The sequence below is a fragment of the Botrimarina hoheduenensis genome (assembly GCF_007859815.1).
Lineage (GTDB): Bacteria > Planctomycetota > Planctomycetia > Pirellulales > Lacipirellulaceae > Botrimarina > Botrimarina hoheduenensis.
The window spans coordinates 1-56,360 of sequence record NZ_SJPH01000008.1; the positions used below are offsets into that span (position 1 = coordinate 1).

Here is a 56,360-nt window from a genome sequence, read left to right on the forward strand (position 1 = left end):
TTGGCCACCAGCCGCTTCAGCTGCGCGTTCTCTTTCTCCAGCGCCCGCAGCTGCTTCGCCAGGTCGGGGGCCATGCCCCCGTACTTCTGACGCCAACGGTAGTACGTCTGCTCGGTGATATCGAGCGTCTTGCAAACCTCAGGAACCTTCTGCCCCTTACCAAGTGCCACGTCCGCCTGACGCAGCTTCTCGATGATCTGCTCCGTCGAATGCTTCGTTCGCTTCATCAAAGAACCTCCATGCCGGGGGACCGCCCAGCTCGGGATTCTCTCATTCAGCATGGCTCAGTTTCAGGGGGGAAGACCAATCTTCGGCGAGCCCGACATCGAGTTCTACGTCCGCAGCACGCCGAAGCTCAGCGAGGAACTGGTCCGCCGCAGCGAACAGGCTTCGGAGCTAGAGGCGAAGAAGAAACACACCGCCGACGAACGGGCCCAGCTCGACCGGTTCCGCACCTTCGAGGAGCGTGCCTCAGCAACCGAAGCGGGCCAGCTCTTCGTCGAGGTACGCGGCGTCGATGTCTTCGACCCCTCGACCGGCGAGGTCCGCAGCGACAGTGCCGACGGCATCGCCTGCTGGATGATCGACGACGACTACAACGAGGAGAGCTTCTTCGTAAGGCACGCTTACTTTCTGGGCCAGAACGACCCCTACAAGGCCATGAAGACAACGCTCAAGGCCGAGATCGACGAGGAAGCCTGGAGCACCCTCAACAGCGACACCAGCCGCCCCTTCGATCGCCCGAAGAGCGGCCGCATTGCCGTCAAGGTGATCAATCACCTCGGGTACGAGGTGATGAAGGTGTTTCGGGTGGAGTGAGAGCGAGAGCTACGAAGACAGGTAGACACTGGCCGATGGCCGCGAGACGGGATGACGTCAAGAGATCGGCCTAAAACCACCAATCGGTCGCGTGTTTCCGCCAATCGATCGCTGGAAGGCATCCCTCGATCACGTCGGTGATCGGTTCGTAGATGCTACCGGCCGACAGAACGGCGACAACGGAGGAGCCTTCGACCGGATAGTCGCCGCCGCCCGCGACGAGCTGATCTGATTCCAACAGGCAGAAGAACAAGGCGACGGGCAACTCCACGGGACCGTCGCTGAGGCCAGCGAATAGCGGCTCGGGTAATCCGAGCGGTTCAACATAGAGCCCGCGGTGATCACCGAAGAGTTTCGCAGCCCGCTTGGGAAGCTCTAGAAGGACGGCATCCGCGATACTGGCCACATTACCTTCCAGATGGCCGCCACCGAAGTGTTCAAGATAAGCGGATGCCAGTCGCACGCGACGGCCGTCGCTCGTCGTCATTGGGAACTTCATCCGGGCCTCTCTTTCGTTGACAGAGTTTCGGGCGAAATCGTGTGCTGAGGCGTCCCCCATCAACGAGATTACTCTCAGGGGTGGAGTGAGGGACCGGTATCGGTACGCCTGGCCCTAAGGCTGCTTGGCGTATCAGGGAAGGCCTCGACCAGCTTGAAGTGTAGCTCCGCAATCAATGGCGTATGGTCCATAAACTCGGCCGACAGACCCTACTGCTTACATTGTGGTGCAAAACGGCGTCAGTCGGAGATGTTCTCAGGCCCCGCGAGCCGGTAGCTGGTGCTCCTGCCGCCGCCAGGGTTCTTCATCAAGACACCCCGAGCTACTTGCTCTCGAATATCTCGCAGCGCCGTGTCAGCTGAGCACTTAGCGAGCTTGGCGTACTTCGACGTGCTGAGGAAACCTTCGAACCCGTTGAGCATCCGGTTGATGACCAAGCGCTGACGCTCGTTGACGGTCTTGTTGTTGAGACGTTCCCAAACGCGAGCCTTGTTGAGCACTCCGGCTAGGCGTTCGTTGCTGCTCTCGATAGCGCGGTCGAGACAGTCAACGAACCATAACAGCCAGCCTGTCACATCGAGTTCGCCTCGTTGGGCACGCTCAAGTTGGTTGTAGTACTCGTTGCGTTCCGCCTCGATCTGCGACGACATGCTGTAGAAGCGATCCTTGGTGCCATCGGCGCGCGCTAACGCCATATCAGCGATCGCACGGGCGATCCGCCCGTTGCCATCCTCGAACGGGTAAATGGTGACGAACCAAAAGTGAGCAAGGCCCGCCAGCAACACGGGATCGACTTCGCTTGGCTTTCTTAGCCAGGCAAGAAAGCGTTCCATCTCCTCTTCCAGTCGCGTAGCGCCCGGAGCCTGGAAATGGACCTTCTCCTTGCCGATGGGACCCGAGACGACCTGCATCGGACCGTCCTCGTCGTTTCTCCACTGCCCGACGGCGATGCGGTTGATCCCGCTGTGCCCGGTTGGGAAGAGCGAGGCGTGCCAGCCGAACAGTCGTTCCCTTGTCAGCACCTGATCGAACTTCTGGGTGGCGTCGAGCATCATCTCGACGACGCCATCGACGCTACGACTAGGCTGAGGAAGCCCCGCCACGTCGAGGCCCAGCCTTCTCGCGATCGAAGATCGGACCTCGTTCGGATCGTGCGCTTCGCCTTCAATCTTGGACGACTTCACCACGTCCGCGGTCAGCACGACGAGGCTCGCTTCGCTCCGAAGATCGAACCCGAGGGTCTCCATCTTGCCAAGCAAGCGGCCCTGCTGATGGCGCACCTTTGCCAGTGGAGCAGCGAGCGAGTCGCTGTCCCAAGTCAGCTCGGGCCAACCGGTCAGTTCGTGGATATACGCCATCTATTCACCGCACCCCATGCGGTGATTATAGCCCGTATTCGCCGCACGGCGCAAGGGGCTACCGCCAAAGCCCTGGAAAACCAGGATAATCGGCCTAAGTAGTAGACACCCGGTCACCAGAGGGGTCTTGGTCTACTGACGGGTTGGTCCCGCCACCGGGCGGTAACTGGCGGCGGGCTTCACGTCCTGCTTTGGGGCCGCGTCCGAGGGCCTGGACTTTGTGAATCGGACGAGATCGATCGCGTCGGCTTCTGAGAGCAGCTGGCGAGATCGCACGTCACCTAGCAGGTAGATCTTGCCCACAGTCTTCTCGTGATAGTAGAAGCCGATCTCGACGGGGATCGTCGAGTTGCGATCGGGGTCGAAGACGCTCACCGTGGCGATCGCGTCGGGGTCGTCTTGGTAGACGGCCGCTTCGTAGCGTGGCTTGGGCGTCCTGCGACTCATCGCTTGCCCTTCCGCTTACCACGAGGTGACGGGCCGCGTGGTTCTAGCTTTGGCTGAGGCTTGGGCGAACTTCGCTTCGGCTTGGGCGCGAGCCAGTGGAACTTGGGCGAGTATCGCTGCTTGTTGGCAAGCCGCGCTTCGCTGTATCTGGCAAAGCGGATTCTAAGGGGTACAAGGTTCTTCTTCAGTTGCATCGAGCGCTCTCTTCTCTTGTACGAGCACGTTGCCACAAGCCAAGCGGGCTTGTCAATCATTTCAGGAACCGCCAACGGCTCAAACTCGACGAGAGGCGCCGGAGCTATCTGGCGACGTCAAAAGCATCGCCGGCAATCGCCAAGATTGCTTGCCGCACCGGCGGCGAAACTAATTCCCACTGCCGCACGAGTTTTTGGAAGTTGTTGTCGCGCAATGTCTCGCAGCGACAATTTGGGCCACAATCCAGCAGCGCATTTGCAGCGCAGCACCGGTTGCATTCAGCGCAATCGCATAGGCTTACGTGACTTAGCTCGATATCCGAGCCCGGTTCGATTCCCGCCGCCTCCACTTTTCGCCGGTTGTGCCAAACAAGGCCAGCCGGCGTTTTTTTGTGCCAAAACCCCTTTTCTACAAGGGTTTACGGCGTCTTCCGGCGTATCTTGCCCAGCCTGCGTTGTGTCACCAGATGCCTTCTTGTGACCATCAGCGTGCCCCGAAATGCAGCCAATATGCAGCCAACTTTTCCCGGCAGGGAGCTTCGCGATGGCCTTCGCCTGATCGGCTAAACCGATGTGCGTGTACTTCATCGTCATCCGAACGTCGCTGTGCCTCGCCAGCTCCTTGGCCTCCGGCACCGACGCCCCGTTCCGCAGCAGCTCGGTGATATGGGTGTGCCGCCCGGCCGCGTGAAAGTCGGCCACGCGCCCCTTCTTATCGCGGTACGGGAGACCGGCCCGCTCCAGGTCTTTCTTGACCATCAACCAAGTCCGGCGGCGATCCAGCTTGGGGAACAGCTTCTCGTCGGGCGCTAGGCCTGCGCACCACTCCGGTAGCCGCAGGGCGAGGTCGGCGTGCAGCGGCAGCACGTCCTTGCGGCGGTGCTTGGAGCAGGCGGCGTCGATCGTCAGCGTGGGGGGCGTTCCCTCCAGGTCAAAGCTCTCGGGCGTCAGGCTCGCGAGCTCTCGCCGCCGCAGCCCGGTCATGTACGACATGATGTAGATGCGGGCCCGCTGCTCGCCATCGAAACACTGGATCGAAACGCCGCTCGTCCGTGCCGATTGCACCAAGGTCGCGAACTCATCGGGGAGCAGCGCCCGCCGTTGGTGGCGGATATCTTCTTGGGCGTTGAGCCTCTTCAGCCCCTGGAGCGGGTTGTGCGGCATCCGCTTGGGGACCATCCAGTTGCAGAAGCTGTCGATCGCCTGGGCGTAGTGGTTGTAGGTGCGAAAGCCGAGCTCGCCGGTGGCGAGCCGTTCGCGGAGCACCTCTTCGACCGATTCAATGTCGATGTCGACGATCGACTCCATGCTGGCGTCTTGGACGATCCGCCGCACCCGCGACATGACGAGCTTGACGTGCTTGGGGGACGTTTTTTGCAAGCTCTTCTCGAAGGCCGCCAGCTGCGGATGCTGTGCGTGCTGGACGAGTTCACTCGGGAGAGTTTAGCGATCGAGGTGCAGCGGTCGTTCACGGCGCGGCAGGTTCAGGACGTGCTGGGTTACCTGTTCGCGGTGCGTGGAGCGCCCGAGCACATCCGCTCGGATAATGGCTCCGAGTTCGTTGCCAAGAGTATCCGTCGTTGGCTCGATCGGGCGTGCGTGAAGACACTCTTCGTCGCCAAGGCGAGCCCGTGGGAGAACGGCTACATCGAGAGCTTCAACAGCCGCTTCCGCCAAGAGCTGCTGGACCGCGAGCTGTTCTTGGGCTTGGAGGATGCTCGTTGGTGCGTCGATAGGTGGCGTCTGGACTACAACCACCACCGGCCACACAGCTCGCTGGGTCACATCCCTCCGGCCGAGTTCGCCGCCCGTTGGGCCGCTTCCGCTCCGGGCCCTGCTCAGCCTACGGCTTCGCAGGCCCCTCCGCTCCAGCTGCCCAACGGACTACCATCTAATCATCCCGATTCTCTCATAGCGACTGGCACATAGATCGGGGGAAGGCCAGCTGGCCCTAGAATGGCGCATCTACTATGCAACGGAAGGGAAGCGGCACCAACCTTTAGTCGCCGATAAAATCACGACGGTGATTAACAGCCTCAAGCGCACCATCACGCAAGGAGGCCAAACGCTAAGCAACGCGAAAGCTGCTTTGCCAGGCATAAACTCGGAGATAGCATCTCTCAGAAGCCAGGGAAGCGGGGATCCTAGGCAAGCTGGCGCAATCGCCGCCAAGCTACGCCAGGCCCAATCGCAACAGCGACGCGCTCAAAGTGCGATACGTCGGTTCGAGCGATCCATCCCGTGGCCTGCTATCGAAAACCTGATCCAGTCTTTATGAAGGTCTCACCCGCCCGAAGGGCCAGGAGACCGAAGGATGAGCCAGAAGCGTAGGAAGCGGCACACGCCCGAGCAGATCGTGAAGAAGTTGCGCGACGCGGACGCGATGCTGTCAGCGGGCAAGGATCAGGCCGTGGTGCTGCAGACGCTGGAGGTGAGCGAATCGACGCTCGACCGTTGGCGGAAGCAGTACGGCGGCATGAAGTCGGAGGAAGCGGTCCGGCTGAAGAAGCTCGAAGACGAGAACCGTCGTTTGAAGCAGTTGGTTGCGAATCAGGCGCTAGACATCCAAGCCCTGAGGATCGTGGCCGAGGGAAACTTCTGAGCCCTTCCCGGAAGCGTGCGGCGGTGACCCGGGTGCGAGAGCAGTTGGGTCTCTCCGAGCGGAGGGCGTGCAAGGCGATCCGCCAGCCGCGATCAAGTCAGCGATACCAGTCGAAGCCGCGGAGCGACGAGCCACGGTTGGTGAAGCGGATGCTGCAGCTGGTGCGTCGGCGGCCGCGGTTCGGCTACCGGCGTGTTGCGGCGCTCTTGCGGTCCGAGGGCTTCGGTGCGAGCGAGTCGCGAATCTTGCGTCTTTGGAGGAAGGAGGGCCTGAAAGTGCCTGGGAAGAAGCGGAAACGGCGTCGATTGGGGTTGGCGGAGAACGGCTGCGACCGGCGGCGGGCGGCGCACCGCAACCACGTGTGGACTTGGGACTTCGTGTTCGACAAGACGACGGGGGGGAGCCAGCTGAAGTGGCTGTCGATAATCGACGAGCACACGCGCGAGTGCCTGGCTCTGAAGTGCGACCGGAGCATCACGAGCGAGGACGTGATCGACACGCTGGCGGAGCTCTTCGCGATGCACGGCGTGCCGGAGCACATCCGCAGCGACAACGGGAGCGAGTTCACTGCGAAGGCGATCCGTCGTTGGCTAGGGCAGCTGGGCGTGGGGACGCTCTACATCGAGCCGGCCAGCCCGTGGCAGAACGGTTACGCCGAGAGCTTCCACAGCCGGCTGAGGGACGAGTTCTTGGCGGTCGAGGAGTTCGAGTCGCTCGCCGCGGCGAGGAAGCTCACGGCCGCGTGGCGAGAGGATTACAACCACCACCGGCCGCATGGCTCCCTGGGGTACCTGACCCCGGCACAGTTCGCGGCCCGCTGCCCCGCTTCCGCTCCGAAGGCTGCTTCGGCTACGCCTCAGCAGCCTTCTCCGCTCCAGCAGGGCAGCGGCTTTACCCAACCCGTACCTTCATAGCAGGTGGTACAGGAATTCGACGCTGGTCACCCGAAAGCGCAAGCAGAACTTAAGAAAATGGACGAAGTGGTGGTCGTTGGAAAAGAGATCCATCAAAAAGTTAGGCTTAATGGTCAACTACTCGTCGAAAAGGATGGGGAGCAATTGCTACTTGCTCAGTTTTAGCATTCCATGGCGGCAAATCCTGACTAGGAAACATGCCGCAAGGAAGTCAAGCTGTGAGTTTATCGCAAGTTCATGCTTCCGCCGCGAGGCTATTGGAAACAGAGCCGTGTCGTGGTTCGACGATTTTTGTCGCACTCAAGGCAGCGGTTTTGTTCTTCGGTGGCCTACTTCAAGCCCGGCCGCAAACGGATGAGGCAAGCCTGCCAATGCCTCTCCGCGCTCGGGACCGGTCCGCTCGGAACACTACGTCCAACCTCCGTTGAAAGGTGTCTACGCCCCAGCACAACGGGGTATCCTCTTAGGTTATTGTGTCCTTAAGCCGAGCCGGAAAACACGACCTTCCGCCGCTTGAAACGCTACTTCATCCGCGAGAGCATGAAGCACGCCCGGTCGTGGTCTTGTAAGTTGGCCGAGTGGAAGACGACCATCAGCACCAACCCGAGCGCAACAGAGTAATCTGATCGACGTGCTTGTCTCTGAAGGTTCTCCCAGGCTCCTAGCCTGCCGGACTCCCCGTACGAGCAGCTGCCAAATAAGATAATCATTACCGCCCTCATGCAGTGCTCGCTACTGCCTACTAAACCGCTCGCTTATTACAATCGATGAGATGCACCAAGCTGCTTCGAATACGGTAGCCGATTCTCTTAACGCGCTCGCGAGTGCTCTTGCTTCGTTGTACGAAGACTCGAGGCACCTAAGTGCGGACTTTGACTTTGGCGGTTTCGTGTTTCCAAGCGATGACGAGGGCGACGTTTGGACTTACGGAATCATTACACCACAGGGCGATGCGAACTGGCGGGGTGGCTGGCCTAACTGGGTGCCAAAGATACTCCATCGCAAAGATTGGCGTTATCGGCTGGATGAAGCCATGTTTTCCGTCCAGGAGTACGCAGAAGAAAGGAATCTAAACAAGCCCGATTTTCCACAGCCAATTAAGCAAACCTTCCAAGCTTTGTTCAATGGTAAAGCGCCGGAATGGATGGGTTATAGGAAGTGCGAATCTTCAGAACCTTGCCTCTGCTTTCGTGAAAAGTACTCTGAATTAGAAACAGCGATCACTTCAGTTGAATATAGTCTACGAGCCGCGTCTCCCGAATGGATTCGAGCGGTGGATAGTCTTGGAGCAAGAAACTGGCGTGAACGCCTCTTACGGAAAGTGATTGACCCACTCAAGTACTCTCCCTCTTATTTTGAAGACGATCGCAAGCCGTTCAACTATCCCAGCACAAGCCGGCAGTACTTGGAATTGTCACGTGGTCTCGCTCCTGTAAAAAGCTGGGCCAAGGGTTTAGGCGAGCTACGAAGCTATATCAAGGACGCTGAAGCTTGCCGATACGTCGGTCTAGTTCAGCCGGTCGGAGGTAGCAGCCAGACCGTGACATCCGCTCGGGATGAGTCAGAAGATGCAGTGAGTTTGCAGCCCGCTCAGCAGAAGGCCTGGGCTAGCTACTTACTAGCGGAAGCGAAGATAGGGCTCGGTAGGACGGACAGGGAGACCTACGATTGGTTGGCCGAATGCGACGCGGAGCTGTTCGTCGGCCCCCTTGCAGATTACGAATTGCCATCCTGCGACACTTGGCAACGGCAATTGCGGGCGGCTCGCAAACACTTCGGCGGGCAGAAGAATCAGCCTCGGGCGAGTCGCCCGTCCGGAGGATCGATTGTGTTAGCGTCCGAGATTTAGGTCGCCGACCTCGCAAACCGGACTAGACCGGATTTTATTCAGAAATCCGGTCTGAATCCTCGTACTGCAAATTGCGAGCAATTAGCAGTATCCCCCGAATAGTCCTGGGCGGATCGTCCACGATCCGCCTCGATCCGGTTTCCGTTCTATAGCGGCTTGCTGATGACTAGCCCTGTGAGGGGCGGGCAAGTAGCAGAAACCGGAGGCCGAATATGGCTACCACTACTATGGCTTACGCGGTCGACTCCGCGCCTATGTATCTGAACGCTGAGACCTGCGCGTCTCGCTACGGCGTGTCCCCTTCCCATTGGAGAAGGCTGGTTGACGCCGGCCGCGCTCCCCAGCCAGTACGGCTCGGGCGTCTTGTAAGGTGGGCGGTTACCACTCTCGACCGTTGGGATTCTGACGGTTGCCCGACTTGCCGCCCGTCGCGGGCAAGGGGCGCCAAATGACCAGGACGAAGAGAGATTCCGATGACCTTCGCAGCCCTCGGGACCACTGGCCCGTCGATCGCGCCCCCCGAAGTGGCGATAGCGATCTGAGTATCGACGCCACACGGCAAATTGATCCGATGTCCCTTCGTGTGGTGAATGGACAGATGGCGTTGATGTGCGCACTGCTTCAGTCTGCAGACAGGAAGGCAACAATCGACGATGCAACGAGCCCCGTCGAACGAGAGTTCAGCTTTACAAGCGGCGGCCGCTGGCGTGGGCAAGTCGTCCGAGGACTCAAAGCCCAAAGCCTCATCGAACGAGTCGGCTACACGGTGAGCGAGCGACCGTCTCGCCATTTTGGCACGGTCGCGGTCTGGAGGCGGGCTAATCGCGACAGAGGTATCTCTTCCCGAGCGCGGCTCTTAGCGGTGCGCGACAACCTCATAAACAAAACAACGCCCACGTTACCAGACGGCGATTTGGACGATTCAAACCTCAACTCGGAGGATTCAAACCGTGGGTAAGCTAACTGACATTTTAGCCGCCGGCGGCTTTGGCGGCGACGACTTTACGAAGAATTGGCAATCGACCGTCGCGGCTGACGAGTTCGAGCCGCTACCAACCGGTGAGTACGTCGCGACGATTCAGCACGGTGAATTGACGACGGTCGGCTCAAAGGATACGCCCAGCTACAAGCTGACGTTCCGAGTTGCCGAAGGTGACCACGCTGATCGACTTTTCTGGCATGATGTATGGCTAACAAGAGCAGCCCTCCCACAAGCGAAGCGGGATCTGGCAAAGCTTGGCGTCACCGATCCGACGCAGCTGGAGAGGGCGATCCCGATAGGAATCGTCTGCAAAGTCCGGCTTGCTCTGCGGCGTGACGACGACGGCACGGAACGTAATCGGGTCCAGCGATTTGAAGTGCTGCGGATTGAGACGCCCGAGGCGGATCCATACGCTCCGCTGTATGGAGAGGAGGACGCAACCGATGCCGCATAACAACGCGACGCCCTACGGGTTTCGTGTTGTCGGCGGGCGCCACGGCCTGCGGCGGCTTGTCACTTGGCAAGCCGCCCTGGCCGGGCACGCCGCCTGCGAAGCCCGGGCCGAGAATGACCGCGAAAGCTACTTGTCGGCGTTCACGTTCGGCGATGAACTACGCGACCACCTGGCCGACACCGGCAGCGTGAAGGGTTACAGTGGGCCCTGTGGCGCGCTGTGGCTGTGGTTCGACCTCGACGACGCCGACGACCCGAGCCGCACCCTCGACGCCGCTAGGCGGCTCTGTGCGGGGCTGATCGATCGCTATGGAATCGATGGCGACGACCTGCTGATTTTCTACTCGGGCGCGAAGGGCTACCACGTTGGTCTGCCGACGGCGCTGTGCGGATCACCCGCGCCCTCGGCGGGGTTCCACCGCGTTGCGCGCCGGTTCGCCGAAGCGACCGCCGAGCGGCTGCGATTGCAAATCGACTCGGGCGTTTACGATCGTGTGCGGCTCTTCCGCTCGCCAAACAGCCGCCACCAGAGGACGGGCCGCTACAAGCGCCGCCTCACGTTCGACGAACTGCTCGGCTTGCGTCACGACGCCATCGAGCGAATGGCTGCGGCCCCCGAGCCGTTTGACCTGCCGACGGCGCCCGCGCTCGACTTCCAAGCGCTCGCCGATTGGAACCAAGCCGCCGATGCGGTGAAGGCGGACGACGACGCCCGCGCCGAGCGGCGGGCCGCGGCGACCGGCGTGACGCTCAACCGCCGGACGCTCGACTTCATCCGCAACGGCGCCAGCGAAGGGGACCGCCACCGGCTGCTCTACTCGGCAGCGGCGAACCTAGCGGAATTCGGGGCGAGCTACGAGCTGGCCGCCGCGCTGCTGACGGAGTCCGCCCTCGATTCGGGCCTGCCGCCGTCGGAAGTGGCGCGGCAAATCAAGTGCGGAGTGGAGGGCGTCAAGCAATGAGCAACCGCTACGAAACCGCCGGCAACCTGCTCGGCACCTGGCGCGACGACCTGATGACCGGTGAGCGGCCGCCGCGTTGGCCGGTCGGACCGGCCGTGTTCGACCCGATCGAGCTGGGGCCAGGGCTGGTGGTGCTGCTCGGCGGCGCGCCGGGGGCCGGCAAAACCGCCCTGGCCATGCAATGGACGCTCGACGCCCTGCGGCTGTCGCCCGACCTGCGGGGTCTGGTGGTGAACGTCGAGACAACGCCCGCCGTCCTGCTCGATCGCCAGTTGGCGAGGCTGTCGGGCATCCCGCTCGCCACGGTTCGCGACCGGGGGTTCGACGAGCTGCACGGCGAGCGGCTGGCGTTCGGCATCGACGCCGTCGAGGCGGTCGCCGACCGGCTGGCGTTCCTGACGCCGCCGTTTGATCTGCCGTCGATCGCCACGGCCGCCGACGACTTCGGCGCCAACCTGCTGGTGCTCGACTACGCGCAGCGCATCGACGCTGGTCCTCACGCCGACAAACGCAATGCCGTCAACTTGCTGATGGACTACCTGCGGCGGTTCGCCGGCGCAGGGGTCGGCGTGCTCGCCCTAGCAGCCGTTGGGCGGACGAAAGACGCCAAAGGCCGCAGCAGCTACGCCGCCGAGGGGCTCGGGCTGGCCAGCTTCCGCGAATCGAGTGAGCTTGAGTTCGGCTGCGACAGCGCCTACATGCTCAGCCGCGGCAGCGGGCCCCACGTGGCCGATCTGCGTTGCCTCAAGAACCGCCACGGGGAGCTGATCGACCTGCGGCTGCAGTTCGACGGCTCGTTGCAACGGTTCGAGACGCAAGGCGACTTCGCCGGCGGTGGGGCGGTTGAATCGCTCGGTGAGCTGTGGAACGCGACGGAGGGCGCCGCATGAATGATCGCCAACCGCCACGAGGCTGCGACGTGCTGCCGCCAATGACGCCGCCGACGCCGCGCCCGCAATCACAGTGTTCAGATCTGCCCCGCAATGCGGCGCAATCCGTCGCCAAAAAGAAGGCCGCAGGGCGCTTCGCCACGCTCAACCGGTTCGTCGATACGGGCGCCCGGTTGGTGGACACTACGGCGCAGGCGTGCTGGTGGGTTCTCTATCGCGAAACGAAGCCCGACGGGCTAGCGACCGTCTCGCACCAACGGGTCGCCGAGTGCGTCGGCGTCAATCGCAAGACGGTGACGCGAGCGCTGCGGCGGTTGGAGTCGGCGCGGCTGCTAACCGTAGTGCGACAGGGTGGCTGGCGGCGCGGCCCCTCGACGTACCGCCTTCACGCCACGCCCAAGCGGCCGAAGCCCACCAGCGGCCCAAGTACCACAAGTGAGCCTTAGCCAAGTACCACCTGCGCCCTATTGCTAGTACCACCCGCGCCCCATGAACCAGAAAACCAGAAGGCGTGAGCGCTTCTGAAGTTGCTGCGCAACGAAGCGTCACGCACCAAAAAGAGCCGCCCCCACGCCCGCGATCCTAACCGGCCTGCGGCGCCTAGGGAACAAACCACTAACCCTCAGCAACGGCGTTCGGGCATCGACCCGCCGCCGCGCTGCCCCCCTGACCACCGCGACCCGGCCGTCTGGAAATTGGCCACCGACCCAAAACGCCCGGGCTACCGCTGAGCCGCCTGCGGCTTCCGCGGCTGGTTCTATGGGTATGTGCCGCCCAAACGCAAGAAACCAACCCGCCGGCGTTGACTTGAGCCGCGCCGGTTGTCCTAATTGTGACATGCCTGGGCGACATTTCCTGACGATGACCGAAGCGTTGCGCGACGCTCTCCTGAACGACCCGCGTAGCTACAACCAAGTGGCGAAGCTCACGGGTCTAACCCGCACGAGTCTGATGGCGTTCGCCGAGGGCAAGCGATCGCTGCGGCTCGACCTGGCGGACCGCCTGGCGGCGTTCTATCAACTGGCTCTTCTCCGTATTGAGGATGCGAAGTGGGTGAACTAGTCGACGAGATTCGGAAGGTCAAGCAGCGTATCGAAAAGTACGGTGTCAAAGGAATCAATGAGCAAGACACCAAGGCGACGCTGATTCAGCCGATCTTGCGAACTCTTGGCTGGGACGTTGAAGACCTCGAAGACGTTCAGCGCGAATACAAGCCGCGGAAGCAGGATAAGCCGGTGGATTACGCGCTGATGCTACTGCGTACACCATGCTTGTTTGTTGAGGCTAAGGCGTTGGGCCAGAACCTCGATGACCGTAAGTGGGCTAGTCAATTTATGGGATATGCCGGTGTTGCTGGCGTACGTTGGGTAGCGCTGACCGATGGCAACGAGTATCGGCTGTACAACACTCACGCCGCAGTACCTGTTGAAGAGAAGTTATTCAGGAGCGTCAAGATAACTGACTCGATCGAGGACGCCGCAGCGACGCTCTGTCTCTTGTCCCGCGACCGAATGCAAGGAAACGAGATTGACAGTTTGTGGAACGCCTTTTTTATCGATAAGCAAGTGCGATCCGCTATTGATGAGCTTCTGCTCGATGGCGGTGACGCCGCACTGATGAGAATATTGAGCAAGCGGCTACCCAATCTTGCCAACAAGGATATTAGGGCGAGCCTGCGGCGCGCTGAAGTGACCGTCAGTTTTCCCGTTGCCCCTACCGACTCGCCAGACTCACCGCTAAAGCGTAAGCCGCCCGCGAAGGCGAGACGTAAGCCGTCGCGGCAAACGCCGAAGCGGCCGCGCTCGGCTAGTGGTCAACTGATAGACATGGGAGTGCAGAAGCGTCAACAGTTGAGCGTGTTGATGGAGCACGGCTATGTCGCTGCGGGGCAAGAACTCTTGGCTCGATACCGTGGCGCAGATATTTCCGCAACGATAACGAAAGCTGGAAAGGTCAAGTTCGATGGTGCAGAGTACGAATCGCTATCTGCTGCAGGAGCGGCGGCGAAGAGCGTCTACGGGGGCGGTGGCCATCTTGCGACCGACGGCTGGACGTTCTGGCAGACTGCGGTCGATGGCGGCTCTGTCGTACCGATGAAGGCGATTCGCAGCAATTACCTATCAAAGAAGTAGTGAGCTATGGCAACCGTCTACCGCAAAACTGTCACCCGCCCGCTCCCCGAGGGCGCCGAGCTACTCACCCGTAAGGGCCGACAGCTCGCCCGCTGGCGAGATCGGAAGGGCGAGCGCCGCACGGGCACCGTCATCGAAGGGCGCGACGGGACGCTGCGGGTTAGCGTCGAGTCGGCAACGTACATCGCCAAATACCGCGACGGCTCGGGCGTCGTCCGCGAAGTCTCTACCGGCTGCCGTAGCAAAGACGCCGCGCTCGCTGTGCTCCGCGACCTTGTGGAACGGGCCGAGAAGGTCCGCGCCGGCGTCGTCACGGCCGCCGACGACGTCGTGCGTGACTGGCTGCCGACTCCGATCACCAAGTCGATATCCGACTACACTAGCGAATTGAGGGACCGCGGACGCAGCGTGAAACATATCGCCGACTGTCAACGACTAACGAGCAGAGTCTTTGACGATTGCAGCATGATACTCCTGCGTGACGTTACCGCTGGACCAGTCGAGCGGTGGCTCCGCGATCGATCGGTTGAAGGATTAGCGCCGCGAACACGCAACAGCTACCTGCAAGCAGTGCGCGGATTCTGCCGCTGGTGCGTCGAGAAAGGGCGACTGTTGGCTGATCCGACTCGGAGCATCGCCAAGGTCAACGAATCATGTGACCGACGAAGACGTCGGCGATCAATGCTACCGGTAGAACTGCAGCGGTTGATCTACGTCACCACTTGGAGACCACTCGCCGAACGGGGCCGCCTTACCGTAGCTAAGCCCCGGACAGAGCGCCGCGGTAAACGCGACACCTGGACTCTTGCTCCGCTCACACTGGCCGACCTGCCCGCCGCAGTTGAACGGGCAAGGGAACGACTGGCCGACCGTCCGCAGACGATCGCCAAGCTAGAACGCCGTGGCCGCGGCCGTGCATTGACCTATAAGGCGCTTGTCCTCACCGGCCTGCGACGCAGCGAGCTTGCTAGCCTGACCGTGGCCGATGCGATCCTCGACGCCGAGCCACCACGACTGGTGCTTGACGCAGCCAATGCCAAGAACGGCGAAGCTGCTGAGCTGCCGTTGCGTACCGACCTCGCTGACGACCTACGGACATGGCTCGGCGGCTTGCTAGCGACGAAGTCGGCCAAGACCGGATCTGACAAAATGGTGCGTTTACCCGCTATAGGTATGCCAGCAGTCTTGACGCCACAGACTCCCCTCTTTGTTGTACCCCCGCAGCTAATCAAGATTTTCGACGCCGACCTCGCCGTCGCTGGAATAGCAAAACAAGACGACCGCGGACGCACTCTCGACGTTCACGCCCTGCGCCATTCGTTTGGTTCGCTGTTATCGGCGGGCGGGGTCTCGCCCCGTACGGCTCAGGCAGCGATGCGGCACTCGTCGATCGATTTGACGATGAACGTCTACACCGATCCGAGGGTGCTCGACGTTGCTGGCGCACTCAATGTGCTGCCAGCATTGCCGCTAGAAGGCTCACCTTATAAGCCGCACCCCTGCGAAGCGACCGGCTCTTACGATCGAGGGCAAACCGCAAGCACAGCAAACCCAAACGTTGTTCATTCGGTTGCACCAACGGTTGCACCAAATTCTGGAAACTGGGGCAAACCGGAGGCTCTTGCTGACAATTCGCCCCCTCGCTCCCCGCAGCCAAGAAACGAAAAAACCCCGCGAAACGCTGGGGTTTCGCGGGGTTCGAGCGAGAGGCGCCGGGCGGAATCGAACCGCCGATGTCGGATTTGCAATCCGATGCCTTAGCCATTTGGCTACGGCGCCAGTTTTTGTCGCGAGAAATCTGGTCGTAAACGTCCGAGCATGTCGCCCCACGCTTGCCGATGACAGACTATCTGCGACGGTTGTGCAGGATGTATCGACCGGTGACACCACCGCACTAAAGCCGAAAGTACGAAATGCGGGGGGAATGGTCAAGCGATGCCGATCGCGGCATCTTTCAGGCTTGCGGATGGTGAGCGTTGAGGCCGGCACCGATTGTGCCGCCGGAAGGGAGCTTCCTGGGGAGGGTGCTCGCAACGCGTCGATGTCGGACTGCGTGGCGTGCCGGTGTTAGACATGTCCACCCCCTCTGGTCCTCCCGGAGCTACCGGTCACGATGAACGTTCGCTACTCCGCTCAACTGCTCTTGGCTGTGCTTGCGCTGACCGTTAGCAGCTTGGCCACGGCTCAAGACATGGCGCTCGACGGAGAATCGGTGCCGGCCGAGCAGCGGCAGTCCGGCTGGGACTATGAGCAGAGCGTGGCACCGTCCACTCCGACCCAGATCATCCAGCAGAAGGCCCAAAGCCGGGGCGCGCAGCGTGCCAGCCGGATCGCTGCCCAAGAGTGGTACGGGTACTCACAAGCCCGTCCACGCACCAATGCCACGCCCTTCTCGGGCATGTATGGCACGCACTTCAATGGCAGCGTGTTCGGACGTCCGGCCGCGCACTACGCGACCCGTCCGATCATTATTGTGAACAAATGATTGGCTATTAGGTTCCGCAGCAAGCGTCCTCGCCAACAGCGGGTTTAGCTCGCTGACCCAGGCCTATTGTTTGGTACGGATGACGAGCAGCCGCTCTTCGGTCATGTCGGCGATCGCGTAGCGGATGCCTTCACGTCCCAGGCCTGAGTCCTTCACGCCGCCGTAGGGCATGTTGTCGACCCGCCAGCTGGGGACGTCGCCGATGACAACGCCGCCCACCTCGAGTGTGTCCCACGCTTGTTGGATCTTGTCCCAGTTGCGGGTGAAGATGCCGGCTTGTAGGCCGAATTTGCTGTTGTTGACTTCCTTGAGCGCGGCGTCGTAAGACTTGAAGGGGCTCAGCAACGCGACGGGACCAAAAGCCTCTTCGGTGCAAAGGTCTTGATCGGTAGGCACGCCTTCCAGCAGCGTTGCTTGAAGCATTGCCCCGTCTCGGTGACCGCCGCACAGGATTTTTCCTCCGGCGGCAACAGCCGATTGGATCCATCCGTCGAGGCGTTTGGCCTCGCCTTCGCTGATCATCGGGCCGATGAAAGTGTCCTCTTTTTTGGGGTCACCGGCGATGAGTTTCTTGGTGGCCGCGATCAACTTTTCTTTGAGGGCGTCGTAGATCTTCTCGTGAACCAAGATCCGCTGCACGCCGATGCAGCTCTGGCCCGATTGGTAGAACGCCCCGATGACCAGCCGTCCGACCGCGTCATCCAGGTCGGCGTCTTCATCGACAACGCAAGCGGCGTTGCCCCCGAGTTCGAGGATCACGGGCTTCTTCCCTGCGCGGGCTTTAAGGTCCCAACCCACAGCCGGCGAGCCGGTGAACGAGAGCAGCTTCAGCCGCTCATCGGTCGTGAACTGATCCGCTCCGTCGCGATGACAGGGCAGGATGCTGAACGCTCCAGCTGGCAAGTCGGTTTCGGCAAGGACCTCGCCAATGACGATGGCACCGATCGGCGTTCGGCTGGCCGGCTTCAGCACGAACGGGCAGCCCGCCGCGATCGCCGGGGCGACTTTGTGGGCCGCCAGGTTGAGCGGGAAGTTAAACGGCGAGATGAATGAACAGGGCCCGATCGGCACGCGCTGCACAAAGCCCCGGTAACCACGTGCGCGGGCCGATATCTCGAGTGTGGGAATCTCTCCGTCGATCCGGACCGCTTCTTCGGCGGCAATGCGAAACGTATCGATCAACCGCGCGACCTCGCCCCGGGCGTCCTTGATCGGCTTGCCCGCTTCGATACAGAGGCTCATCGCCAGTTCATCGGCCCGATCGCGAAACCGATCCACACAGTGTTGCAGCACCGCTTGACGTTCGTACGGCCGCATCAGCCGCATGGGCTCGGTGGCCTTGACCGCTGCAGCGATTCCCCGCTCGATGTCGGCCGATGACGCCATCGCAACACGCGTGGCAACCGCGCCCGTGAACTTGTCGGTTACCTCCAGGTCGGTGTTAGGGGCCTCGGGCTTGTTGGCGAGGTAGAAAGGGTACGAGTCTGCAAGCATGGAAGTCTTCCGCCGAAGGACCTCAAGCCGAATTGCGCGGCAAGCGGTGGAGGATAGCGATCGAAGTAGAGTGAACGAGTGGGGCGGGGCAGCATTCTCAGAGAGAAAGCCAACCCGCACGCTGCGGCTACAACGCAGCCGCCAGCTCCGTGATCTGCTGGTTCAGCAACTCGATATTTACCGAGTAATCTACCGGACAGTCGATTATATCGACCCCCGGTGTATCGCGGCAGCGCTCGAGGGTCGGAAGCAGGTCTTCGGCCGATTCGATCCGGTGTCCGCGGGCCCCGTAGGCTTCGGCGAGCTTCACAAAGTCGGGATTCGTGAAGTCGAGGCCGTAATCAGTGTAGCCCTCAGCGGTTTGCTTCCACTTGATCATGCCGTATCCCGAGTCGTTGAGAATGAGCACGTTCAGATTGAGTTTCAGACGGACCGCGGTTTCGAGGTCTTGCTCGTTCATCAAGAATCCCCCGTCACCGCAGATGGCCATTACGAATCGCTCGGGGTGAACGATCTGCGCGGCGATAGCGGCAGGCAGCCCCGCACCCATGGTGGCCAGCGCGTTGTCCAGCAGCAGCGTGTTGGGTTCGTGCGCCTTGTAGTTGCGTGCAAACCAGATCTTGTACATGCCGTTGTCGAGCGACAGAACGCCGTCCGAGGGCGTTATGGTCTGCACCTCGGAAACCAAGCGGGCTGGCGTGAGAGGGAATCGATCATCGGCGGCGTGTTCGGCTTGGTTGGCTTCGAGCGCCTGCTTGACCTCGAAGAAGCGGGAAAAATCCCATGTGCTTTGCGGACGGATCTCGTTACCCAGCCGCCAAACGCTGTTAGCGATATCTCCGACAACCTCAACGTGCGGGAAGTAGACCGGATCGACTTCGGCTGAAGTGAAGTTAACGTGGATCACCTTGACGCCGCCTGGCGTCATGAAGAAGGGCGGCTTTTCCACGACGTCATGGCCCACGTTAATAATCAGATCCGCCGCGTCGATCGCGCGGTGCAGAAAGTCGCCCGCCGAGAGCGCAGCCGTGCCGAGACACAATTCGCTATCATCGTCGATCACTCCTTTACCCATCTGCGTCGTAAAGAAGGGGATCCCCGTTTGGTGGACGAAGCGTTGCAGCATGCGGCTGGAGAGCCGACGGTTGGCACCGGCCCCGATCAACAGCAGCGGCCGTTTGGCCGTCTCGGTCAACTCGATCGCGTGCTGGATCGACTTCTCATCGGCGCTGGGGCGACGGACCTTGCTGCGTGGCATAACGGGCGCGTCGGTCTTTTCTTTTGCGATGTCTTCGGGCAACTCGAGGTGGACCGCCCCGGGGCGCTCCTCTTCGGCAACACGAAACGCTTCTCGCACGCGCGACGGGATATTGTCTCCCGAGACAATCTGCTTGGTGTACTTGGTCAGGGGTCGCATCATGTCGACCGTGTCGATGATCTGAAAATGGCCCTGCTTGCTCGACTTGATGGGCTTTTGGCCGGTGATCATCAGCATCGGCATGGCTCCCAGCTGCGCGTAGGCCGCGGCCGTCACGAAGTTGGTTGCTCCCGGTCCCAGTGTCGAGAGGCACACGCCCGCTTTTCCGGTCAGCCGACCATAGGTTGCTGCCATGAAACCAGCCGCTTGCTCGTGGCGTGTCAGCACAAGGCGGATGTTCGATCGTGAGAGCGAATCGAGTAGGTCGAGGTTCTCTTCTCCGGGGATGCCGAAGAGATACTCAACGCCCTCTGCCTCAAGCGCGCGGACAAACAGATCAGAAGCTTTCATCGAGCGCTCTTGGATTTGCGATGGTTCGGGAAGGATTGACGGCGGCATCAAGCGTGTGTCCCGCGGCTAGCCGCGGGACCGTTACTTGGTCCAAGCGAACCATTTTGCGAGAACCCACTGCGCTGTCGAGGTCAGCTTCGTGCGGTTGTACTGGTCGCCGAGCTTGCGGATCGCTTCGCCGACGGTTGGATAAGGGTGAATCGCTCCGGCGATCTTGCCCAGGCCAATTCCGTGGGTCATCGCCAATGAAACCTCGCCGATCATGTCTCCCGCATTGGGCGCCACGATCGTCGCACCGACGATCTTGTCGGTCCCGGCGCTGGTAATCAGCTTGACGAATCCCTCGGTCTCTCCTTCAAGCAACGAGCGATCGATCTCGCGTAGATCGATTCGGTAGGTATCGACCGGCACACCCCGTCCACGGGCCTGCTGCTCGGTCAGGCCGACCCCCGCTACCTCGGGCGAGGTATAAGTACACCAGGGGATCACCAGCGACGACGCCTTACCACGGTTGGCGGGCCATGGCATGAGCGCATTACGCACAACAAGGCGTGCCTGAAAATCGGCGGCATGCGTAAACTTGGCGGGAGAACAGACGTCGCCCGCGGCGTAGATGTGTGCGTTGGTGGTTTGCAGTCGGTCGTTCACCCGGATCCCTCGTCGAGGGTCAACTTCAACCCCCGCGACGTCCAGTCCCAAGCCTTCGACATTCGGCGCGCGCCCAACCGCGATTAGCAGACGTTGTGCGATGATTTGACCGTGGGGGCTGCTGACGATAACCCTGCTGTGCGGGCCCGCTGCCACCGACAATTCTGTCCCCCCGCCAAGCAGCTGAACTCCGTCGCGCTCTAGCGACGCGGCTAATAGCGGAGCGGCATCCGCATCGTCACGGGGGAAGATCCCCTTGTCGTCCGTGAACAACGTGACGCGACTGCCGAGCCGCGCGAACGCCTGAGCCAGCTCGCATCCGATGGGTCCCCCCCCAACGACGGCCAGTGATTCGGGCAGCTCCGTTAAGGAAAAGACGGTTTCGTTGGTGAGATATTCGATCGAATCAAGGCCCGGGATCGGCGGTGCCGCGGCCCGGCCCCCGGTGGCAATCACCGCGCGGCGGTAACGCAGCACCGCGCTGCCCGCCATTCCCGTTACGGCGAGGGTATTGTCGCCGGCAAAGTGGCCCTCACCGCGGAAGACATCGACCCCTTTTAGCGTGAAGCGCTCTGCCGAGTCGTGGGGGCTGATGTCAGCCCGGAGGCGACGCATCCGTTCCATCGCGGCGGAAAAATCGACCTGGTAGCCCCCGGCGACGTGGACACCAAACCGGTTGGCATCGCGAACGGCCGCTGCCGCCCGCGCCGCGGCGATAACCCCCTTCGAGGGAACGCATCCGACGTTGAGGCAATCGCCTCCCATCAGACGGCGCTCGATCAGCGCTACCCTGGCACCGAGCCCGGCGGCGGCCGCTGCGGTGACGAGTCCCGCCGTACCGGCCCCGAGAACCACCAAGTGATACCGATCCGCAGCGGGCGGATTCTTCCAGTCGGGCGGAGCGACATTCGCCTCCAGCCGCAGGTTAGCTTCGGTGGCGGGCAGTAACTCAGGAAAGGTGGGCATTGAAGCTCAGGGCGGGGCAGGGGGGCGTGGCAGAGAAGTACAAGTAAGAAGCAGGCGGGATAGCGAGTGGCCTAACTTCGGTTAAAAAGGGTTATCGCTCGTTGCGGAGCTGGGCGTTGGCCGCAGCCAGCCGATCATTTTCTTAGCGGCCAGGGGGAACACCCCCAGCAAAGTGAAAGCGACGCCGATCTGAGTCAGCTGTGAAGGTGAAAAAACGGCTGCGGCACCTTGCTGCGTGAGCGTCTGTAAGTCGGGGATTCTTGAGCCCGCGTAGCAGTACACCGCTGTGCCCGGCAACATGCCGAGTTGACTGACCCACCAAAAGGTCGCGGCCTTGATTTTGGTGAGCCCCATCACGGTGTTGATCACAAAGAAGGGCACCGCCGGGATCAGCCGCAAGGTGAACAGATAGAAGGCCCCTTCTCGCTGGAGCGCTTGATCGAACGCCTGAAGCTTGTCGCTCAACCGTCGCTGCACAGCCTCGCGGAACAGGTAGCGGCTCAGCAAGAACGCGATTGTGGCCCCGGCAGTGGCCGCAAAGCTCACCAGCAGCGTGGCGGGGCCCCAGCCGAAGCCCCACCCCATCAGCAAGGTCATCAGCGCCGCCCCCGGCAACGAAAGCCCCGTCACGGTCACGTACACCAAAAAGGCGAGGCCGAAGACCAGCCCGGGTCGGTTGGCTTGCAGGCTGCGCAGCGTGCTTTCTTGCTCGGCGAGCCAAGCAAGCGTCTCCGCGTTGCCGAACTTCCAGTAAGCCCCGGCCACAATCATGACGAGCAACCCCAAGAGAGCGGCCTTCGCTAACCCTTGAGAAGAGGCCGATCGCGACGCCGTGGAGGGCGAACCAGCTTCTGCGGTGGTGTCTTCCGGTGGCGTTCTCGCGAGCTTATCAGCCATCGCAGATCCGGGACGAAGGTCAGGCGAACGATCAAGTACGAGGGGCAGACGGGGCTGTTGGCGGCCTGCGCTTGAACCCTCGTGCTTGCCGAATCCAAGAGCGGCTTTCAGCAAGACAGTCCCGCAGCCGTCAGGGTTGTTCGTTAAGGTGCCAGTCGTATTCGAGATAACTGACACGCGCGTTCGGTTGGGTCATCAGTGAACGCGCTGCGTTGGTCGGAAGCCATTGTGTGATCCTGCGCAAGCGTTGATCTTGCGTGGCGCCGAAGTCTTCGCCGTACCACTTCAGGATCGCGCTCAGATGGATCGTGTTGCTTGCGGGGTCGATTTGAAAGTTCTGGGACTGGGCAAAAAAGTGGCGAGCGTTCATTTCGAGTTGTGCTTCCAAAGTTTCCGGCCGATAAGCCTCGTTCAGCAGCCGTGGGCAGCCGATCGAAGCGCAGACAATCGCGAAGTGAATGCGGGGGTCACCCCGCGGTCTGAGCCGCTGGTGCTCGATGTCATCGAGCGAGACGGTCGAATCGGCAACACGCAGCTTCAGGTCCTTCCACAGGTTGTAGCCCCAGACGGTGGCCGTGTGATTGCGGATGCTGCTGGTCGGGTACTCGCGGAGGATGCCCTCGATCGTGAGGGCGTTGTAGGCGTTGATCCAGTAGGCGAGCGCGGCTTCAATCGGTGCCGCCGCTTCCAGCTCGACGGGCCCCAACGATTCTAGATAGCTCGTCAGCGCGGCCCGAGCACCGGTGTCGGCGTGCCAGGAGCGGTAATTGACCCTCCCTTCAGAATCAACAAACCGTTGCAGCAGCGTATGCCAGGGGGTGTGTTCGATCTGATCGAGCGGAAGCCGTGCTTCTCCGGGGCTTGCTTGGCCAATCAGCAGTTCTTTCGCATCGGCGGAGCCGACAAACGCGATCGTCGCAAGCAACATTGCCCGAAGGGCGCTGCAGCTTGGCCACAGCGCTGAACGCCTGAAGACGGAGGGAGCGTATTCACGCATGGCGGGCATCACGGAGTGGAGTGAGCGGTGTCAAGTCTGCCCACTATACGGCTTCTCAAGCAGAGGGGTCTCTCGCGGAACACGCTCCGCCGGAGAATCATCGGCCACGGTGCGATGGATCACTCAAGAGGTTGTCGCTCTTTCTCACGTGCTGCAGCCGCTAAACACGCTATCGGAACACTTTGACCGTGCCCAATCCCGATAAGCACCACTGGCGGTCAGTCAGATCACGGGGATACTCTTTTTACTCGAACACGCCGATTCTTCAGGAGTACCACTCCGAAGCGAGGGACGTTTGGCGACTCCGATTGAAGCGCGCTTCTTGAGACAGCTTTATAAGTTGGGTTTGTTTTGCAACGCGTAATCGCGATCGGTGATATGCATGGCTGCCTGGAGGCGCTTGAGGCGCTCCTGCAAGCCATTGCGCCGCAGCCGGATGATCTTGTCGTAACGCTCGGCGACTACATTGACCGCGGACCCGACAGCTGCGGAGTGGTGGAGCGACTGCGGTTGCTGGCCTCGCAATGCCAGCTAGTTCCCCTGCTGGGCAATCACGAGGAGATGATGCTCTCCACGCTCGACGGCCGTGCACCGCGGGGCTGGTGGCTGAGCCACGGTGGTGAAGCCACCCAGAAGTCTTATGATCGCCAGGCAGAGGGGCCGCGCCTGCTGCAGGAGCATCGAGAATGGCTTGCCACATGCCGGGAGTATCACGAAACCGATAGCTGGTTCTTTACCCACGCCAATTACGTTGCGTCGGAGCCGCTCATCAGCCAACCAGCCGAGGCCCTGCGTTGGCAGAGCCTTGCCGAGCATTTTCCCGGCCGGCACATGTCGGGCAAACGTGCCGTTGTCGGCCACACCGCGCAGCGTAGCGGCGAGGTGCTGTGGACGCAGCAGCTGGTGTGCATTGACACCCACTGCTACGCCGGTGGCTGGCTGACCGGTTTGGAGGTCACTTCGGGCCGATTATGGCAGGTCAGCCGTGGCGGAAGGCTCCGCGAACGACAAGCCGCCGTGCCGCCCCCCGGCGAACGGTGAGACTCGTTTTTAGGATCCCCAACGTTTACAATCCCTGTAACGATTCGGCGGCACCGGCACAGAGCCGGCGGATTGTCGTAATACCCCCCCACCGACGGAAGAGATCTGCCATGAACCCCTCATCGCTAGCCGCTCGGCTTACCGCTCTGGTTGCTGTTACGACACTCTGCTTGCTTGGTTGCTCAAAAGGCCCCCAGGGACCGCAGGTGACCGCTGACGCCTTCCCCCGCGCCTTTCGTGCGGTGGAAGAAATGTGCGACGAGATCCTATCGGCTTGTGAAGCTGGCAAGCCCGCCGAAGCCCACAACGCCCTGCACCAGGTCAGCAAGCGTTTTAACGCCGTGCAGACGGTTGCGCAGGTTGTGAAGATGCCTGGAGAGGTTGGTGACCAGATTGAGGCGAAGCTCATGAAGCTCGAAGCCGGCCTTTCCAAGATCGACGCCTCGCTCCACGACGACCCCAAGGCGACGATTGATGCCGAAGTCGTAGCGTCACTCCGCGAGACGCTCTCATCGCTCCGCCAAGGATTACCGACCGAAGTGACCGCCGAGCTCATGAAGCTCGACACCCAAGCCGCTGAGCGCGAAGCCAAGCGCGCCGCGTCTGCCGAACAAGCCTCGAGTGAGGCTAAAAGCCAAACCGAGAGCGATCCTCTTCCGCCAGAAGAAGATACGGCCCCCATCGATACCGACGACACACCGGACGCCAGCCTCGACACAGTGCCCAGCACCACGGCGAACTGACCTTGCCGCCGCCGTGTCGCAACCCCCGAATGCCAGCGTTGTATTACGGTCTGGATCCTCGCCGGGTTAACCTGGTTCAGCATTCGGGATTTGCCCGAGTGAGAGTCCCGCATGTGCGTTGCCCCTGACGGCGCGGAGGCCGTTTGTTGTGAAACGGAGTTCGCTTGATCGGCGTGACTGGCGGGCGCGGTCGGCAGTGCTCTTGGTCGCCTGGATGGCCGGCGCCGCTCGGCTGCCGGCGGCTGAGCGGGTAGCGCCCCTCTGCCCCAGCGTGCTGATGGTGGACCAGGACTCTTGGGCTCGCGCTCCCGAGCACGTTAACCGTGTCGCGCTGCTCCTGGCCGAGGCCCCTCCCGCCGCCCGGTGGGTGCAGCTTGTGCCAACACTGCATGTTCGCACGACCGCCGATCGACGCCCGGTAGCGTTTGGCCTGCGGATCAACCACGCCGCGTCCTGGGAAGCCCCGGAAAACTTCCGCGAAGTCTTAAGCCCCGCAGACGCCACCGCACTGCGGGACCGCTGTGCCGAACAACTCGGTGCGGCGATCCAGCAGGCGGTCCGACGCGGTCTGAGCATCGCGATCGTGCCCCATCTGGATACGGCCGGGGCGGTTCAATCCTGGCGGAACGATCTCGACTTCTCTCCCCAGGCAGTCCTCGCGGGGGCGTCTTATCGCTCCTTACTGCTCGAAGCCATTTTGTTGGCGATCGAGCGTTCGACTCAGGCCGATACACGGGTCGATCTAGCGCTGTCGGGCGAGATGGGTTTCTCCCTTTTTTCGCACGCTACCGAGTACGCCGCGATTGCCCGCGCTGCTCGGCAGCGGCTCAGCCAAGGTCGCCCCGCAGGAGCGCTACGGCTGGGGGTTGCGCTCAACTGGTGTGACGGTGCGGGACAACTAAGAGCGGCCGAGCGAGACCCTCCTGCGATAGAAGCGCTGGCCGACGCTATCGATTTCGTGGGCTTCTCTTGCTACGCGCCGGTGAGCGTACCCCCCGCGGCGGAAGACTTTCGCAAGGCGATGACCCGTTCGGTCCGCGAGGCTGAATCTCTCGGCCTCACCACCGAGACCATGGCGTGGCAGATCTCCGAAGTTGGCATCGGAGGGGGGGCGCGGCAAGAAGCAGGCGAAGCGGCTGATCTGCTCCTCGCCAAGGTTGCCGCGCGACCCTGGGAGGGGATCGGCGTTGGCGCGCCCAGCCCCTGGCGAGATCCGGCGTACGCTTCACTGCGTCGGCAGTACTATGCAGCGCTCTGTGAGTACCTGACGTCAGTACCGTTCGATCGTGGCATCGAGCGTGCTTTTCTCTGGAGCGAGGGCCCCTGGGACCCCCAGGGGATCGCCCCTAGCGGTCAGCCCGATGCCGAGATCGCCCGCGCGATCGCTAAACACAACGCTAAGGTGTCTGGCAACGGGGGCGAGGCCCCGGATCGATAGCTTGGTAACGCTGCCGATGGCTTAGGCGGGAATAACTGCTTCGCGAGATAATCGCACGATCAACCGTTCTAGCTGCACCCGGCTCCGTGTCGGGGAAGAATCGTAACCCTTCATCGCGAGGTCGGCTTCGAGGGTCCATTCGGCTAGTCGCATCGCGCGAGCACGGCCGATGAGTCGTAGCTGCCGCTCCGCGTCTTGCAGCTTAAAGCGGACGACTCCCGCTGCTTCGAGCGCCTGCTGCAATCCGATCCGCCGCCCTCGTTGTTCCGAAGCTTGGATGTCATCGGCCGCCGCGGCGAAGCGGCGTAGCGTCGAGCTGAGCTGCGCGAGCAAACCGATCGGCTGCTCTCCCGCCAGTAGCAGGCGATCGAGCTGCGTGAGGGCGTCGGCGGCTCGCCCCTCAACTGCGGCATCGATCATGTCCCACGCGGTTCGCGTCCGCCAACCGCCCACTTCTTGATCAACGAGTCGTGGATCGATGCGGCGGTTTTCGCCAACCAGCAACGCAAGCCGGGCGACCTCTTGGTCGAGAACGCCGAGGTTGAGCGGCAGCCGATCGAACAGGAGCTCAACCGCCTCCGCGGTAAGCTCAACGTTGTGCTCTGCCCCGGCCCGTTCAACCAGCCAACGGGCGGCGCTACGCCGATGCTTGGCGACCTCCGGACCACGCGTGGGGGTCTCGCATCGCACGTGCAGGCCAAACTCGGCGACGCGTTTGGCGAGCCGCGTGTTTCCTGGCAGCGACTTCACCGAGAGCAGTATCACCCCGTTGGACGGACTCGCGGCATAGCCTTCGAGCTGGTCGCGGTAACGGGTGACAAAGGTGTCGGCCTCGTCCACGTAGGCGATCGATTTTCCACCGCCGAAGAGTGAGCGGGTGTTGACCGTATCCGCCAGCGAGGGCCAATCGGCCTCAGCACCGTTGAACGAGTGCCATTGCAGACCACCGTCTGTGTCATCATTGCCGACCAGGCGTTCACGCAGGACCGCGATCACCTCGTGGCGCACAAAACCATCGTCGCCGCTAACTACGCCGAGCGCTGCGGTCGGCGTAGTTGGTGCTAACAGGTACTCAAGGCCGGTCACGCCGGCCGGCTTGGACTTTGCCATGCTGAGTCGATCGGAGCGGGGGGCGTTGCATCCCGAAGTAACCACCAGTCTAGCGGCTAGCGGGTTGCTCGTTCAGCGGCCGGACGACTTTTCAACGCTGCTGGGCACGCACGCCCATGAGGGCCCCGGCCGGGGTTGGCATGTCGATCACCACCGCCTCGGGGGTGATCGCCGTGGCAAGGTTGCCCCCCGCGTCACGCACCCGCACCCGTACAAACAGCGAACGTGGCAGATGACGCTGCAGCCGCCAGTCGTACCGCCCGGAGTTGGTGAGTCCCGACGCAATCGGCAGCCAAGGTCCTTCTGGCCGCGTGGCATAAGCCAGATCGACCGGGGTCTTAGCGGGGTTCTCGTCGTCGGCGGTCCAGGTGACCGAGAGCTGATCCGCAAAGTACCCCTCGCCCTGAGAGACACCGGTAATCGCCAGGGCGGGCCTCCGTAGATCCACCCGTATCGTTGCCTCTGGCTGGTCTCCCGGCCGCGGCTTGATCGGATCGAGACCGCCGACCGAGGTTACCAGAAGCCGAAAGCCATAGTCCCCTTCGCCGGGGGTTTCGACGTGGATCGGGCTGCGTAGGTCGCTGTCGATCGCGTATCGGCGCCAGGACGATCCCCCATCAGCGGTGCCCCACAGCTCGACCGAAGAGACCCCCCACCTGCCGGTTGATTCGACCTCGTAGTCAAACTCAAAGCGGGTGCTGCCCACGACTCGTGATCCAGTATCGAGGCTGTCGGTACCCGCCTGCGCAATTCCAGCCGGCGGCGGAGCGAGACTGGCCTGCCGAAACGGACTGGAACGATCGCCCCCGGCCGATGTGAGGGGCTGCGAGCGGGGCGTTGCGTCGCTCGGCCAAGCGGTCGAGCCAGTGCGCGCGAACGCTTCTTGCGAGGTTTCCGCCGACTCGCTTGTCCACCCACCGGGTGCGGGGGACCGCTGGAAATTATCAAGGCGGGTCAGCGGTGCCGCTTCCAAACCGTCCTGCGTGGCCCTCGAAAATCCCGTGGACTGCGAAGCCAACCGAAACGGGTCGCCTGAAGAAGCGGATGCCGCCCCGAGCGGATTGCTGCTCGCGAGCCTGTTGGCCGATTGGCCCCACACCGCTACGGGATCGCTTTCTGGCGGCAGCGGGCCCGACGGTGAAATCGCTGCCATCGCGATAAGCGGTGTCGTGATCGCCTTTTCCTCTCGATTGCCCGCCCGGTCATCGACGCTCAGCCGCAGATTAACGCTGCTAAGGGAAGTCGGTGCTCGCCACACCCCGGTCACGCGGGCGTATCGCGGGTCAGTTGGGTTTGCATCCGCGGTCTGTATCACCACTGGTGTCCAGTGCGGCTGACCCGGTGCTTGGGCATAGACCCGGAGTGACTCGGGCGCGATGGCAACAGCGTCGGTGGCCGTCACCTCGATCTGGACCAAGCCGTCGCGGATCTGCGCCTGGGGGGGGAGCAGCGTCGGGCGGGTCGTGTCGATCAACACGCGCATTTCTGGTTCGAGCGGACCCGCGGGAGTCGCTCTGCCATAGGCGTCGTAGGTTCGCACGGCGAAGGCGTAGGCACCGTCGGTAGGCGCTCGAAACGCGAAAGACCCGGCTTGTGGTGAGGCCTCGGACGCCAGTGCCCAGTTACGTCCGCCGTCTCGCGAGGCGTAGAGAATCGCCCGCAGCGGAGCTTCGCCCCCTGTGGCCGTAAGCTTGGGGGCCACTCGGTAGGGGACGGTCAGGTCGTGACGTCCCCAGAAAATCGGGTCAGAGGGGTCGGCGAGAGCGAGACCAGCACCAGCGCAGACTGCCCAAACCGCCAAAAGCGGGCTGAGGCGGGCGCATAGCGATCGGTCGCGTGCCGGTTGCATGGCGAAGCGTTTGCCGGAGGCGAGACATCCGGTAGAGGACGCTATTCCGAAGACACGGGGTGGGGATTGGCAGGGGGCCTCATCGCTGGCAGGCGGTCTAGCATCGCCAGCACGCTACTGCGTTTATCGGCTTGTGAGGGAAGCGCCCCCCCGTCTACCCGGCGTCGTTACGGAGGGTTTTGTAGACGCAAGCGTTATAAACCGACATAATCACGCAAGACGGCGTGTTGACAGCACACCCGAGGCGTTTAGAGCAACAAGCGATACGTCGCTCCCGCAGAGAACCATTGGCGAGCCTACGCGTGACAGACGATCTCGGACTAACGCTGTTCGTGACGGCTATGCTTGCTTGGGCGACTCCCCCGCTTGCGAAAGCGACCGCGTTGTTGGCGCTCGTGATCGCTGTAACGGCGGCCGCGGTTTTGCTCGTGCGAAGCTGGGCGGGTCGCACCGGCGAAGACGTGGTTGATGCGAGCGAACTGCTCGCGAAGTTTCGAGATCTTTACGCTCGTGGTGGGCTCAGCGACGCCGAGTACCGAACAATCAAGACGAAGCTAGCACCAGACTTGCAAGCGGCCTCGTCGGCCAACAGCACCGGTGCCAGCAAGCCTCGCAATCCGCGTAACGACAACCCAGCCGATCCTTCGATCGAATTCATCCCCGACGCTTAGGTTTCCGAAAAAATAGCTTCCCTCTCGTGGCCGGACCGCCCGCACTGCCTGGAAGGGTTTTGCGGTTGTCCCTCCCGGGGGGTGGTGTCGGAGACTCGGAGAGTCGATGAACGATCCTCGTCGGACTTGCGTAATCGAACGCGAACACACTGCTCGAAGAGAAGCGTGGACAAGGAAGCCCCGCCTGGCGTGGAGTTAGCGAGCAGCGGTCCTCTGAAACCTCTTGGGTCATTTCCTCCAACGAACTCGGCGTCGGGAAGCGCGTCGGGAGGGGGAAACGCGGAACCAAGAGCTTGAGGACCGCGGCAAGTGAGCATCGAGCGGCGCCACCACACGGCACAGCGGCGAGTTAGCCCTCCAATCCTGGGGAGCATCGCTGCCACGCACAGTCGGGTTAAGGAGAATTATCCATGCCTTCGGGTAAAGAGATCACCGGCACACGTCGTACCGGTACGTCAAAGAAGAATGCGTTCTGTTCGTTCTGTCGCAAGAGCTATCGCGACGTCGGCCCGCTCGTTGAGGGGCCGGGCGATGTTTATATCTGCGGCGAGTGCATTGAGCTCTGCCAATCGATCCTGGACCAAGAGCGCAAGCGCCGCGGCGATAGCAAGCAGCTCTTTACCAAGATCCCCTCGCCACGCGAGATCGTTGCCGAACTCGATCAGTACGTGATCGGGCAAGACTCCGCCAAGCGTGTCCTGGCCGTTGCGGTTCATAGCCACTACAAGCGTCTTGTCGCGGCAGAAGACGAGGGCGATGTCGAGATCGACAAGTCCAACATCTTGCTAGTGGGCCCCACGGGCTGCGGCAAGACGCTGCTCGCCAAGACCCTGGCGCGGAGCCTCAACGTGCCGTTCGCGATCGGCGACGCCACGACCCTCACCGAGGCGGGCTACGTTGGCGAGGACGTTGAGAACCTCCTGCTCAAGCTGTTGCACGCCGCTGATTTCGACGTCGAGGCCGCCCAGCGGGGGATCCTCTACATCGACGAGATCGACAAGATCGGCAAGACAAGCCAGAACGTCTCGATCACGCGCGACGTGTCCGGAGAGGGCGTGCAGCAAGCGCTCCTGAAGATGCTCGAGGGGACCACTGCGAACGTCCCCCCCCAGGGTGGCCGCAAGCACCCCGAGCAGCAGTACATCCAGATCGATACGACCAACATCCTCTTTATCTGCGGTGGAACCTTCGCCGGGGTGGAAGATGTGGTTCGCAAGCGGCTTGGCAAAAAGACGATCGGCTTCAGCCAAGACGTTCAGCAGAACGAAGAGGTCAGCTTTGCTGAGGCGATCTCGCAAGTGAACGCCGATGACCTGATCGAGTTCGGGATGATCCCCGAGCTGGTTGGACGTCTGCCGGTTGTCTCGACGCTGCGTCCGCTCGACGAATCCGCTCTGGTGCGGGTGCTCACCGAGCCGAACAACGCGCTGACCAAGCAGTATCAGCGTTTGTTCAGCATGGAAGAGGCGAGCCTTGAGTTCACGCCGGGTGCCCTCGAAGCAATTGCTCGTCGTGCCCACGAACGTGAGACCGGGGCGCGCGGCCTGCGATCGATCATCGAGAGCGTCATGCTCGACATCATGTTCGATCTGCCCGATCAGCCACGCGGGCAGAGTTACTCCATCAACGAGGACGTGGTGGTTGGCCGCGACAAACTCTTTGCCGAAGCGCCTGAAAAGAAAAGCGCTTGAGATAAAAAGCCGATTGGTTTCTTTAACGAGAAGCGGACCGGCAAGCACACACCGTGACGCTTGCCGGTCCGGTTTGAGCCATTCTTCCAGTCGAGCATCAGGCCAGCCGTTCAATTGACCGACACCTAGAGCTAGAGAGACACGGGCCTGGCAGGCGAGGACTCAAAGCCAAGAGTGCTTGAACCGCGCAGCGAAAGCCGCGCAGTTTACCGGGTTGCTATCAGTCACAGGGCGACGTTCAATCTCGGGGCGGGGGCGCTTAGACGCTGCTGCCGCCGAGGGTCCAGTCGCCCGTTTACAAAGGAAAAGGCCGGCCGGTGCAACTGCACCGGCCGGCCTTTTCTGTTAAATCTTCAGAGCTCGTTGAGCGAGCAGGAAACTAGTCGCGACGACGGACCGCAACCGCAGCAAGCGTTGCCGCGAGCAGCGCTAGTGTGGCGGGCTCGGGAACGACATTATCGGGATCAAGATCAAGATCGGCTTCAAGTTCACCGGTGCCCGACGCGGTAAAGCTGGTCACCTCGGTCGCGTTTGCGATCAGGGTGTCAGCCTGGGTTGAGAGAGTGACGCTCACGGCACCACCAATGCCCGGCACGAAGGGCAGGTTCTGAGCGTTGATCGACCCAACCGTGCCGACGAACACAAAGTCGAAGCTACCACCGAACGGATTGTAAATGACGTCGGCGGTGTCAAGCGTCAGGTCGAGGATCAGCCCCGGGGTGAAAATCGACAGCGAGCCCCCGGCAGCCGAAGTCACGGTATCGCCGGACGGATCGATCCCGAACACTCCGGGAATCGAAAGATCAAAAGAAAGGTTCGAGCTGGTCAGTGAGCCTTGTAGGGCACCGCCAGCAAAAACAAAGATGCCGGTCAGAGGATCACGGGGGGCTCCCGTGTCGGTGATTAGACCGGTCGAAGAATCGTACTGCACGTCAACATCGACGAGCTGGATCTCGATCATGGTGGCTTGTGTCAAGCTCACCGCGCACAGCCACGCTGCGGCAAAGAGGGAACAGAGCAGGTTGCGTCTCATTAGGCGTTCCTCGGGAGAGAGTACAGCAGCCGAGCAGCTCGGCGGGGCTTGGCAGGTTGTTTTAGCGCAGGCTTATGGTGGCAGAGTATGAGGACTGCGCAAGGCCCTCAGGCTGGCATTGTGACGGATCGCTGCGGCGTTACAAGTGGTAAGCACGCCGATTGCTGGCCCTTCCCCCCTCGGGAGGGGGGATCCTCCCTGAAATCTCTCCTCCTGCATTCTTAACAACCTCGAATAAAAAAGCGGAGAGGGCCATTCGGCCCCCTCCGCTGGGTGGTTTTCTGATTCGCCTCGTGACCTCAGCGACGCCGACGGCCTCCGGCCAGCAAACCGATCGTCGCCAGCAGGGCGATCGAGCCCGGCTCGGGGATGTTGTTGTTCGGGTCGGTCGAGAATTCGGCGTTCAACTCGCCGCTGCCCGAGGCCTCGAAGCTCTCGACCCGCGTTTGCGAGGTCGAGATCGAACGCGCCCGAGTCGAGAGGGTGACTGCGACCGGGTTGCCGATCTGCAGACCGAACGGCAGCGCTTGAGAAACGATATCTCCAACGGTGCCAATAAAACTGAAACGGAAGAGTTCTTGCCCGATCACGGTTGGTGAGTAGATGATCTCAGCGGCTTGCAGGGTCAGCTTGAGGATGCTGTCGGGGATCAGCAGCTCGAGCGTTCCGCCGGCTGCGGACACAACCGAATCGCCATTGGGGTCGATGCCAAACACGCCGGGGATCGAAAGGTTGATGGCGAGTGAAGCGGCGGGCGAGAGCAACGACCCGACCTGCGCACCATCGCTAAAGAAATAGATGCCCGCGAGATCGTCGTTAACCAAGCCCGCGTTGCTGATCACACCGGTGTTGGCGTTGTACTCAATGTCAACGTCAACAAGTTGAATCTCAACGTTTGTGGCGTGGGCTTCCCCACCAATCAGGCAAAACGCCGCGGCCGCGGCAATCCAAGTGGCACATCGCATGAAGTTCTTCCCTTATTTCCTTGAGGGGGGGCTAACCCGAACCAACGGAGACGGTCACTTCGCGTCGGCTTCGACGCGGTCCATCGCGTTGGCGGGAAACCCTAACTCAACGAGGAAGAAATCACCTAGAGCGATTTTGAGCAAAGCTCGCCAAGTGCTAGCACTCGGCGAGATTCAGCGCGGTGCTATCGGATGAGTCTCGCAAGCACTTCCATCCCGCGGTCGATCGTTTCGATCGAGGCGGCGTAGCTCATGCGGAAGTGCGTGTCGCGGCGACTGAAAATTCCGCCGGGAATGATTAGTAGTTCGTTCTCGATTGCCCGCTCGACGAACGCACCGCCGGTCGCGTAGCCGGCCGGCGCTTTGGGAAACACGTAAAAGGCACCGCCCGTATCGGCGAGCTCATAGCCTGCGCTGCGTAATCCACCGACGACCCGGTCGCGGCGCTCTCGATAAGAACTCACCAGCGGAGTGATGTCGGTGTGGAACGCCTCCAGGGCAGCGTGCTGCAGCGGATGCGGAGCGCAGACAAAGGTGTATTGCTGCAGGGCCGCCATCTTGTCGATCAGAGCGCTCGGGCCATGGATCCAGCCGATCCGCCAGCCCGTAACGCCGTAGCTCTTGCTGAAACCATCGACCACCAGCGTTTGCTCGTTCCAGCGCGCGGGGCTATCGAGCGCCGCATCGTAGGTGAACTGCCGATAGATTTCGTCCGACAGCAAGGCGACACCGTGTTTGTTGGCAAGCTCCGCAAGACCGCGAGCCTCGGCGGCACTCGCCACAACACCGGTCGGGTTACCGGGGCTGTTCAGCAGGATGAGCTTGGTGCGGGGTGTGATGGCGGCCTCGACCCGTGCCAGATCAAGCTTGAAGTCCGGGTAAGTGTCGATCACTACCGGCACCCCGCCGACCATCTCCGTGAGCGTCGGATACATGACGAAGTAGGGATCGAACATGATCACCTCGTCGCCCGGATTCACGAGGGCCCACATCGCTAGGTTCAGAGCGCCGCTCGTGCCGCTGGTGATGAGCACTTTGCGGTCGGCGTGTTTCCACTCGGCATCGATCTGCGCCTGCAGCGCTTCGCGCAGCTCGCTGACGCCTTGCGTCTGGCTATAGCCGTTACGGTCTTCGCGGATCGCCCGACATGCGGCCTCTTTCAGGGCGTCGGGCACCGGGAAGTCGGGCTGTCCGATCGACAGATTGATCGGGTTGGCCATCTTCGCCGCGAGGTCAAACACCTTGCGGATTCCTGAGGAATCGAATCGGTCGGTGCGGTCGGCGAGCCAAGGGTGGGCGGGCATAAGTGCTTAAGCCAGTCGGTACGTTAAAAAATGGTGCGGAAGGCGCAGAGCAGGGCAGGGGGGATTGCTGGCTTTCTTGGTAAGAGAAAGCCTACTTTGAGCGCGTTTCAGGTCGTGAATCTAAACCCCGCTGAAGCGATATGTCCGTGCGACACGCACTAGGCGTCGGCCGTGAGTGGATCGGGCGACCACTCGCCCGACTCCTCGGCGGTGTGCTTTTGAGTTGGCGCTTGGACGAGCGCGACCATCGACAGGATGCCGGAGACCGCGATCAGTTGTTGGGAAGTAATGGTCTCGCCGTCGGCGAGACCCCAGAGGATCGCCATGACGGGGACCACGTAGGTCACCATGCCGGCGAAGAGCGGTCCGTGAGATTGCACCAATCTCACAAACATCCAGACACACGCCCCGGTTCCCAGCGCGCCCAACGCGCCGAGCGCTGCGGCGGCAATGGCGAAGTCGGTCCGCGGTGTCGGCGGCCCGATTCCCAGCGTTGTGCTCAGACCCGGTGCCAAGGCAAGCGGAGCGAGCGTTAGCGACGAGATCATCAGCATCGCGACGCTCATCGGGGTTGGGTCGGCGTCACGCAGCGTGCGTCGCAGCCAGGTGTTGCCCAGCGCGTAGCTCAGCGGAACCGTCACCGCCATCGCCAGCATGCCGACCGTGATTCCCTGTAGGGCACCGGCGTTGAGCAGCATGCCGATAAAGCCCAAGCCGCCGATCACGCCGATGATCTGACGCCATGTCGGATGGATCCCGAGCACAGGAATTGAGACCAAGATGGTCAACAACGGCGTGAACGCGACCGTCATGCCGAAGAAGCTGTGGGCCCCGAAGCTCGCGATCAGCGTGGGCTGGGCGGCATAGGGATAGGCGTTGGCGATCACCGCCACGAGAGCGATGTTTCGCAGGTCGCGCGGACGCAGCCGCCGCGACCGCTCGGCAACGATCCACACGATCGCCAGAAGAATCGCGGCACCAAAGACCCGTCCTAGGCCGATCTCGACCGGCCCGAACCACCGCGAGGCCCGCGACATCAAGATGAAGTTCGAGCCGAAGAACAGACAGATCAGAGCGAACTGGAAATAAGCAATCACAGGCGGGAGCTGTCCTAGGGCGGTGGGGATCCGCATTGTAGGCGGCAGCCCTCTGATCGCCTATGAACCGCAATTGCCGGCGGGGTTCGCCTGCGGCCGGATTTTTCCCGCCGACCTACTCAGCGCACACGCACGCGGAAGGTCAGCACGCCCCCCTCGCGGGGCTTCAGCGACTCTTTGAGCGCCCAGCTAAGGACCAATGACCCGGCTTCGTTGCGGGTCGTCGTGAAGTCGGCATCGACCGAAGCCTTGGCGGAATCCTCAACGTATTCCAGCCGAGTCGTGAGGTTATCGACGATCACCAGATCGCGTATCGGCGCGTCGCCGACGTTGTCAAAGCGGAGCGTGAACTCGACCTCGTCGCCCGGGTGTGCCTCGTTCTCTGAGGCGAGCTTGACGAGCCGCAAGCGCGGGCTGCTGGGGACGCCCAGTTCGTAGATCAATCCGGGCTGTTTGGCGGCGAAGACCGCCGAAGCGCCTTGGCCGGAGATTGTTACCTGAACCTCTTGGTCGCCGGTCCAGGTGATCGCGGCCAGCGAGTGGCGCATGACAATCGGATTCTCTTGGCCGTTCATGACCCCCAAATGAACGATCTGCAGATTCGCGTACGGGCCCACCAGCCCGCGAGTTTCCGCCACGGCGAGCAGTCGCTCGGCGGCACCGGCCTGTTGCCGACCACGGAACAGGCTCGGCGGTCGCTCGCCGCGTTGCTGACGCAGCGTTGTGTTTAGCACGCCGGTACCGGGCAACAAACGCAGCTCCGATTCGGCTGCCGCGAAGGCGTCGCCGACCTCATCGACAAACATCCGTTGCTGGGCTCCCATCGGCTGGACCACATGCCGCACCGCGGCGAAGCGCGGCGCATAGATACAGGTGCGGGTGCTGGGGGCAACCAGCGTGCGACCATCATCGGTGCGGTAGATACCGACGGTATCTTCCTGCTCAAGGCCGACGATCTGGTTGTCGTGCGTCGCGCCAACCGGCGACGCGTTGTCGCCGCCGTCGCACAGGTATTCGTCTGAAGGGCCGACAGGCCAACCGGGCGGGCACTCGCAGACGCAGTGCTTGTCGCACTGGTCGGTTTGTTCCGCCGGGCAGCTTTGGCAGGCGGGCCAGGCAAGCGACTGACCGCTGGCGCTGCACGAGCACATGGTGAGCAGGGTGGCGATCATTAGCCCGCGCCGAAACCAGCGGGGCATCAGCAGCCACGTGGGGCTCGCGTGTGATTCAGCCATGTGCCTAACGAGTCACGCTGCCCTATTAGGCAGGGCGTCTCGTTCTCCCCGTTGATGATTAAGGTAGTGACGCGGTCGCCGGGAGCACGCGCGGATCGTCGGTGGATTCTTTTGCGAGCATCATCGGCTCAGCGAACGCGCTCCCCCCGGGCGACGCGAGACGGCTGCCGATCCGCAGGATCGCGATCGGGCGACCCATTGCGTCTGCCAGGGCAAGCGGGTCGTCACCCGTCCGGGCTTCAAACCATTGCTGTCCGTTCAACTCGACGACAGGCAGGGCCGTGCGTGGGTCTTCCACATAGATGACGCGGGTGACGAGTCCCCCCTGCGCCGCGATCCGCAGGTCGTCTGCGGTAAGCTCGATCGGCACCGGAAAACGCAGCGCCTTGCCCGGCGGCGGATAGAGCCGATCCACCAGCTCAACCGAGGGGTAGAGCTCGATCTCCGGATAGCTCGGCACGCCGACCGCTTTGAAGCCATAGACGCAGCCGACCGCCATGCCGACCAGCATCCGCTGATCGTGAGCGGTGGAGTATCCGGCTCCGCTGACGGCGGAGAGGATAATGCCCTCGGGGGCACGCAGCTCAACGGGCTGGGTGTATCCCAACAACGGACCGCCCCTCATCAGCCTTTGGGCGCCAATCGCTCCCGGAGGTATGGCGCCGGCTCCTGGCCGGTGAGTGGGGGGTGATTGGGCCAAGAGAGACAGACTTGGCACAAGCAACATCCCCACCGCCAATACTAACTTGCCCATGGCGTGATCGCGGCGAACCGCGTCGATGGTGAGGGGACGGACCGTTGTCATGGTTCCTTCAGGTCAATTGATATCGCGTCGGTCGAGATCGATCGGTCCCGCTCGGGATGCTAATAATCACCGAGCGGAACCGCCGAATTGATCTCGCTCGCCGTGTTACTCGCAGTAGGCTTCGTTCGCGCCACCGGCACCGGCACCGTGCAGGGCAGCGCCCACCCGTGTCGCAGCGCCAACAACCGGGTTCGGCACCGTGCCACCAATCGGCCGGAACGGAGCGCGGTGGACTTCGTCGATCGTTACCTTGTTCACCGGACGCGGGTAGTTCATGCCCGGACGCTGCTTCACCGAGATATGCATCTGCGGAGTCGGCGGCGGCATGTGAACGCGGGTGCGGTTGGTCATCACGTGGCTCCGCAGACCAGCGGGCGAACCCAGCGGGATGTGCGGCGGTCCAGGCAAGCCGATCGGTGTGCCCGTGTAAGGCATGCCGTACTGCGGGCCGGCTCCGGCCAGCATGTGCGGCGGCAGCGCGGGAGGTGCCATGCCGGCGGTCGGCATGCCCATCGGCTGATTCATCGGGGCACCGCCCATCATCCCCGGGTGAGCCATCGGACCGTCCATGGTCGGGCCCGACATGTAGGGCGCTCCACCGGGTCCGCACGATTCGCCATTCTCGCCGTATCCAGCGGGCATCACGTTGTCGGCATAGGCACCGCCTTCGGCCCGTAGGTCTTTGCTACCGATCCGGAGCACCGCGAGGATCGAGCCCCGGCGGTCAGCTTCCGAGACCGGGTCCACACCCGGATCGAGCCGCGTGCTGACAAGCGTTTCAACGCCCGACAGAGCCAGCTCTTGGAATTCGGGATCGGGGAGATAGATGACCTTCGTGACGAAGTTGCCGCTCATCACCTGATCAAAATCTTCTTCGGTGAACTGAACGGGCACCGGAGCGTGCGCGAGGAACGCGTCGGTCCGCGGATTGACCGGGGCGACTTCCAGTGTCGGGTACAGCGTTACCCCAGCGCGGCCCGGAATGTTTTGTAGCTGCAAGCGATAGATCGCCCCTTGCGGGAAGTCCTGTCGTCCGGGGACGTACAGCGGTGCCGAGTCGAACATGCCGGCACCCGACACGTCCCACGAAACCTGCAGACCCTCTTCGCCAACGAATTGGACCTGTGAGGTTGCGGGGCCGGCCCCCATCGCGCAGCCACCGCCGCCAATCCCGCACGAGCCGGTCGAGCAACCGCCATCGTCGCAGTATTGGCACTGGGTGGCACCATAGCTGGGCGGGGTTCCGCCCGGGCCATAGGCAGCGGGCGAACCCATGGGGGCGGTCATCTGACCGCCCACGGGAATCACGCCGGGGCCGGGGCCGCCGACTCCGGGGCCCGGGTGCATCATTTGTTGTGCGGGCGGCAGGTTATAAGCCATCCGCCCCGCGCAGCCGGTGGCCGCAATGGTTGCGATCACCAAGCTGTTTGTGATCCAAGTCTTCACGCTCATCGTGTCCCCCCTCGGCGTGACCGCGACGCGCCTCACGAGACCTCGTGTCTCGCGAGCGGCATCGTGTTTTCTGTTTCTTTGCCCCGCGAGAGGCTCGCCACGCTAGCGGCGAGAGCAAATCGCGGTAGACGTCCGTCGCGAGCCCTCTCTAGACTCCCGCCGTCGTCTCCCTTAGCGGTGCGATGCCAACCACTTGCTATCAAGCAACAGCGGCCGTCGGCGGTTAGACCACCGGTGCCCTGTGGGGGCATCGCTCCCTGGCCATAGGTTCGGCCCCGCAGAACCCCATTCTTTGGCAAAAGCGTCAAAACCCGCCCATGGGCAACAGGCTGCGTGATCGGGCGACCGGCTTTCTTTGGCGTGCGCTGCTGCTTGTGGCAGTCGGCGGCGGGGCCTTTATCGGCCTACAGGCGATCGATAACGCGCTGATGCCGCTCGATCGCAGCCCGCGAACCGCCTTCAGCCCGGACGAAGCGCCCGTTGTTCCCGGTGCCCCCCCGCTGGCCACACCCGCCGCGAACGATACCCGGGGCAACCGCTACATCGCCCAGGCTCAGCTAAGACTGGCTCAGATCGAGTCGCTCTCTGCTAGCGTTAGCTACGAGGGCATCTCAGCCCAGCGGATCACGAACCTGACCGGACGCTACTTGCAGCGGGGCGCGGGGACCAATCTGCACTTTTCGTTGTTGTTGCGCGGCAAGCTTGCCGATGAGCCCGCCCGTTTGCTGAGAGTCTCGGACAGTCGATTCCTGTGGAATGATTTGATCTGGGACGCTGTCGACCGAGACGGTCAGCCCGATCCGGCGGATCGCCAGATCAGCCGGATCGATCTGCGACGAATCGGCCGAGACGGCGGGGAGCATCCCGGCAACACGGAGGGAGACCCTGCGGATTCCGCGCTCGAGGACCGCTTCGGTGGTCTGCCAACACTGCTGGCGAAGCTAGCGCGTGACCACGACTTCGCGGCACCGCGGATGCTTCAGCTGGGCGGGGATCGGGTCCTCGCGCTGATCGGAGAGCGTCGCACGCCGGTGACCCCGGTGATCTGGCCCGACACGTCTCCGACTGACGCGCACCACGTGCTGGTAGCGCTCGAGGAGCGCTCGTTAACGCCCCGTTTGATCGAGTTTCGTGGGTTCGAAGATCCCCTGTCGCTGAGCGGAACTCCGCTCGAAACGCGGTTGCAGCCCAGTCGGCAGCCGCTGCTACGGATGCGTTGTGCCGACGTTCAGACAGGCCTCGCCATTCCCGACTCAGCGTTCGCTTACGAACGCCCGAAAGACGTTCCGTGGCGGGATGAAACGCAACGCGAGCTGCAAGCCATTCATTCCGCGGCACGGCTCACGCCAAGTGGTGCACAGCGTTGATCGTGACGCACTGCGCGGCACCGTTGCGCCACCTCACGACGTTCACGCAGCAGTTGTCTTGCCGGAGCGGATAGACGTTTTGCAGCGGCACGCCCACGAGCGCGCCCATGTAGACACGGTTGACGACACTGTGCGCGACCGCGGCAATCTGCTGACCGAGGTGGCGCGCCATCAGCGCTTCCAGAGCCGGCGCAACGCGATCGAGCAACCCTTGGAGCGTTTCGCCTCCGGGGTAGCCGTTGATAGCGGGGTTGCTGTGGAAGCGTGCGTAGCCGTCGGGGTCATCGCGGCGAATCACGTCCCAGTCGAGTCCCTGCCAGTGCCCGACCTCAACTTCCTTCAATGCCGCGATCGGCTCGACGCGAAGTGCGTGCGGAGCGGCGATCGCCTGGGCGGTTTCCAACGCCCGTTGCAGCGGGCTCGAATAAACCGCGCTTAGCCCCACGCCGCTGAGCGACGCGCCGACCCGGTCAGCCTGCGCTCTTCCGAGCGGTGCCAGTGGCTCGTCGATACCGGCCCCCTGGATGATCGGAGGCGAGACCAGATTCGGTGGCGTCGCGCCGTGACGGACGAGGTACAGCACGCACTCGTCGTTCTTAAGGGGCTCGATCAGCTCGTGTTCCGTTGCGTGATTGATCATGTTGCCAGAGAGCGGGAGTGCGAACAGAGCGAATAGCGCTAAGCAATCGCAACAGTTGAGGTAGGGCAGGGGGGCTAAGAGCAGGGCAGGGGAGGCGGGGGGGCAAGGGCTTATTGTCCCGCACGACGACGTGCCAGCGAGGCCGCTGCGCTGATTGCCGCGATCATGCCACTGGTTTCAGCGACCCCACGCCAGGCCAGATCCGCGGCGGTACCGTGTGCGACACTCGTGCGAACGATCGGCAAACCGAGCGTGACATTCACCGCCCCGTGCATGCCTAGCAGCTTCAGCGCGATGTGACCCTGGTCGTGGTACATCGCTACAACCGCATCGAACTCGCCCTGGGTTGCGCGGACCATCAGCGTATCGACAGGCCAGGGCCCCGTCGCATCGATGCCCGCGGTGCGAGCCCGCGCGACGGCCGGGGCGATGAGGCGGGCTTCTTCGTCACCAAACAATCCCTCTTCACCGGCGTGCGGGTTAAGGGCGGCAACGCCCACACGGGGGCGATCCACCCCGTACGCCAGTGCCGCTTGGTGCGCTAGTTGGCACTTCTCTTCGATCGCTTCGATCGTGAGGGCCCCGATCGCCTCGCGGAGCGCAACATGCAGCGTCACGTGAACAACGCCCAGGCCGCAACGTGTCTTCGGCACCAGAGACGGGGGCAAGTAGAGCATCATGGCGAAGTCGTCCACGCCGCAAAGCTCGGCGAGCAACTCCGTATGGCCCGGATAAGGTCGCCCCGCGGCGTGTAGGGCGGCCTTGCTGAGCGGCCCCGTCACGATCCCCTCGCAATCTCCCGCCAGCGCTGCCCGAGCGGCAGCCACAACCGCTTCGTAGGCCGCCGCACCAGTCTGTGCGGTCACGACCCCCGGCGCGATCGCGAGCGATGCCGATGCGTTGGAGCCAACGCAGGTTACGCGATCGGGGGCCGCCCGCTCGAATGCCAGGGCGAGCGGTGCCGCTTCGACCTCGGCCTTCAAGCCGCGCAGGTCGGCAGCGCGGCGGAGCGTGGCGGCATCCCCGAAGACGGCCGGGCGACAGACCTGCCAGATGCGGGGATCCGCCCACACCGCGGCAAGGATCTCGGGTCCTACTCCCGCCGGATCTCCCATGGTGAGGGCGAGACGGGGCAGGGCGGGGGCCGCCAGATCGGTTGTCATTGCGCGGTCGGGAGCGAATTGCGGTTAGGGGGGCGGGATGTGAACAAGCTTTTCCCGTTGTATCAGTCTGCAGGTCTGATTGTAGCGCCCACGGCTCGCGCCGGACAGAAACCTCATGCCCTCGCACTTCTTGCTCACCGCTGAGCCTCTGTGGGCCGACCGCTGTGGTCCGTTCGGGCAAGATCGATCGATTACGGCACCGGCTGCGGTGCGCTTGATCGCAGGGGCTCGCCCGGTGGCAGCGACGCAAGCGATTGCCCCGGAGCGCTGGCCCTAGCGCGGCCGAATAGGCTTCTGAGAAAGCGCGGCGATCTTCACCGCCCGCACCGCCTGTTGTTGGAGGCCTCTGGGGTTGCTGTTTCGCCTGCTCCTCGCTGCGACGCTTGCGATACCGCTCGGGGCGGCGTCTCCGGTCGGTGCGTATTCCCCCCGCGAGGGTGGGCATCGAATCGCCCGTGATGACAACAGCGTCGTCAACGAGCGTGACGAGCGCGGCGTGATCCGCATCTCGCGCGAGGTGCGCTTGAACGAGCGCGGCGACTTCGAAAACCACGGCAACTGGCGTGCGTGGGATGCTGAGGGGCAGCTCATCGGGCAGGGCCGGTACGCCGCGGGCGAACGGACGGGGGGGTGGTGCCGGTGGGCCGGGCAAGATGAACTGTCGCCGACGATGGCTGCTCGGCTGGTGGGTTTCGAGGCCCCCTTTCTCAGCCAAGCGACCTTCCGCGATGGACGTCTGCAGGGTGCCTGGAGCGTGTTCGACGCCGCGGGTCGCACCGCGATCGAGATCAGCTTCCGCGACGGTCAGCGGCACGGTGAGGCCCATTTTTTCGACTCCGCGGGTCTCTTAAAAGAGCGCAGTCGCTACGCTGCGGGCTTGCTCTCGGGACCCGTCGAAGCGCTCGATGCCGACGGTGCCCTCACCGAAGTAGCACAGTACGTTGAGGGGCGAGAAGTGGGTGTGCGTGAAGAGCCCACCGACGATGGGGCAGGGCGGGTCCGCCAAGAGCTTCTGGGGCCTGTGCTGCGAGAAGCGACGCCAGATGATTTCTGGCTGCTTGAAGTGGCTAGCTACGCCGCGCGCGGTAAAGAACTGCGTCACGGTTTGCGCCAAGTCTGGAGCCGAAGCGGGCAGCTCCGCTTGACCACGCACTACGAGTGGGGCGTGGCGACGGGACCAGCCCAGTGGTGGCACGAGAACGGTCAGCTCGCGGCCGCGGGCGCGTACTTTCAAGGCGTTGCCGATGGCTCGTGGCGGTGGTGGCACCGCAACGGTGCTCTGGCTGCTCGCGGGCAATACGCCGAGGGCCGCCTCGCGACGCCGCTTGCCGCTTGGGATGCTGCCGGTCACCGCTCCGAAGCGGCGCAGAGTCTCGCGACGCTCGCCGATCGCCGCGAAAGCCCCCGATAACCGTCAGAACCCGTCGAAACCGCCACGCGGCCCTCACGCGCAGCCAAAGCGATTGGGGGGCTGGCGGCAAACGGGGGGCTTGGCGATTATAGTGGGCTTGTTCAGCCCGTTCGCGGTCATGCAGGACCACGAACTTTCCCCTCCCGACTCACCAAGCCGCCCCGGAATTACGACGATGGCCAAAGCCCTGGCGATCTTCGGCATGGTGGTCGCTCTGTTGATCTTATTGGTCTTCGGGCTCGACGCTGCGATCGGAGTGCCGTTTGGCAAAGCCAACACGCTGATGAGCATCGCGTTTGCTTTCTGTGGTGCGGTGCTCGCTTACATGAGCTGGGACGCCTTCCGCAGCGCCTGACCCTTTGATACCAGCCGGGCAGCGGTCAGGATCGGGAGGCCGTTCGGAGCGGGCTCCGTGAGTCTGCTCTTCGCCACGTAGTTATTGCCCCTGTGCAGGGCTGCCCCGAAGCGGCGGGCAAGGGAGTCTCTACCGAATGCGTAGTGTTGTTCAGCGGGTCACTTCAGCGCGGGTGACCGTTTCTGAAGAGGTAGTCGGTGAGATCGGTCCCGGGCTGCTGGTGCTGCTGGGCGTTGCCGAAGCCGACGGCGATCGCGAGATCACCTGGATGGCGGAGAAGCTTGTCGGGCTGCGCATCTTTGACGACCCGCAGGGGAAGATGAATCTCTCGCTGCTCGACACGGGGGGTGAGATGCTCGTCGTCAGTCAGTTCACACTGCTGGCGGATTGCCGGAAGGGGAAACGCCCCAGTTACCTCGGCGCCGCGCCCCCCGAATTGGCGGAGCCGCTCTACGAGCAATTCGTTGCGGCGGTGCGCACGCGTGGCGTGCGCGTGGCGACCGGGCAGTTCCGCACCGAGATGCACGTCTCGCTGGTGAATCACGGCCCGGTGACGATCATCGTCGATACGCCCACAGGGTAGGGCGCCTCCGGCGAGGCGCTTTGAGGGGAGCGGCGCTCACACCGCCTACCCATCGCCCATTTTTTACGCTTTATTGTTGCAGGCGATACTTTCGAGGGAGTGGGGTCGCTAGAATGCAATCTGCTAGTTGATCCACAACAGCTAACTAAATAACGCTAATTCCTGAACCACCTCGCCGTTTTCTTCAGCGCCCCTAGCCGTGGGCGGAGGAGAAAGTGGCGCGGTGGTTTTTTTGTTCCTCTGCTGGCTTAAACCGGGCCAAAGCAACAACGAACGAACCATTCTGAGCTACAACTACCTCAAGAGGACGCTTTTGATGAGTCATTTGATAGTCCGCACCTTGATCCCCACGCTACTGCTGGCCGCCGTGGCGGCCCTGCCGGCCTCGGGCAGCCCGGTCACGTTCGACTGGGCGTTTGTCGCCAACCCGGGCAACGCCGGCGACTTCCGCGGCACCGGCCACGGCGGCGTGGATTACACCTACGGCATCAGCAAGCACGAGGTCACCAACGCCCAGTACACGGCGTTCCTCAACGCGGTCGACCCGACCGGTGCCAACGCGCTGGCGCTCTACAACACGAGCATGGCGGGCATCTTCGGTGGCATCGAGAACACCGGTGCGGTGGACGGCGCCCGGTATGTCGCCCAAGCGGGCCGTGAGCAAAACCCGGTGAATTACGTCTCGTTCTTCGACGCAATGCGGTTCACCAACTGGCTGCACAACGGCCAAGGCAGCGGAGACACCGAAACAGGCGCGTACACTATCGGCAATGGCTTCGACGAAGTCCGCTCGGCGAGCGCCAAGTTTTGGATCCCCAGCGAAGACGAGTGGTACAAGGCGGCGTACCACGACGCGTCGGCCGGCACGGCGGGCGTTTACTTCGACTACGCCACCGGCAGCGACAGCATCCCCGTGAGCGACCAGCCGGGGGACAACCCCGCGGCGGTGAACTACTTCAACGACGACGGCGTCGCCAACGGCTTCAACGACGGCTACGCGGTGAACGGCTCGGGGAGCTTCCCCAGCAGCACGAACCCCTTCTTCACCGACGTCGGCGCCTACACGGCTGCGGCAAGCCCGTACGGCACGTTCGACCAAAACGGCAACGTGTGGGAGTGGAACGAAGCGGTCGTTAGTTCTTCTTTCCGCGGCGTGCGGGGTGGTTCGCGCGTCAGCTTCTGGTTCAACCTGCGGGCCGGCTTCCGGAACCTCGGCAGCCCCACGTTCGAGGACAGCGGCGTCGGTTTTCGCGTGGCAACCGTCCCTGAGCCAAGTGCGGTGCTGATGGGGGCTTTGGCAGCGTGTGGGCTGTTGCTGCGGAGAAGAGCTTAGGATCACTCTCGGTGCTCTTACCCTTTTACCCTTTCTTCTTTTCTCTTGCCGCCGCCAGTGTTTCTGGAGATCGGGGCACGCGAGATTTTTCGGAGAACGGAGTCTCTCGATGAGACGCAAGGACCTGGCAGGACCGGGGCGTGAGCCCCCGGTCCTGCTGGTGCTGCGTTTTCGCATTGACGGGGGTACGACCTCACGCGCTGGATCCTGGAGAAGGTCGATAGCTTCCCCAAGAGCCAGCGGTTCGTCTTCGGCACGCGGCTGGCGGATCACGCGATCGGCGTGCTGGAGACCCTGGTCGAGGCGTCGTACAGCGGCGCCAAGGCGGCCCTGAACCACTTGATGAACGGCCTAGCGCACCTGTTCGCCAAGCAGATCCGCGTGAACACCGTGGTGATCGGCACCGTCGTCACTGAGGGATACGCTTCTGCCGGGCTCGACGCGGCGGCGCAGGAAAGGCTGATGAACCCCGACAACCTAGCCGGCCGCAGCGGCTAGCAGTTGGGTACCGGGAGTTGAGTATCCCAATCTTGCCGGCCCGGCTATTTGGGCGACCGCATCATTTACGTACACAGTCGTCCCCGAGCCGTCGTCGCTTTCGCTAGGCGCGGCGGTGGGCGTGTTTGCCTTGCGACGGAGCGCGCGCGTGACCTGCGTGGGGCGCTATCGTCGGTAAGCCCACAGGTAAGCCCACAGGGTCGGGCGCCTTTAGCGGCGGGGCGCCCATCAGCGATAGTAGGGCGTTTGCGAAGGACTCATCGCGGGCGCCATTCGCGCGTCGCCCCGATTCGGCAGGAACCCCCCCGGTCGGCCTGCAGCGCCGCCAGTGAAGATCGGGGTCGAGAAGTCGCCGCGGGGCGCATTGGCGCGCGGTTGCGCCGAGAGAAAAGGCATGCGCGAACGATCCGCCGGCGCCTCGTGGTTGCCGGCCAGCGCTTGAAGCACTTGCTCGCCGCCGCCGGCGGGGGGGGGCGTCGCGCTTGCGAGCCGCTCTTTGGTTTCACGCAGTTGTTCGGCCAGTTGCGGATTACGCATGTCGATCCGCTCGATGACCGCCGGTTCCATCAAAATGGCGACCGTCACCGCAGCCAGCTTGGCGTAGACGGAGAAGTTGGCCGTGGGGCTACTACCCCACAGCTTGACCGCGGTGCCGAAAGATTTCTTGAACCGTGGCAGAACGCCGCGTGTATCGACGCTGTAGATCTCGTCCAACACCAGATGGCTCAGCGCGCCCAGCCCCACGGCGGCGGCTTTCAGATAGCGTGTGAAGATCGGGTTCTCAGGACTAGTGATTAAGAACGCCAGGCCGGCGAAAATCAGCACCGCGGGGATGCTGTGCCACATGCCGCGGTGCACGCTCCATCTGCCGATCAGATTTGCGGCAACAAAGCGGATGCCGAAGTAGAGCGCCGCGGCGAGCAGCACCACTTGGTCGTAGGTCAGGCTCAGTTGCTTAAAGCGATCGAGCAGCAGCATGGGAACGATCGCCGCGGCGAAGCCGAGCGCCTCGCGACGTGGCACACCCGAATCGCTGTCAACGTCGGGCAGCATCCCCGACACGCCGCACAGCCCGCCCGCGACCAGCGCTGTCGACATGTCGAATCCGCACCCCGACGCCACGACCGCATAGCCAGCGCCCAAGGCGCTGCTGAAGGTCACGTGTGTGCGGAAGTCAGCCATCGATTCTTGCCGTTAAAGCAGACTCAACGCGTGCCGGTCGGTTACCCAGCGGAGTCGTCGCCGTTGTGCGTGTGCGGTTCGACGCCAGTTACCAAAGCCACTCCCGCCGTTATCTGCGGGGGCACCTAGCGGCGGACGGTAGACCGCCCAAGGGCTTGGCTGCAAGATCGCTCGGCGGCCGACTTGATCTTCGCCCCGGAGCCCCGAATCGATACGATTCGCGCGGACTCGACGCCCTGCTGCGAATCGAGCCAACCCTTGCCACCTAACGGCGTGCTGCTTTGCCCGCCCCCAACCGACACCTAGTAGCAACGCTGGCACCACCATGCAGACCTATGACTTGCTGATGCTAGCAATCCTCGGCGGGTTGACGATTTACGGCTACTTCAAAGGCATGGCGTGGCAGATCGCGTACATCGCTTCGTTTGTTGCGGGATATTTTGTGGCGACGAAGTACGCCGATCGGCTCGCACCGAGCATCACGTTTGTGAACCCGCCGGCCAATAAGTTTGTCGCGATGCTGATCATCTACGCGGTGTGCGCTTTCGCGGTTTGGATGCTGTTCCGCGTGGTCAGCAAAGCGATCGACAGCGTCAAGATGGAAGGTTTCGATCACCAGATGGGTGCCATCATCGGCTTCGCCCGGGGCGTGCTGTGGTGTGTGGGAGTGACTTTCTTCGCGGTCACTTTGCTGCCCCCGTCGTTTAAGCAGCAGATCATTGGCTCGCAGTCGGGTCGCTACATTGCGCGGCTGCTCGATGAAACACACAGCCTGTTCCCGCCCGAGGTACACCAGATCATCGGGCCCTACTTGGATCGGCTGGAAAATGAACTCGACGGCGGCGGCGCGGTCGCCAACGGACAGCCGGCGGGTTATGCGCAGCAGCCCGGCGGTTGGCCCGCCTCGGTGCCGCAAACGCCACCGTCGGGCGGCGCGTCGCCCTGGCCCGCCGCCCCCGCGAGTTTGCCGGGCTGGCCCACCGCCGGCGGACAACAAAATAGTCCCCCTGCCGCGCCGGCTGGTTGGCCAGCGCAGCCGCAGTCTTACTCGTCGCCCAATGGCTGGCCGACGTCACCTGCCGCAACGCCCGCGCAGCCCGCGGGTTTCGCGCCGAATCGGTAATTTGCTCTCGCGGCAGCGAATCAGCTCCGGTTATCACAGCGGTTTGGCATAAATACGCCCCCCGTCGCCGCCGTCATGCAGCATCGCCGGCCGAAAGCCGTGCGACTCGTAGAGTGTCAACGCCGGCGTGTTGTGAGGCATGACTTCGAGCGTCACCTTGCAACAACCCCGCGAACGCGCCTCTTCGTCTACCGCGTGCAGCAAAGCGCGCCCGACACCAAGTCCACGGTGGCCGGGGAGGACGGCCAGGTCGTGAACGTTGAGCAGGGGGGTTGCCGCAAAAGTCGAGAAGCCGACAAAGCACGTTGCGATACCAATCGGCTGGCCGTCGTTGAACGCGAGCAGCACCACGGTGGTGGGGTGGGCCCGAAGGGCAGGGATCAGCCGCTCGCGCACGGCAGGATCCAACGGCTTACCATCGCCCAGTGGATCCCGCGAGTAAGCGTCGGTGAGCTCAACAACGCTCGTCGCGTCGTCGGTGTTGGCCAAGTCGGCAACGCGGATCGTCAGCATGATCAGGCGGGGGCAGACGCAAGGCACGAAGCGTTGTCGTGCGCGGAGTTCATGGGGAAGGTCGTAGGGAAGGTCGTTATCGGCGGAAACCGCGAGGACGGCAATCGCCGGCGAAAACCGGCCCGAAACGAACATAACAGAGATTATCGGACGTTGCTGTCAGGGGTCCTGAAGCACCAATTGCTGCCACCTGCTACGGCTCGGCTGCAATCCCTAAGCCAAGCGCTGAGCCAATCGCCCCGCCAGCGGCGTGCTGCAGCACCCACCACAGCACCAGCCATGTCCACCAGCCTGCGGCCAATCGCGCGACGCCATGAGGCGCAGCGTCGGGGGAGTTCGCGAGCGTTTCGAGCCGCTCGTTGAGGATGCTCCAAGCGTGGCGTGAACCGGCGTAGCCGATCATGGCGACCACGCTTCCGAGGGCCACAAGCAGCAGCGCCGACCAGCCCGCGCTCATGAGCTGCCCGGTGTCGCTCCAGCGCTCGCCGCCGCCAACCGCCAGGTAGCTTCCCAGCGCGAGCCAGCTGAACCAGGTGGTCGCGCGGAGCGTCGGACCGATAAGACCCCGCTGGAGCCGCCAGGCGGGCCACGTTGCGAACGGAGCCACCCATCCGAATAACAATCCGCTCCACAGCACAACCTCAGGCGAAGGGTTGGGGTTTACGAGCGTGTGCCCGAGTCGGCCAGGCCGCAGTTCCAGCGACACCACACGCCCGTCGGTTGCCAGCGCGCCCAGTACGTGACCGAGTTCGTGAACGAACAGACTCACAAGAAGCATCCACAAACCCATCGCGATGAGGATCGGCGGCGCTAACAGCTTTGCTGCTGACGGCGAGCGGCGCGGGGGATTGTTGTGCTCGGATGAAGGAGCGGCATTCGGCTTAAGCATCACCGGCCGGGGCGACAGGATTCTCTAGAAAGTCGCCGATCGCGCGGAACTTGTCGTAGCGCTGCCTGACAAGTTCATCGAGCGGCTTCTCGCGCAGCTCGCGCAGTTGTTTGACCAGATACATCTTCAGACGCGATGCCATTTGGTAGTGATCGCGATGGGCACCGCCGAGCGGCTCCTCGATCACGTCATCGACGGCACCCAGCTGCTTAAGATGCTTTGATGTGAGCCGCAGCGCGCGGGCCGCTTTGGGAGCGTGGTCGTGACTCTTCCACAAGATGCCTGCGCATCCTTCGGGGCTGATCACCGAGTAGTAAGCGTGCTCCATCACCGCCACGCGATCGCCCACACCGATTCCCAGCGCGCCGCCCGATCCGCCTTCGCCGATCACCACACAGACAATCGGCGTCGGCAGTCGCGACATCTCGAGCATGCTTTGAGCGATCACCTGTGCTTGGCCACGCTCCTCGGCGCCGATCCCCGGATAAGCCCCCGGCGTATCGATGAGGCAGATGATGGGCATGCCGTACTTGGAAGCCATGCGCATCTTGGACATCGCCTTGCGATAGCCTTCCGGATGCGCACACCCAAAGAAGCACTCTGTGCGCTCCTTGAAGGTCTTCCCCTTGTGATGGCCGACCACCATGACCTTCATGCCATCGAGCTTGGCGAAGCCGGTGCGCAGGGCGCGATCATCGCCGAAGAATTTGTCGCCGTGCAGCTCAACAAACTCATCGAAGACCAGCTCAACGTAGTCCGTGAATTTTGGCCGCTCGGCAAGCCGGGCCACGCGGACCGTGTCCCAAGGGTCCAGGTCGCTGTAGACCTCGCGGGTGGTGTCCGCCAGTTGTCGGCGGACCCCCCGAATCTCGTCGTGGACGGCGGGAGTCTTGGGCTCGATGGCTTCAAGCTTTTCGAGGCGCTCGTAGATCGCGACCAGCGGCTCTTCGAACTCCAATAATTGGGGAGCAGCCATAAACGGTACGGGGTAAGAAAGACTTGGCTTGGTGGAAGACTTGGCCAGCTTGGAAATAGCCAGCTTGGAAATGGCCAGCGGTGCTGAGCGCTCAGTTCGGGTTGTCGGTCTGTGCGGCGGGGTCCGCTTCGACCGGTTTCCTGGGCGGAGTGTAGAAGATCGGCTCGGTGCGAAGTTTCATCATCACCTGCTTCATGCTCTCTGGCCGTTCCTCGCGTGTTTTGGCGAGCATCTGGCGAACGAAGTTGTCGAAGTTCGGGTGAATGTTTGGGTCATTTACCACCAGCGATGGCGGCTTGCTCTTCAAGTGGCGTTGCAGCAATTCTTGTGGGTTGTTGGCCGTATAAGGCAGCTTGCCGGCGAGCAGTTCGTAAGCCAAGCAGCCGAAGCTGTAGACGTCGTCGCGCGGATCAACCCCCTGCCCGCGGATCTGTTCGGGAGACATGTAGCTGTAGGTGCCCTGCACCTTGGTCTTCGAGCCAAACAGCTTGCTGAGGCCGCCGGTGGGCTTCGCGGCGATCGTGAAATCGATCAGCCGGACCTCGTTATCGTCGTTGATCAAGTAGTTGTCGGGCTTGATATCGCGATGGACCCAGCCGCGCTCGTGCATGTGCGCCAGCCCGCTCGCGGCGGCGGTCAGAACCTCTTTCACACGCCACTGCAGCGCCGCAACGTCGGCGATAATCTGTTGCTTCAGGTTGGGGGTCTTAAAGAACTCCATGACCAGCCACGCCCCGTTGGCACCGGTACCGTAGTCATAGGTCTTGATGACGGCCTTGTGATCGAGAGCTTTGCCGACCGTGTACTCGTGTTTCAGTTCAGTAACCGCCAGGCGTGAATAGCGGTTGCTATCTTTGGGCAGCCATTTGATGGCATACACGTCGTTGTCCGAGCCGGAAGTACGGCGGACGGCCCAGATCTCGTAGACCGCCCCCGCCCTGATGAGGTGGTACATCCGGTAGTCGCCAACGATTTCGTTCTTGCTCGCCACGCTGCTCTCTTCCGGTAAAGTAACTTCAGAGTTTGCCAGTTACGGCGATCTAAACCATTATGCCGGCGAAGCTTAGATTGTAGGCCCCGGTCCCCTCGCAAGAAAGTGCGATGCCCTCCGTCGGGTTCGGATACCCCGCTTCTGCTCCTGCCCCTGCCGATGCCTCTGCCGATCGCGGCACTAGGCCGTCTGGTACTCGACCGAAGCGAGAACCAGACCTTCGGCGGGCGCGGTAGGCCCTGCGGCGGAGCGATCCCGTGCCGCGAGCACCTCGGCGATCCACTCGGGAGGCTTAGACCCCCTGCCCACTTCGACGAGGGTGCCGGCGATCGTGCGGACCATGTTGTAGAGAAAACCGTCGCCCGTGACGGTAATGTCGAGCCGATCGCCGGTGCGTGTGACGCTCAGGTTGCTGATCGTCCTAACGGTTGTCGAGCGATCCGACCCGAGCGACTGCAGCGAAACAAAGTCATGACGACCAACAAATCGCTCCCCACCCTGCCCCATCTGCAGGTCGTCAAGCCGTCCGGCCCGCCACCACCAGACATAGCGACGGTCAAAGAGCGGCGGTGCTGGCCCATCGTGTAATTGGTACCGATAGGTCTTGCGGAGCGCGTCGTAAGTGGCGTGGAACCCCGTGGGGGCGGGTTCGACGAGGCGCACCACAATATCTTCGGGCAAGACGGCGTTAAGCCCTTTGCGCAGCCGCCAGGGACTAAGCGTGCTCTGCGTTTCAACGCCAACGATTTGAGCTTCCGCATGGACGCCGGCATCGGTGCGCCCGCTCGCCGAGAAATTAGGCTCCTCGCCGGTGATGCGGAGCCAAGCCTGAGCCAGTGCTCCTTGGATGGTCGGGCTTGCCGGCTGAATCTGCCAGCCGGCATAGCCCGTGCCGTCGTAAGCGACCGTCAGCTTGAGAAAGCTCATCGGCAGGGCGATCGCGGGTTAGACCGCTGCGGAGTGCTTGGTAAGCAGCTCGGCGATTTGCACAGCGTTGGTCGCCGCGCCCTTACGCAGGTTATCGCTGACGCACCAGAAGGCCAGTCCGTTGTCGCTCGAGAGGTCTTCCCGGATCCGGCCGATGAACGTGTCATCGGACCCGTCACAGTCGCGCGGCATCGGGTAGACGCCGTTGGCGAGGTCATCGACCACGCGCAAACCGGGCGTCGCGGCGAATAGCGCGCGAGCTTGTTCGGCCGTAATCTTTTTCTCGGTTTCGACCAGGATGCTCTCGCTGTGGCAATTGCTGACCGGGGCCCGCACGCAAGTGGGGCAAACTTTGATTGTGGGGTCGGCAAAGATCTTCTGAGTCTCGAAGACCATCTTCATTTCTTCCGACGTGTAGCCGGCGTGCTTCAGCGAGCCGATCTGAGGGATCAGATTGAACGCGATCGGATGGGCGAAGGTCGTCGGCGTATGGTCTGATCCGGCGAGCGCCGCGCGCGAGGCGTCGATCAGCTCCGCTTGCCCGCCCACTCCCGCGCCGCTGGTGGCCTGATAGGTGCTCACCACAACGCGCTTGATGCGTCCCGCGTCGTGCAGGGGCTTCATCGCGAGCACCATCTGGGTGGTGCTGCAATTGGGGCTGGCGATCACTCCTTTATGGGTGAAGGCAGCTTCCGGATTGACCTCGGGGACGACCAGCGGCACCTCGGCGTCCATCCGCCAGTAGCCGCTCTCATCAACAACAAGACACCCGGCCGCTTTGGCCCAGGGGACGAATTCCTTGGCGATGGGGTCTGGTGTGCTTCCGATCGCCAGGTCGATCCCCTCGAAGGCCGCGGGGGTCATCTCTTCGACTTCGATCGTTGTGCCCTGAAAATCGATCGTCGTGCCAGCCGAGCGGGCCGACGCCAAGAAGCGGATCCGCTTATGGGGGAAGTTACGCTCGGCGAGGAGCTGGCGGATGATGCGGCCGACGGCGCCGGTGGCGCCCACAATGGCGATGGTCTCGAACACAGTAAGTAGGGCTCCAACACAACATTCGGGCCGGGCTCTCCGCCGTCCCCACAAAGGACGGTCGGCGCACGGCGCTTGAGAAGCCACCAGCTTATTCAGCCGGCTGCCCGGGGGCCAGCCGCACACCCAAATAACACCTGCTCCGCCCTGCCCTGCCCCGCGTCTACCGATGGCTGGGCAAGCTGAAAGAACTGCTGCGGAACGCCCCTGTTAGATCTCGAATCCGCCGGTTTCGTTCTTGAACACCACGCGGTACAGATCCGTGCGGCGGTCGTGCCAGTTGCGGACCGAACCGGTCTCGCGGTGACGCCGCAGCATTTCGAGGTCTAGATCATGGATGATCACGGTCTCGACATTCGGGTTGCATTCAGCGGCGATCGCGTCGCGGGCGAATTCGGTGTCGGCCGGCGTGAAGATCCCCGACTGGGCGTAGTGGATGTCCGCGTTGTCAACAAACGGAAGGTTACCCGTGCAGCCCGCGATCGCCGTGTAAACGTGGTTCTCGATGCAGCGGGCCTGCGCGCAGTGCCGCACGCGCAGGTAGCCGTGCCGGGTATCGGTATCAAAGGGCACAAAGATGATGCGAGCACCGCCCGCGGCCGCGGCCCGTGTTAGTTCGGGGAACTCGATGTCGTAGCAGATCTGGATCGCTACTTCGCCGCAATCGGTCTCGAAGACCTCCTGCTTGTTGCCGGGGCTGACTCCCCACCAGCGACGTTCATTAGGCGTGACGTGAATCTTGTCTTGGCGGCAGATCGAGCCGTCGCGCCCGAAAAGGAACGATGCGTTGTAAAGCTTGTCGTTCTCTACAACAAAGTGCGATCCTCCGATTACGTTAACGTTGTACTTGATCGCTGCGGAGTTGAAAAAATCGAGATACTGAGGCGTGTACCCGGCAACACTGCGCGCCGCTTCGCCCGGTCTGCCAGGCGGAATAATCGAGAGCAGCTGGTTCGTCACAAACTCCGGGAACAGCACAAAATCCGACTGATAATCAGAGGCCGTGTCGAGGAAAAATTCGCACTGGCGCGCGAAGTCGTCAAAGCTTTCGACCGCTCGCATCTCGTACTGCACCACGCACAGCCGGGTCATCTCCACGGCGTTGTGGCTGCGACGGCTGCTGGTCGGCTGGTAGTCGAGATTCGCCCATTCGAGATACGTGGCGTAGCCGCAAGACTGGGTATCCGAAGGGAGGTAGTTGGGAGTGATCCCCTTCACCGCGAAACCGTTGGCCATCTGGGCGGTTAGCACAGGGTCATAGATCGCCCGCTCAACTACCTTGTCGATGTACTCACGGGCGGTGAGCCGATCGGCATGCTTGTGGTAGCCGGGGATGCGCCCGCCGACCATGAAACGCATCAAGTTTTTCTCGCGGCACAGTTCTTTGCGGGCGTCGTAGAGCCGGCGGCTGAGCTTCATCCCGCGGAAGTCCGGGTGGACCATGATCTCTAGCCCGTAGAGCGTGTCTCCCTTGGGCCGGTGGTTGCGGATAAACCCCTTGTCGGCAACCACATGCCAGTCATGCCACTTCAGGCCGGGGTCGTAGTCGAGCACGACACTCGAAGACGAGGCCGCGAGTCTTCCATC

The 56,360-nt window shown here is 62.6% G+C and carries 52 protein-coding genes, 1 tRNA gene and 2 pseudogenes (1 of these 55 running past the window's edge); 24 read left to right on the forward strand and 31 right to left on the reverse strand.

From position 1 onward, the window contains the following. The coding region (locus tag Pla111_RS14160) for a transposase (protein ID WP_197525042.1) at positions 1-227 on the reverse strand (227 nt) is incomplete at its 3' end. 52 nt (positions 228-279) lie between these two features. Between Pla111_RS14160 and Pla111_RS17320 the strand changes: the two genes are divergently transcribed. Then, positions 280-819 carry a hypothetical protein gene (locus Pla111_RS17320; protein ID WP_197525043.1) on the forward strand — a complete coding sequence of 180 codons (540 nt, stop codon included), beginning with the start codon at positions 280-282 and terminating at the stop codon, positions 817-819. 70 nt (positions 820-889) lie between these two features. Here Pla111_RS17320 and Pla111_RS14170 read toward each other — a convergent pair whose 3' ends face one another. The 4 genes from Pla111_RS14170 to Pla111_RS14185 form a co-directional block, all read right to left on the reverse strand. Further along, positions 890-1,318 (reverse strand): hypothetical protein, encoded by a 429-nt coding sequence (locus tag Pla111_RS14170; RefSeq protein ID WP_146575108.1) that lies wholly within the window; start codon positions 1,316-1,318, stop codon positions 890-892. A 239-nt stretch (positions 1,319-1,557) separates the two neighbouring features. Beyond that, positions 1,558-2,676, reverse strand: a complete 1,119-nt coding sequence (locus Pla111_RS14175; RefSeq protein WP_146575109.1) for a Fic family protein — start codon at positions 2,674-2,676, stop codon at positions 1,558-1,560. A 132-nt stretch (positions 2,677-2,808) separates the two neighbouring features. Further along, entirely contained in the window at positions 2,809-3,123 is a 315-nt protein-coding gene (locus Pla111_RS14180) for a hypothetical protein (RefSeq protein ID WP_146575110.1), read from the reverse strand. Positions 3,124-3,596: 473 nt separating this feature from the next. Beyond that, positions 3,597-4,697 carry a tyrosine-type recombinase/integrase gene (locus Pla111_RS14185; protein ID WP_146575111.1) on the reverse strand — a complete coding sequence of 367 codons (1,101 nt, stop codon included), beginning with the start codon at positions 4,695-4,697 and terminating at the stop codon, positions 3,597-3,599. On the opposite strand from Pla111_RS14185, the gene Pla111_RS14190 reads away from it, so the two are divergent. The 9 genes and pseudogenes from Pla111_RS14190 (at position 4,692) to Pla111_RS14230 (ending at position 14,101) form a co-directional block, all read left to right on the forward strand. Beyond that, a complete protein-coding gene (locus Pla111_RS14190) occupies positions 4,692-5,246 on the forward strand; it encodes an integrase core domain-containing protein (RefSeq protein ID WP_146575112.1) in 555 nt (184 codons plus the stop codon). The genes Pla111_RS14185 and Pla111_RS14190 overlap by 6 nt on opposite strands. Before the next feature lie 385 nt (positions 5,247-5,631). Beyond that, positions 5,632-6,722, forward strand: a pseudogene (locus Pla111_RS14195) (IS3 family transposase); the annotation flags it as partial. A gap of 883 nt (positions 6,723-7,605) precedes the next feature. Next, positions 7,606-8,682, forward strand: a complete 1,077-nt coding sequence (locus tag Pla111_RS14200; RefSeq protein ID WP_146575113.1) for a hypothetical protein — start codon at positions 7,606-7,608, stop codon at positions 8,680-8,682. 950 nt (positions 8,683-9,632) lie between these two features. After that, positions 9,633-10,118, forward strand: a complete 486-nt coding sequence (locus Pla111_RS14205) for a hypothetical protein (RefSeq protein WP_146575114.1) — start codon at positions 9,633-9,635, stop codon at positions 10,116-10,118. Continuing rightward, positions 10,108-11,079 (forward strand): DNA primase, encoded by a 972-nt coding sequence (locus Pla111_RS14210; protein WP_146575115.1) that lies wholly within the window; start codon positions 10,108-10,110, stop codon positions 11,077-11,079. The genes Pla111_RS14205 and Pla111_RS14210 overlap by 11 nt, the downstream gene beginning before the upstream one ends. After that, positions 11,076-11,969 carry a DnaB-like helicase C-terminal domain-containing protein gene (locus tag Pla111_RS14215; RefSeq protein ID WP_146575116.1) on the forward strand — a complete coding sequence of 298 codons (894 nt, stop codon included), beginning with the start codon at positions 11,076-11,078 and terminating at the stop codon, positions 11,967-11,969. Before Pla111_RS14210 ends, Pla111_RS14215 begins: the two co-directional genes overlap by 4 nt. Beyond that, positions 11,966-12,415: a winged helix-turn-helix domain-containing protein gene (locus tag Pla111_RS14220; RefSeq protein WP_146575117.1), complete on the forward strand. Its 450-nt coding sequence runs from the start codon at positions 11,966-11,968 to the stop codon at positions 12,413-12,415. The genes Pla111_RS14215 and Pla111_RS14220 overlap by 4 nt, the downstream gene beginning before the upstream one ends. 391 nt (positions 12,416-12,806) lie before the next feature. Continuing rightward, positions 12,807-13,031, forward strand: a complete 225-nt coding sequence (locus Pla111_RS14225; protein ID WP_231931059.1) for a hypothetical protein — start codon at positions 12,807-12,809, stop codon at positions 13,029-13,031. After that, positions 13,019-14,101 carry a restriction system modified-DNA reader domain-containing protein gene (locus Pla111_RS14230; protein ID WP_146575119.1) on the forward strand — a complete coding sequence of 361 codons (1,083 nt, stop codon included), beginning with the start codon at positions 13,019-13,021 and terminating at the stop codon, positions 14,099-14,101. The genes Pla111_RS14225 and Pla111_RS14230 overlap by 13 nt, the downstream gene beginning before the upstream one ends. 60 nt (positions 14,102-14,161) lie before the next feature. Here Pla111_RS14230 and Pla111_RS17520 read toward each other — a convergent pair whose 3' ends face one another. Beyond that, entirely contained in the window at positions 14,162-14,518 is a 357-nt protein-coding gene (locus tag Pla111_RS17520; RefSeq protein WP_231931061.1) for a hypothetical protein, read from the reverse strand. Between the two features lie 264 nt (positions 14,519-14,782). On the opposite strand from Pla111_RS17520, the pseudogene Pla111_RS17695 reads away from it, so the two are divergent. After that, a pseudogene (locus Pla111_RS17695) lies at positions 14,783-15,511 on the forward strand (site-specific integrase); the annotation flags it as partial. Between the two features lie 297 nt (positions 15,512-15,808). On the opposite strand, the gene Pla111_RS14240 reads toward Pla111_RS17695, so the two are convergent. Beyond that, positions 15,809-15,880 (reverse strand) — tRNA-Cys (locus Pla111_RS14240). A gap of 334 nt (positions 15,881-16,214) precedes the next feature. Between Pla111_RS14240 and Pla111_RS14245 the strand changes: the two genes are divergently transcribed. Beyond that, entirely contained in the window at positions 16,215-16,586 is a 372-nt protein-coding gene (locus Pla111_RS14245) for a hypothetical protein (RefSeq protein WP_146575120.1), read from the forward strand. A gap of 63 nt (positions 16,587-16,649) precedes the next feature. Here Pla111_RS14245 and Pla111_RS14250 read toward each other — a convergent pair whose 3' ends face one another. The 5 genes from Pla111_RS14250 to Pla111_RS14270 form a co-directional block, all read right to left on the reverse strand. Then, complete coding sequence (locus Pla111_RS14250) at positions 16,650-18,080, reverse strand: aldehyde dehydrogenase family protein (RefSeq protein WP_146575121.1); 1,431 nt, start codon at positions 18,078-18,080, stop codon at positions 16,650-16,652. Positions 18,081-18,207: 127 nt separating this feature from the next. Beyond that, positions 18,208-19,848 (reverse strand): acetolactate synthase large subunit, encoded by a 1,641-nt coding sequence (locus tag Pla111_RS14255; protein WP_146575122.1) that lies wholly within the window; start codon positions 19,846-19,848, stop codon positions 18,208-18,210. A gap of 81 nt (positions 19,849-19,929) precedes the next feature. Then, positions 19,930-21,462, reverse strand: coding sequence for a mercuric reductase (locus tag Pla111_RS14260; RefSeq protein ID WP_146575123.1), 1,533 nt, complete (start codon positions 21,460-21,462; stop codon positions 19,930-19,932). Positions 21,463-21,543: 81 nt separating this feature from the next. Next, a complete protein-coding gene (locus Pla111_RS14265) occupies positions 21,544-22,359 on the reverse strand; it encodes a TVP38/TMEM64 family protein (protein WP_146575124.1) in 816 nt (271 codons plus the stop codon). Between the two features lie 130 nt (positions 22,360-22,489). Then, complete coding sequence (locus Pla111_RS14270; protein WP_197525044.1) at positions 22,490-23,287, reverse strand: DUF547 domain-containing protein; 798 nt, start codon at positions 23,285-23,287, stop codon at positions 22,490-22,492. A 420-nt stretch (positions 23,288-23,707) separates the two neighbouring features. On the opposite strand from Pla111_RS14270, the gene Pla111_RS14275 reads away from it, so the two are divergent. From Pla111_RS14275 to Pla111_RS14285, 3 genes are all read left to right on the forward strand, one after another. Continuing rightward, complete coding sequence (locus tag Pla111_RS14275) at positions 23,708-24,397, forward strand: metallophosphoesterase family protein (protein WP_197525045.1); 690 nt, start codon at positions 23,708-23,710, stop codon at positions 24,395-24,397. 110 nt (positions 24,398-24,507) lie between these two features. Continuing rightward, positions 24,508-25,140: a hypothetical protein gene (locus tag Pla111_RS14280; protein WP_146575126.1), complete on the forward strand. Its 633-nt coding sequence runs from the start codon at positions 24,508-24,510 to the stop codon at positions 25,138-25,140. Positions 25,141-25,288: 148 nt separating this feature from the next. Continuing rightward, complete coding sequence (locus Pla111_RS14285) at positions 25,289-26,578, forward strand: hypothetical protein (protein WP_146575127.1); 1,290 nt, start codon at positions 25,289-25,291, stop codon at positions 26,576-26,578. A gap of 21 nt (positions 26,579-26,599) precedes the next feature. Here Pla111_RS14285 and holA read toward each other — a convergent pair whose 3' ends face one another. Together holA and Pla111_RS14295 are read right to left on the reverse strand one after the other, a co-directional pair. Further along, complete coding sequence (holA, locus tag Pla111_RS14290; protein WP_146575128.1) at positions 26,600-27,688, reverse strand: DNA polymerase III subunit delta; 1,089 nt, start codon at positions 27,686-27,688, stop codon at positions 26,600-26,602. A 91-nt stretch (positions 27,689-27,779) separates the two neighbouring features. After that, positions 27,780-29,537, reverse strand: a complete 1,758-nt coding sequence (locus Pla111_RS14295; RefSeq protein WP_146575129.1) for a hypothetical protein — start codon at positions 29,535-29,537, stop codon at positions 27,780-27,782. A gap of 302 nt (positions 29,538-29,839) precedes the next feature. Between Pla111_RS14295 and Pla111_RS14300 the strand changes: the two genes are divergently transcribed. Continuing rightward, positions 29,840-30,208: an SHOCT domain-containing protein gene (locus Pla111_RS14300; protein ID WP_146575130.1), complete on the forward strand. Its 369-nt coding sequence runs from the start codon at positions 29,840-29,842 to the stop codon at positions 30,206-30,208. Between the two features lie 410 nt (positions 30,209-30,618). Beyond that, the gene (gene clpX, locus Pla111_RS14305; RefSeq protein WP_146575131.1) at positions 30,619-31,899 is read left to right on the forward strand and encodes an ATP-dependent Clp protease ATP-binding subunit ClpX; all 1,281 of its coding nucleotides are present in this window, start codon (positions 30,619-30,621) and stop codon (positions 31,897-31,899) included. Positions 31,900-32,278: 379 nt separating this feature from the next. On the opposite strand, the gene Pla111_RS14310 is transcribed toward clpX, so the two are convergent. From Pla111_RS14310 to Pla111_RS14340, 7 genes are all read right to left on the reverse strand, one after another. Continuing rightward, a complete protein-coding gene (locus Pla111_RS14310) occupies positions 32,279-32,932 on the reverse strand; it encodes a PEP-CTERM sorting domain-containing protein (protein ID WP_146575132.1) in 654 nt (217 codons plus the stop codon). 299 nt (positions 32,933-33,231) lie between these two features. Beyond that, entirely contained in the window at positions 33,232-33,897 is a 666-nt protein-coding gene (locus Pla111_RS14315) for a PEP-CTERM sorting domain-containing protein (RefSeq protein ID WP_146575133.1), read from the reverse strand. 185 nt (positions 33,898-34,082) lie between these two features. Then, complete coding sequence (locus Pla111_RS14320) at positions 34,083-35,201, reverse strand: pyridoxal phosphate-dependent aminotransferase (RefSeq protein ID WP_146575134.1); 1,119 nt, start codon at positions 35,199-35,201, stop codon at positions 34,083-34,085. Between the two features lie 158 nt (positions 35,202-35,359). Beyond that, complete coding sequence (locus tag Pla111_RS14325; protein WP_197525046.1) at positions 35,360-36,298, reverse strand: DMT family transporter; 939 nt, start codon at positions 36,296-36,298, stop codon at positions 35,360-35,362. Positions 36,299-36,417: 119 nt separating this feature from the next. Next, positions 36,418-37,533 carry a DUF11 domain-containing protein gene (locus tag Pla111_RS14330; RefSeq protein WP_146575136.1) on the reverse strand — a complete coding sequence of 372 codons (1,116 nt, stop codon included), beginning with the start codon at positions 37,531-37,533 and terminating at the stop codon, positions 36,418-36,420. 58 nt (positions 37,534-37,591) lie between these two features. Next, positions 37,592-38,338 carry a hypothetical protein gene (locus tag Pla111_RS14335; protein ID WP_146575137.1) on the reverse strand — a complete coding sequence of 249 codons (747 nt, stop codon included), beginning with the start codon at positions 38,336-38,338 and terminating at the stop codon, positions 37,592-37,594. A gap of 105 nt (positions 38,339-38,443) precedes the next feature. After that, the gene (locus tag Pla111_RS14340) at positions 38,444-39,790 is read right to left on the reverse strand and encodes a hypothetical protein (RefSeq protein WP_146575138.1); all 1,347 of its coding nucleotides are present in this window, start codon (positions 39,788-39,790) and stop codon (positions 38,444-38,446) included. A gap of 317 nt (positions 39,791-40,107) precedes the next feature. Here Pla111_RS14340 and Pla111_RS14345 point away from each other — a divergent pair, with 317 nt between their 5' ends. Next, on the forward strand, positions 40,108-41,157 hold the full coding sequence (locus Pla111_RS14345) for a hypothetical protein (protein ID WP_146575139.1): 1,050 nt from the start codon (positions 40,108-40,110) through the stop codon (positions 41,155-41,157). Here the strand turns inward: Pla111_RS14345 and Pla111_RS14350 are convergent. Together Pla111_RS14350 and pdxA are read right to left on the reverse strand one after the other, a co-directional pair. After that, positions 41,132-41,797, reverse strand: coding sequence for a histidine phosphatase family protein (locus tag Pla111_RS14350; protein WP_146575140.1), 666 nt, complete (start codon positions 41,795-41,797; stop codon positions 41,132-41,134). The two genes, Pla111_RS14345 and Pla111_RS14350, sit on opposite strands and share 26 nt — an antisense overlap. Positions 41,798-41,907: 110 nt before the next feature. Continuing rightward, positions 41,908-42,960, reverse strand: a complete 1,053-nt coding sequence (gene pdxA, locus Pla111_RS14355) for a 4-hydroxythreonine-4-phosphate dehydrogenase PdxA (protein WP_146575141.1) — start codon at positions 42,958-42,960, stop codon at positions 41,908-41,910. A gap of 352 nt (positions 42,961-43,312) precedes the next feature. Here pdxA and Pla111_RS14360 point away from each other — a divergent pair, with 352 nt between their 5' ends. The 5 genes from Pla111_RS14360 to Pla111_RS14380 all read left to right on the forward strand — a co-directional run bounded on the left by Pla111_RS14360 (position 43,313) and on the right by Pla111_RS14380 (position 47,140). Then, on the forward strand, positions 43,313-44,371 hold the full coding sequence (locus tag Pla111_RS14360) for a toxin-antitoxin system YwqK family antitoxin (RefSeq protein ID WP_146575142.1): 1,059 nt from the start codon (positions 43,313-43,315) through the stop codon (positions 44,369-44,371). 175 nt (positions 44,372-44,546) lie between these two features. After that, positions 44,547-44,726: a hypothetical protein gene (locus Pla111_RS14365; protein ID WP_146575143.1), complete on the forward strand. Its 180-nt coding sequence runs from the start codon at positions 44,547-44,549 to the stop codon at positions 44,724-44,726. 136 nt (positions 44,727-44,862) lie between these two features. Further along, entirely contained in the window at positions 44,863-45,309 is a 447-nt protein-coding gene (dtd, locus tag Pla111_RS14370; protein WP_146575144.1) for a D-aminoacyl-tRNA deacylase, read from the forward strand. A gap of 316 nt (positions 45,310-45,625) precedes the next feature. Further along, entirely contained in the window at positions 45,626-46,642 is a 1,017-nt protein-coding gene (locus Pla111_RS14375; RefSeq protein ID WP_146575145.1) for an SUMF1/EgtB/PvdO family nonheme iron enzyme, read from the forward strand. A 282-nt stretch (positions 46,643-46,924) separates the two neighbouring features. Then, entirely contained in the window at positions 46,925-47,140 is a 216-nt protein-coding gene (locus Pla111_RS14380; protein WP_197525047.1) for an SDR family NAD(P)-dependent oxidoreductase, read from the forward strand. 228 nt (positions 47,141-47,368) lie between these two features. Here the strand turns inward: Pla111_RS14380 and Pla111_RS14385 are convergent, their stop codons facing one another. Then, positions 47,369-48,322, reverse strand: coding sequence for a metal-dependent hydrolase (locus Pla111_RS14385; RefSeq protein ID WP_146575146.1), 954 nt, complete (start codon positions 48,320-48,322; stop codon positions 47,369-47,371). Between the two features lie 325 nt (positions 48,323-48,647). Here Pla111_RS14385 and Pla111_RS14390 point away from each other — a divergent pair, with 325 nt between their 5' ends. Further along, positions 48,648-49,445, forward strand: coding sequence for a CvpA family protein (locus Pla111_RS14390; RefSeq protein WP_146575147.1), 798 nt, complete (start codon positions 48,648-48,650; stop codon positions 49,443-49,445). 33 nt (positions 49,446-49,478) lie between these two features. Here the strand turns inward: Pla111_RS14390 and Pla111_RS14395 are convergent, their stop codons facing one another. The 7 genes from Pla111_RS14395 to Pla111_RS14425 form a co-directional block, all read right to left on the reverse strand. Beyond that, positions 49,479-50,093 carry a GNAT family N-acetyltransferase gene (locus Pla111_RS14395; protein ID WP_197525048.1) on the reverse strand — a complete coding sequence of 205 codons (615 nt, stop codon included), beginning with the start codon at positions 50,091-50,093 and terminating at the stop codon, positions 49,479-49,481. A gap of 58 nt (positions 50,094-50,151) precedes the next feature. Then, complete coding sequence (locus Pla111_RS14400) at positions 50,152-50,850, reverse strand: hypothetical protein (protein ID WP_146575148.1); 699 nt, start codon at positions 50,848-50,850, stop codon at positions 50,152-50,154. Then, a complete protein-coding gene (locus Pla111_RS14405; protein WP_146575149.1) occupies positions 50,840-51,823 on the reverse strand; it encodes an acetyl-CoA carboxylase carboxyltransferase subunit alpha in 984 nt (327 codons plus the stop codon). Before Pla111_RS14405 ends, Pla111_RS14400 begins: the two co-directional genes overlap by 11 nt. Positions 51,824-51,914: 91 nt before the next feature. Beyond that, positions 51,915-52,814 carry a serine/threonine protein kinase gene (locus Pla111_RS14410; protein WP_146575150.1) on the reverse strand — a complete coding sequence of 300 codons (900 nt, stop codon included), beginning with the start codon at positions 52,812-52,814 and terminating at the stop codon, positions 51,915-51,917. A gap of 180 nt (positions 52,815-52,994) precedes the next feature. Further along, on the reverse strand, positions 52,995-53,741 hold the full coding sequence (gene truA / locus Pla111_RS14415) for a tRNA pseudouridine(38-40) synthase TruA (RefSeq protein WP_146575151.1): 747 nt from the start codon (positions 53,739-53,741) through the stop codon (positions 52,995-52,997). 18 nt (positions 53,742-53,759) lie between these two features. Beyond that, complete coding sequence (locus tag Pla111_RS14420; protein WP_146575152.1) at positions 53,760-54,773, reverse strand: aspartate-semialdehyde dehydrogenase; 1,014 nt, start codon at positions 54,771-54,773, stop codon at positions 53,760-53,762. A 210-nt stretch (positions 54,774-54,983) separates the two neighbouring features. Further along, a protein-coding gene (locus Pla111_RS14425) for a carbon-nitrogen hydrolase family protein (protein WP_146575153.1) crosses the window boundary here: on the reverse strand, positions 54,984-56,360 show its 3' portion. It continues 186 nt past the right edge of the window; only the last 1,377 of its 1,563 coding nucleotides appear in the window; the start codon falls outside the window, past its right edge — the gene reads right to left on this strand; the stop codon is at positions 54,984-54,986.

Excerpts from the sequence above, each read along its gene's own strand:
- Pla111_RS14375 (WP_146575145.1), top strand. The coding sequence starts at position 45,626 with ATGAGTCATTTGATAGTCCGCACCTTGATCCCCACGCTACTGCTGGCC.
- Pla111_RS14210 (WP_146575115.1), top strand. The coding sequence starts at position 10,108 with ATGCCGCATAACAACGCGACGCCCTACGGGTTTCGTGTTGTCGGCGGG.
- Pla111_RS17520 (WP_231931061.1), bottom strand. The coding sequence starts at position 14,518 with ATGTTTCACGCTGCGTCCGCGGTCCCTCAATTCGCTAGTGTAGTCGGA.
- Pla111_RS14340 (WP_146575138.1), bottom strand. The coding sequence starts at position 39,790 with ATGAGCGTGAAGACTTGGATCACAAACAGCTTGGTGATCGCAACCATT.
- Pla111_RS14320 (WP_146575134.1), bottom strand. The coding sequence starts at position 35,201 with ATGCCCGCCCACCCTTGGCTCGCCGACCGCACCGACCGATTCGATTCC.
- Pla111_RS14260 (WP_146575123.1), bottom strand. The coding sequence starts at position 21,462 with ATGCCCACCTTTCCTGAGTTACTGCCCGCCACCGAAGCTAACCTGCGG.
- Pla111_RS17320 (WP_197525043.1), top strand. The coding sequence starts at position 280 with ATGGCTCAGTTTCAGGGGGGAAGACCAATCTTCGGCGAGCCCGACATC.
- Pla111_RS14170 (WP_146575108.1), bottom strand. The coding sequence starts at position 1,318 with ATGAAGTTCCCAATGACGACGAGCGACGGCCGTCGCGTGCGACTGGCA.
- Pla111_RS14405 (WP_146575149.1), bottom strand. The coding sequence starts at position 51,823 with ATGGCTGCTCCCCAATTATTGGAGTTCGAAGAGCCGCTGGTCGCGATC.
- dtd (WP_146575144.1), top strand. The coding sequence starts at position 44,863 with ATGCGTAGTGTTGTTCAGCGGGTCACTTCAGCGCGGGTGACCGTTTCT.
- Pla111_RS14175 (WP_146575109.1), bottom strand. The coding sequence starts at position 2,676 with ATGGCGTATATCCACGAACTGACCGGTTGGCCCGAGCTGACTTGGGAC.
- Pla111_RS14225 (WP_231931059.1), top strand. The coding sequence starts at position 12,807 with ATGCCTGGGCGACATTTCCTGACGATGACCGAAGCGTTGCGCGACGCT.
- Pla111_RS14215 (WP_146575116.1), top strand. The coding sequence starts at position 11,076 with ATGAGCAACCGCTACGAAACCGCCGGCAACCTGCTCGGCACCTGGCGC.
- Pla111_RS14350 (WP_146575140.1), bottom strand. The coding sequence starts at position 41,797 with ATGATCAATCACGCAACGGAACACGAGCTGATCGAGCCCCTTAAGAAC.
- Pla111_RS14245 (WP_146575120.1), top strand. The coding sequence starts at position 16,215 with ATGAACGTTCGCTACTCCGCTCAACTGCTCTTGGCTGTGCTTGCGCTG.
- Pla111_RS14270 (WP_197525044.1), bottom strand. The coding sequence starts at position 23,287 with ATGTTGCTTGCGACGATCGCGTTTGTCGGCTCCGCCGATGCGAAAGAA.
- Pla111_RS14280 (WP_146575126.1), top strand. The coding sequence starts at position 24,508 with ATGAACCCCTCATCGCTAGCCGCTCGGCTTACCGCTCTGGTTGCTGTT.
- Pla111_RS14365 (WP_146575143.1), top strand. The coding sequence starts at position 44,547 with ATGGCCAAAGCCCTGGCGATCTTCGGCATGGTGGTCGCTCTGTTGATC.
- Pla111_RS14345 (WP_146575139.1), top strand. The coding sequence starts at position 40,108 with ATGGGCAACAGGCTGCGTGATCGGGCGACCGGCTTTCTTTGGCGTGCG.
- Pla111_RS14395 (WP_197525048.1), bottom strand. The coding sequence starts at position 50,093 with ATGTTCGTTTCGGGCCGGTTTTCGCCGGCGATTGCCGTCCTCGCGGTT.
- holA (WP_146575128.1), bottom strand. The coding sequence starts at position 27,688 with ATGGCAAAGTCCAAGCCGGCCGGCGTGACCGGCCTTGAGTACCTGTTA.
- Pla111_RS14310 (WP_146575132.1), bottom strand. The coding sequence starts at position 32,932 with ATGAGACGCAACCTGCTCTGTTCCCTCTTTGCCGCAGCGTGGCTGTGC.
- truA (WP_146575151.1), bottom strand. The coding sequence starts at position 53,741 with ATGAGCTTTCTCAAGCTGACGGTCGCTTACGACGGCACGGGCTATGCC.
- Pla111_RS14390 (WP_146575147.1), top strand. The coding sequence starts at position 48,648 with ATGCAGACCTATGACTTGCTGATGCTAGCAATCCTCGGCGGGTTGACG.
- Pla111_RS14385 (WP_146575146.1), bottom strand. The coding sequence starts at position 48,322 with ATGGCTGACTTCCGCACACACGTGACCTTCAGCAGCGCCTTGGGCGCT.
- Pla111_RS14250 (WP_146575121.1), bottom strand. The coding sequence starts at position 18,080 with ATGCTTGCAGACTCGTACCCTTTCTACCTCGCCAACAAGCCCGAGGCC.
- Pla111_RS14315 (WP_146575133.1), bottom strand. The coding sequence starts at position 33,897 with ATGCGATGTGCCACTTGGATTGCCGCGGCCGCGGCGTTTTGCCTGATT.
- Pla111_RS14180 (WP_146575110.1), bottom strand. The coding sequence starts at position 3,123 with ATGAGTCGCAGGACGCCCAAGCCACGCTACGAAGCGGCCGTCTACCAA.
- Pla111_RS14265 (WP_146575124.1), bottom strand. The coding sequence starts at position 22,359 with ATGGCTGATAAGCTCGCGAGAACGCCACCGGAAGACACCACCGCAGAA.
- Pla111_RS14295 (WP_146575129.1), bottom strand. The coding sequence starts at position 29,537 with ATGCAACCGGCACGCGACCGATCGCTATGCGCCCGCCTCAGCCCGCTT.
- Pla111_RS14200 (WP_146575113.1), top strand. The coding sequence starts at position 7,606 with ATGCACCAAGCTGCTTCGAATACGGTAGCCGATTCTCTTAACGCGCTC.
- Pla111_RS14220 (WP_146575117.1), top strand. The coding sequence starts at position 11,966 with ATGAATGATCGCCAACCGCCACGAGGCTGCGACGTGCTGCCGCCAATG.
- Pla111_RS14335 (WP_146575137.1), bottom strand. The coding sequence starts at position 38,338 with ATGACAACGGTCCGTCCCCTCACCATCGACGCGGTTCGCCGCGATCAC.
- clpX (WP_146575131.1), top strand. The coding sequence starts at position 30,619 with ATGCCTTCGGGTAAAGAGATCACCGGCACACGTCGTACCGGTACGTCA.
- Pla111_RS14330 (WP_146575136.1), bottom strand. The coding sequence starts at position 37,533 with ATGGCTGAATCACACGCGAGCCCCACGTGGCTGCTGATGCCCCGCTGG.
- pdxA (WP_146575141.1), bottom strand. The coding sequence starts at position 42,960 with ATGACAACCGATCTGGCGGCCCCCGCCCTGCCCCGTCTCGCCCTCACC.
- Pla111_RS14255 (WP_146575122.1), bottom strand. The coding sequence starts at position 19,848 with ATGAAAGCTTCTGATCTGTTTGTCCGCGCGCTTGAGGCAGAGGGCGTT.